At 50.1% G+C, this 53,913-nt stretch carries 43 protein-coding genes (1 of these 43 cut by a window edge); 22 read left to right on the top strand and 21 right to left on the bottom strand.

The annotated features are described in order from the left end of the window. Positions 1-78: 78 nt before the first annotated feature. From HRH59_RS12420 to HRH59_RS12400, 5 genes are all read right to left on the bottom strand, one after another. Positions 79-1,227 (bottom strand): hypothetical protein, encoded by a 1,149-nt coding sequence (locus HRH59_RS12420; protein WP_173501586.1) that lies wholly within the window; start codon positions 1,225-1,227, stop codon positions 79-81. Positions 1,228-1,248: 21 nt separating this feature from the next. After that, positions 1,249-3,123, bottom strand: a complete 1,875-nt coding sequence (locus HRH59_RS12415) for a hypothetical protein (RefSeq protein WP_173501585.1) — start codon at positions 3,121-3,123, stop codon at positions 1,249-1,251. A 231-nt stretch (positions 3,124-3,354) separates the two neighbouring features. Continuing rightward, positions 3,355-3,780 (bottom strand): DNA-binding protein, encoded by a 426-nt coding sequence (locus tag HRH59_RS12410; RefSeq protein ID WP_173501584.1) that lies wholly within the window; start codon positions 3,778-3,780, stop codon positions 3,355-3,357. Further along, a complete protein-coding gene (locus HRH59_RS12405) occupies positions 3,737-4,348 on the bottom strand; it encodes a nucleotidyltransferase domain-containing protein (RefSeq protein ID WP_173501583.1) in 612 nt (203 codons plus the stop codon). Before HRH59_RS12405 ends, HRH59_RS12410 begins: the two co-directional genes overlap by 44 nt. A 140-nt stretch (positions 4,349-4,488) precedes the next feature. Beyond that, complete coding sequence (locus HRH59_RS12400; protein ID WP_173501582.1) at positions 4,489-4,941, bottom strand: SRPBCC family protein; 453 nt, start codon at positions 4,939-4,941, stop codon at positions 4,489-4,491. 176 nt (positions 4,942-5,117) lie between these two features. Between HRH59_RS12400 and HRH59_RS12395 the strand changes: the two genes are divergently transcribed. From HRH59_RS12395 to HRH59_RS12385, 3 genes are all read left to right on the top strand, one after another. After that, on the top strand, positions 5,118-5,348 hold the full coding sequence (locus tag HRH59_RS12395) for a ribbon-helix-helix domain-containing protein (RefSeq protein WP_173501581.1): 231 nt from the start codon (positions 5,118-5,120) through the stop codon (positions 5,346-5,348). Continuing rightward, positions 5,345-5,740: a PIN domain-containing protein gene (locus HRH59_RS12390; RefSeq protein ID WP_173501580.1), complete on the top strand. Its 396-nt coding sequence runs from the start codon at positions 5,345-5,347 to the stop codon at positions 5,738-5,740. The genes HRH59_RS12395 and HRH59_RS12390 overlap by 4 nt, the downstream gene beginning before the upstream one ends. Positions 5,741-5,840: 100 nt before the next feature. Next, positions 5,841-6,464, top strand: coding sequence for a LysE family translocator (locus HRH59_RS12385; RefSeq protein WP_173501579.1), 624 nt, complete (start codon positions 5,841-5,843; stop codon positions 6,462-6,464). Positions 6,465-6,471: 7 nt separating this feature from the next. Here HRH59_RS12385 and HRH59_RS12380 read toward each other — a convergent pair whose 3' ends face one another. Next, positions 6,472-7,107 (bottom strand): NAD(P)H-dependent oxidoreductase, encoded by a 636-nt coding sequence (locus tag HRH59_RS12380; protein ID WP_173501578.1) that lies wholly within the window; start codon positions 7,105-7,107, stop codon positions 6,472-6,474. 74 nt (positions 7,108-7,181) lie between these two features. Beyond that, the gene (locus HRH59_RS12375; RefSeq protein ID WP_173501577.1) at positions 7,182-8,273 is read right to left on the bottom strand and encodes a DUF2891 domain-containing protein; all 1,092 of its coding nucleotides are present in this window, start codon (positions 8,271-8,273) and stop codon (positions 7,182-7,184) included. Positions 8,274-8,458: 185 nt separating this feature from the next. Between HRH59_RS12375 and HRH59_RS12370 the strand changes: the two genes are divergently transcribed. After that, a complete protein-coding gene (locus HRH59_RS12370; RefSeq protein ID WP_173501576.1) occupies positions 8,459-10,690 on the top strand; it encodes a S46 family peptidase in 2,232 nt (743 codons plus the stop codon). 61 nt (positions 10,691-10,751) lie between these two features. Here HRH59_RS12370 and HRH59_RS12365 read toward each other — a convergent pair whose 3' ends face one another. Beyond that, on the bottom strand, positions 10,752-11,378 hold the full coding sequence (locus tag HRH59_RS12365) for a methylamine utilization protein (protein ID WP_218573513.1): 627 nt from the start codon (positions 11,376-11,378) through the stop codon (positions 10,752-10,754). Then, a complete protein-coding gene (locus tag HRH59_RS12360) occupies positions 11,341-12,201 on the bottom strand; it encodes a DUF4394 domain-containing protein (RefSeq protein ID WP_173501575.1) in 861 nt (286 codons plus the stop codon). Before HRH59_RS12360 ends, HRH59_RS12365 begins: the two co-directional genes overlap by 38 nt. 235 nt (positions 12,202-12,436) lie before the next feature. On the opposite strand from HRH59_RS12360, the gene HRH59_RS12355 reads away from it, so the two are divergent. Genes HRH59_RS12355 through HRH59_RS12345 form a run of 3 tightly spaced genes read left to right on the top strand, consistent with a single transcriptional unit; the run spans position 12,437 to position 14,564 of the window. Further along, positions 12,437-13,987, top strand: coding sequence for a PepSY-associated TM helix domain-containing protein (locus tag HRH59_RS12355; RefSeq protein ID WP_218573512.1), 1,551 nt, complete (start codon positions 12,437-12,439; stop codon positions 13,985-13,987). Beyond that, positions 13,978-14,301, top strand: coding sequence for a hypothetical protein (locus HRH59_RS12350; protein ID WP_173501574.1), 324 nt, complete (start codon positions 13,978-13,980; stop codon positions 14,299-14,301). The genes HRH59_RS12355 and HRH59_RS12350 overlap by 10 nt, the downstream gene beginning before the upstream one ends. Then, positions 14,298-14,564, top strand: a complete 267-nt coding sequence (locus HRH59_RS12345) for a DUF3325 family protein (RefSeq protein ID WP_173501573.1) — start codon at positions 14,298-14,300, stop codon at positions 14,562-14,564. The genes HRH59_RS12350 and HRH59_RS12345 overlap by 4 nt, the downstream gene beginning before the upstream one ends. A gap of 6 nt (positions 14,565-14,570) precedes the next feature. Here HRH59_RS12345 and HRH59_RS12340 read toward each other — a convergent pair whose 3' ends face one another. After that, on the bottom strand, positions 14,571-15,170 hold the full coding sequence (locus HRH59_RS12340; protein WP_218573511.1) for a TetR/AcrR family transcriptional regulator: 600 nt from the start codon (positions 15,168-15,170) through the stop codon (positions 14,571-14,573). Between the two features lie 129 nt (positions 15,171-15,299). On the opposite strand from HRH59_RS12340, the gene HRH59_RS12335 reads away from it, so the two are divergent. Continuing rightward, on the top strand, positions 15,300-16,454 hold the full coding sequence (locus HRH59_RS12335) for an MBL fold metallo-hydrolase (RefSeq protein ID WP_173501572.1): 1,155 nt from the start codon (positions 15,300-15,302) through the stop codon (positions 16,452-16,454). Positions 16,455-16,479: 25 nt separating this feature from the next. Here the strand turns inward: HRH59_RS12335 and HRH59_RS12330 are convergent, their stop codons facing one another. The 4 genes from HRH59_RS12330 to HRH59_RS12315 all read right to left on the bottom strand — a co-directional run bounded on the left by HRH59_RS12330 (position 16,480) and on the right by HRH59_RS12315 (position 22,221). Continuing rightward, complete coding sequence (locus tag HRH59_RS12330) at positions 16,480-17,478, bottom strand: PAS domain-containing protein (RefSeq protein WP_173501571.1); 999 nt, start codon at positions 17,476-17,478, stop codon at positions 16,480-16,482. Between the two features lie 182 nt (positions 17,479-17,660). Then, positions 17,661-19,541 (bottom strand): hypothetical protein, encoded by a 1,881-nt coding sequence (locus HRH59_RS12325; protein WP_173501570.1) that lies wholly within the window; start codon positions 19,539-19,541, stop codon positions 17,661-17,663. A gap of 206 nt (positions 19,542-19,747) precedes the next feature. Beyond that, complete coding sequence (locus HRH59_RS12320; RefSeq protein WP_173501569.1) at positions 19,748-20,905, bottom strand: E22 family MetX-like putative esterase; 1,158 nt, start codon at positions 20,903-20,905, stop codon at positions 19,748-19,750. A 14-nt stretch (positions 20,906-20,919) separates the two neighbouring features. After that, the gene (locus HRH59_RS12315; protein ID WP_173501568.1) at positions 20,920-22,221 is read right to left on the bottom strand and encodes a GntP family permease; all 1,302 of its coding nucleotides are present in this window, start codon (positions 22,219-22,221) and stop codon (positions 20,920-20,922) included. A 157-nt stretch (positions 22,222-22,378) separates the two neighbouring features. Here HRH59_RS12315 and HRH59_RS12310 point away from each other — a divergent pair, with 157 nt between their 5' ends. Both HRH59_RS12310 and HRH59_RS12305 read left to right on the top strand, forming a co-directional pair. Continuing rightward, the gene (locus tag HRH59_RS12310) at positions 22,379-24,697 is read left to right on the top strand and encodes a TonB-dependent receptor (RefSeq protein ID WP_173501567.1); all 2,319 of its coding nucleotides are present in this window, start codon (positions 22,379-22,381) and stop codon (positions 24,695-24,697) included. A gap of 67 nt (positions 24,698-24,764) precedes the next feature. Then, complete coding sequence (locus tag HRH59_RS12305; RefSeq protein WP_173501566.1) at positions 24,765-25,412, top strand: response regulator; 648 nt, start codon at positions 24,765-24,767, stop codon at positions 25,410-25,412. On the opposite strand, the gene HRH59_RS12300 is transcribed toward HRH59_RS12305, so the two are convergent. Together HRH59_RS12300 and HRH59_RS12295 are read right to left on the bottom strand one after the other, a co-directional pair. After that, entirely contained in the window at positions 25,409-28,864 is a 3,456-nt protein-coding gene (locus tag HRH59_RS12300) for a hybrid sensor histidine kinase/response regulator (protein ID WP_231702488.1), read from the bottom strand. The genes HRH59_RS12305 and HRH59_RS12300 overlap by 4 nt on opposite strands. 45 nt (positions 28,865-28,909) lie before the next feature. Then, positions 28,910-29,659, bottom strand: coding sequence for a 3-hydroxybutyrate dehydrogenase (locus tag HRH59_RS12295; protein WP_173501565.1), 750 nt, complete (start codon positions 29,657-29,659; stop codon positions 28,910-28,912). Between the two features lie 351 nt (positions 29,660-30,010). Here HRH59_RS12295 and HRH59_RS12290 point away from each other — a divergent pair, with 351 nt between their 5' ends. Next, positions 30,011-31,609 carry an AbgT family transporter gene (locus tag HRH59_RS12290; RefSeq protein ID WP_173501564.1) on the top strand — a complete coding sequence of 533 codons (1,599 nt, stop codon included), beginning with the start codon at positions 30,011-30,013 and terminating at the stop codon, positions 31,607-31,609. A 43-nt stretch (positions 31,610-31,652) separates the two neighbouring features. Here HRH59_RS12290 and HRH59_RS12285 read toward each other — a convergent pair whose 3' ends face one another. Next, positions 31,653-32,681, bottom strand: coding sequence for a LacI family DNA-binding transcriptional regulator (locus HRH59_RS12285; protein ID WP_173501563.1), 1,029 nt, complete (start codon positions 32,679-32,681; stop codon positions 31,653-31,655). Positions 32,682-33,137: 456 nt separating this feature from the next. On the opposite strand from HRH59_RS12285, the gene HRH59_RS12280 reads away from it, so the two are divergent. Continuing rightward, positions 33,138-35,840 (top strand): TonB-dependent receptor, encoded by a 2,703-nt coding sequence (locus HRH59_RS12280; RefSeq protein WP_173501562.1) that lies wholly within the window; start codon positions 33,138-33,140, stop codon positions 35,838-35,840. A 94-nt stretch (positions 35,841-35,934) separates the two neighbouring features. On the opposite strand, the gene HRH59_RS12275 is transcribed toward HRH59_RS12280, so the two are convergent. Further along, the gene (locus HRH59_RS12275; protein ID WP_173501561.1) at positions 35,935-37,005 is read right to left on the bottom strand and encodes a sulfite exporter TauE/SafE family protein; all 1,071 of its coding nucleotides are present in this window, start codon (positions 37,003-37,005) and stop codon (positions 35,935-35,937) included. Positions 37,006-37,322: 317 nt separating this feature from the next. On the opposite strand from HRH59_RS12275, the gene HRH59_RS12270 reads away from it, so the two are divergent. Further along, the gene (locus HRH59_RS12270) at positions 37,323-38,036 is read left to right on the top strand and encodes a SapC family protein (RefSeq protein ID WP_173501560.1); all 714 of its coding nucleotides are present in this window, start codon (positions 37,323-37,325) and stop codon (positions 38,034-38,036) included. A gap of 43 nt (positions 38,037-38,079) precedes the next feature. Here HRH59_RS12270 and HRH59_RS12265 read toward each other — a convergent pair whose 3' ends face one another. Beyond that, positions 38,080-40,671 (bottom strand): family 20 glycosylhydrolase, encoded by a 2,592-nt coding sequence (locus HRH59_RS12265; protein ID WP_231702487.1) that lies wholly within the window; start codon positions 40,669-40,671, stop codon positions 38,080-38,082. Between the two features lie 351 nt (positions 40,672-41,022). Between HRH59_RS12265 and nagK the strand changes: the two genes are divergently transcribed. The 4 genes from nagK to nagP are packed head-to-tail and all read left to right on the top strand — an operon-like array spanning position 41,023 to position 45,403. Next, positions 41,023-41,928: an N-acetylglucosamine kinase gene (nagK, locus tag HRH59_RS12260; RefSeq protein ID WP_231702486.1), complete on the top strand. Its 906-nt coding sequence runs from the start codon at positions 41,023-41,025 to the stop codon at positions 41,926-41,928. A gap of 10 nt (positions 41,929-41,938) precedes the next feature. Further along, complete coding sequence (gene nagB-II / locus HRH59_RS12255; RefSeq protein ID WP_173501558.1) at positions 41,939-42,937, top strand: glucosamine-6-phosphate deaminase NagB-II; 999 nt, start codon at positions 41,939-41,941, stop codon at positions 42,935-42,937. A 22-nt stretch (positions 42,938-42,959) separates the two neighbouring features. Next, positions 42,960-44,075, top strand: coding sequence for an N-acetylglucosamine-6-phosphate deacetylase (gene nagA, locus HRH59_RS12250; protein ID WP_173501557.1), 1,116 nt, complete (start codon positions 42,960-42,962; stop codon positions 44,073-44,075). Between the two features lie 35 nt (positions 44,076-44,110). Then, positions 44,111-45,403 carry an N-acetylglucosamine MFS transporter NagP gene (nagP, locus tag HRH59_RS12245; protein WP_173501556.1) on the top strand — a complete coding sequence of 431 codons (1,293 nt, stop codon included), beginning with the start codon at positions 44,111-44,113 and terminating at the stop codon, positions 45,401-45,403. A gap of 23 nt (positions 45,404-45,426) precedes the next feature. On the opposite strand, the gene HRH59_RS12240 is transcribed toward nagP, so the two are convergent. Together HRH59_RS12240 and coaD are read right to left on the bottom strand one after the other, a co-directional pair. After that, positions 45,427-46,830: a capsule assembly Wzi family protein gene (locus tag HRH59_RS12240; RefSeq protein WP_173501555.1), complete on the bottom strand. Its 1,404-nt coding sequence runs from the start codon at positions 46,828-46,830 to the stop codon at positions 45,427-45,429. Then, on the bottom strand, positions 46,827-47,309 hold the full coding sequence (coaD, locus tag HRH59_RS12235) for a pantetheine-phosphate adenylyltransferase (protein ID WP_173501554.1): 483 nt from the start codon (positions 47,307-47,309) through the stop codon (positions 46,827-46,829). The genes HRH59_RS12240 and coaD overlap by 4 nt, the downstream gene beginning before the upstream one ends. A 118-nt stretch (positions 47,310-47,427) precedes the next feature. Between coaD and HRH59_RS12230 the strand changes: the two genes are divergently transcribed. The 5 genes from HRH59_RS12230 to HRH59_RS19475 all read left to right on the top strand — a co-directional run. Further along, positions 47,428-48,075, top strand: a complete 648-nt coding sequence (locus HRH59_RS12230) for a TetR/AcrR family transcriptional regulator (protein ID WP_173501553.1) — start codon at positions 47,428-47,430, stop codon at positions 48,073-48,075. A gap of 140 nt (positions 48,076-48,215) precedes the next feature. Continuing rightward, entirely contained in the window at positions 48,216-49,412 is a 1,197-nt protein-coding gene (locus HRH59_RS12225; RefSeq protein WP_173501552.1) for a glycine C-acetyltransferase, read from the top strand. A 15-nt stretch (positions 49,413-49,427) separates the two neighbouring features. Next, positions 49,428-50,453: an L-threonine 3-dehydrogenase gene (tdh, locus tag HRH59_RS12220; protein ID WP_173501551.1), complete on the top strand. Its 1,026-nt coding sequence runs from the start codon at positions 49,428-49,430 to the stop codon at positions 50,451-50,453. Between the two features lie 226 nt (positions 50,454-50,679). Continuing rightward, positions 50,680-51,219: a PEP-CTERM sorting domain-containing protein gene (locus HRH59_RS12215; protein ID WP_173501550.1), complete on the top strand. Its 540-nt coding sequence runs from the start codon at positions 50,680-50,682 to the stop codon at positions 51,217-51,219. A gap of 205 nt (positions 51,220-51,424) precedes the next feature. Further along, on the top strand, positions 51,425-53,913 hold the 5' portion of the coding sequence (locus HRH59_RS19475; protein WP_173501549.1) for a S8 family serine peptidase. Its footprint extends 613 nt past the window's final position; the window shows 2,489 of its 3,102 coding nt (coding positions 1-2,489); it begins with the start codon at positions 51,425-51,427; the stop codon falls past the right edge of the window.

Here is a 53,913-nt window from a genome sequence, read left to right as displayed (position 1 = left end):
CAACCGATCTGAAAAATTCTTATCTGATCGGCATTAGGGCATGCCCGGCTTTTTACTCAACAGAGTATTAAATAGTCTTCAAGATTTTTTTTGATCAAATCTATTTATTAAATCAAGTATTTTGCTGGTTAAATCTAAGGTGTCTGAGTTGTTGTTTTCATTGTGACTTTTTAAATTAATTGGCTTTTCTGGTTGTTCGTTTCTCACCAGCATTTGACGCGCTAGGTCGGTTTGCAGTTTTAATCTTTCTTCTTTATTCATAGATTGTATAAAGCCAGATACGGCGCTATAACTTAAATCAAAATCTTCATATTTTCTTTGTGCTTCTCGGTGCTTGTTTGATTCTTTAGCGAGATATGCAAATGGAATGGTAAAGAAAAATATTGCGCCGTATTTTAAAGTTACATCTTTCCAATCAAAAGTGTCGAGTACTCCGATAAGAGATAATAATACTATACCGGCTGATACACCAAGGCACCCTAAAGCAACGGCTCTCAAAAATGTCGCGTGTTCTTTCTCTTCATTTGCTCGTAGTGAATGTTTCTGAGTTACCTGATCTACTGCGACAGAAATCGACAATTTGTTTAAGTATTCGACGTTTGATTCTATTTCAATGAGTTTTTCTTCACTGTAAGAACTGACCTTTTCCAATTCAGCTTCAATTTTTTCATTCAACTCGGAGACTGTTTTGTTAAGCTCGAAAACCCTTCTTGACTCCTCCTCAATTTTTTCTCTTAATTTGAAGTTTTGCTCTGACATCGCGCCAATTATCTTGCGCTCTAATATATGAATTCCTGGGTTATTGCTGTTGCTAAATGAGGCCAGAGATCGCTCAATGTCACTGAGATCAAGACTATTTGTTATTTCTTCTGTCAATGCGGTCAAAGATCCATATATTTCTTCGGGGTCTCCAATGATGTTTTTTGTATTCTGGTCGCTCAGATCTATTTCTGATTGATTTAGAATGTTTTTGTACTTTATAGCAGCTGACTTCAATTGATATATTGAGTCCATTGTGGTTATTAAATTAAAGTCATGTTTTTTGTTTTTAAATGAATTCTTTATTTGTTCTATAGATGAACAAAATGCCTTATATATTGATATGCATTGGTTTATGGAGAGTTGGTCTGAATCAATTAGGCCTGCTTCAAGTCTTTTGACCAAATCAGGAATATCTAAAAAATTAGAAGAGGCATTGTTATTACTTAAATTTTCTGTGCTTTCCATGGTGATCTCTAATATTAATTTCTAGATACTTTTCGCAATTAATTCAGCCTTAAGCAGTCCGCCTTTCGTTAGTAACCTTGCTGAAAAATTGGGGCGACGTTTGGCTTTGTAGGCGTCGTAAATCTGCTTTAATCCTTCCGCTGTTAACAGCGAAATATTTACCTCGGTATCCATCTCTGCGGACTCGATAAAGTCCTGCGAGAAACTGGGTGCGATGATCAGCACTTGTGCTACCCGTTTGCCCTGATTTTCACAGCGGTTTACGTAAGCTTTGATCTGGCGGGATGTTGCTGAGTATTTGGCAAAATCACCTTCTTTGCAGGTTTTCGCTTCGCCAATAATGATATCGTCGTCACTGATAGAAATAATAATGTCGGCTTTATCTTTAGCGGTATTTATCGTCTTACGCAGTTCTTCGTCAACGTCCAGTTCCAGCTGTTCAAGAATGGTTTTTGTCGCTTCTTCAAACTTCACGCCAATATCTGCTTCGTTAATTTCGATACCAACAGCTTTGAGCGCTGACAAATCGCGCTTAGCCAGCGCCGCGTAGTTTTCAATTAGTTTGTCATTGGCATTGGCGAATGCTTCCAGAATGTTTGTTCTTGGGTTGCCTTTTCTGGGTAATTTAAGGTTATCGCGTAGCTCTTTTACTTCATCATTATTTAGCAGGTATAAAACGTCATGCGGCGTAATACTTAACGCCCGTAGGCGCTCAACGTTGATTTCTTCCGTCTCTTCAAGCTCATACTCGTACCGGATGCGCTGTACTAATGTTTCCGGAGCACCAGTTGCATCTGTACCTTGAAAGTTCTGCACCAGAGCATCAAACATTTCTTTATAGCCGGTGGCGCTAATGGCATCAAACTCGCGGTCGGCGGCCGTATTCAGGCTTTGCAAAATGACATCAATGCGTTCATCAAGCGTGAAGCCTATTTTGTCAGCGTCGATATCCAAATCAGCGATAAGTTGTTTTAAGCGCTCTTTACGTTTGTTTTGGTTGTCAGCTTCATCGAATAAATCGCGTGACAACATATCACGCACGGCGATACCGGAATGCAGAATGGTACTGATTTTTTCGCCCCGGCTAACACCGCGAATGCGCTTACCATAGCTTTTTAAAATATTCGATAATTCTGCGTCAGACAGCACCCGTAAGATCCTTAGCAGATGCTTATTGGCCAGTTCTTTACCTTGGATTTGATTTAATACCGTGACCACTTCATCTGGAATTAGCACTTCGGATGTTTTGCGATTAACGAATATCACACCCATATCGCGCAGCTCTTGCAGACAGTTTTCTACTGTTTGCTTTCCGGCTTTGATTGGTTCGGATAAATGTTCTATCGCTACCACTTCATCATGAGAAATTTTCAGATGATGAGCCAGCGTATTTAGAATGCTGCGTTCGTCGTCGGTAATGTTTGCCTGGCGATTAATTCTCTCATCGTTTGTATAGGCCACGTTTAGACAATCACGGAAAATTTTTAGCCGATGTGCATGACCATAGTCTTCCGTAAGGTTGCTATCGAGATCTTGTTGGATCTGCTGTGCCAGGGCGTCTAATGCTTCCCACTCACGGTTATAAAGTTGTTCAACCCACGATATACGGGCAATACCGTTACCATCACGGGTAAGAATGTTTATCAGCAGTGCCATAGACGCATCGCTTAGTGCCAGTTTCTCCCGAATTGAATCCTGATACTGAATTGCAACAGCATTGAAAAGGTGCGTAATTTCACTACCAGATGCGTCTTTAATCTGGCGATTAACTTTACTCAGCGCTTGTGAAATCACTTCATCACCGGGAGCTGCTGATGAGCATAATTTGTCCAGACACGTAATGAACTTAGATTTTTCTATCTGGTTTAATGTGGACAGTACGTGGCTCAACTTCATCAGACATCCCTTTCTCGTTATTTTGGCCAACAAAGAACTACTTTCAAAAGTAATTGAAGTTCTTAATTTTTATCAGGTTGTACCGAATACCCAATCTAGAACATAACCAATGGATGCGCAACTTCAAAAAAAATGACGTTACGGCTGAGTGGCAGTCAAAATACAGCTGACTCTTAATGCTTTGTCACGGTTAAAAGACAATCCCTAAACTTGTTATCTGCCCGCAGAGTTTCAGTTTTTCGAATGCAGCCAAACTGTTACTGTTTCCAGTAAGTACCTGGCTTGCAATAGGCATTCAGTTACAGCCGCATCTTCGACTAAATCGCCTGAGTAATCGGTAATATTGCGCTGTTTTCTAAGTGCATCAAGAACAATCATTCTGTCAGTTTCAATGCCCACAGTTTTAACCAGTGATTGAATTAACGTTTGATGATGTCCGGGTTTGCTGGTTAGCGTCCGAAAGCCCGACGCCTGTAAAGACGAATTAGCCAGTTGCATAATGGCTTTGTAGGCTGCGTCAAAGCGGGTTTCGTTGCTTAAACCTGTCAGCTCAGCATCTTTGAGATTGCGTTGCGCAGCTTCCAATAGTCGCTGTATGGCAGTGCTATCGGGTTCAATGCGCTCCAACGACTTCCCTATCAGGTTGTCTAATGTCATCCGTGTCTCCTAGTATCGGCAGCATCGGGCTGGCGAGTATATGCTTGATAAAACCAGATTGTGCATTTAGTGCGTCCTGCCACTCATTTACGGAATACAACTTTGGGTTTATCTCGCGCCCCAGCTCTTGCTGAGCCGGGTACAGTGCGGCCACCACTTCAGCATAGCCGGCATTGCCGACTAACAAAACATCAATATCGCTGGCCGATGTTGCTTTACCGCTGGCAACAGAGCCATAAACGGCTGCAAACTGCAGCTTGTCAGTTAGCGGTTGTAGTGCGTGGCGCAGTACATCAGCCAGGCCGCTGGTTTTGCGCATAATGCTGCTGAGCTCGTCAAACAGAATGCAATTGGCGTCCGCCTGATAATAGGTTTGGTTACCTTGCAAGGTCTTTTTTAAAATACCGGCGTCGGCCAGTTTCGCCAGCTCTTTATGCAAAGTACCGGGTTGGGTATGTGTTAAGCGGGCAATTTCACGCATGTGAAACGCTTGGTCCGGCTGCAACAGCAGTAAGCCAAGCACCTGACGGCGGTATTCCTTAAACAACAGTGAAGCTAGTGCAGACATAATAAACTCAGGTGAAGCCAAATAAGCTACAAGTGTAGTCTTTTTTGCTTCACTTGGTCAATTTTAGACTCCTACACAAAAATGTGAATTGAGCCTTTGGTTGGCATTTACCGCAGCTTTGGTGGCGGTGTTCAGCTGATTTAAGCCTGATCCGGTATTTCCGGCTCAGTCAGCAGGGCCAGCAACTGCAGCGATTCCTGCCAGCCGGCATAGCAAAACTCCAACGGTATCGCATCGGGTATACCGCTTTGCTCAATAGTCAGCTCAGTGCCGCACAATACCGGCTTTAACCGGATAGTTACCAGCATTTGGCCCGGCAGGTTAGGGTCGTCAAACTGGTCGTTGTAGCGGATCAGTTCGTTTGGTTTCAGTTCTAAATAAGTGCCGCCAAAGCTGTGGCTTTGGCCGGTATTAAAATTGGTAAAGCTCATCTTGTAGCCACCACCGACCCGCGCATCCATACTGTGTACCTTGCCGGTAAAACCATGTGGCGGGCACCACTTGGCTAAGGCGTCAGCATCTAAAAAGGCGCGGTATAACCGCTCTGGCGTGGCTTTTATAACGCGGTGCAGTGTTACGGTATTGCCTGACATAACAAATCTCCTGTGAGAAAGGCGGAAGCAAAGCACCGCAGTAAATGGCTGTATCACAGCTTAGTCGAAACAGCAGGGATCGTTTCGACAGGTGGGGAGAAATTTGTTTGTGGCAATATTTTGCATCGGGCATAACTGCAATTATACTTGCACTTATATGTTGAGTGGGGGTGCTTATGGCGCAAATTACTATTTATCTGGATGACGAGCTAATCCAGCAGGTAAAACAATCTGCGGCTGAAGCGAAGGTATCGCAAAGCCAGTGGATTGCCGATCTTATTCGGCAACATTGTCATACTGACTGGCCTTTAGCTGTAAGAGAAATGGCCGGTAGCTGGCAAGTATTTCCTGAGCAAGAGGAAATACGCGCTGAACAAGGTAAAGATACTCCGCGAGAGCCGCTATGAAGTATGCGTTGGATACCAATACGCTGATCTATTTTTTTAAGGGGATGGGCAACGTTGGACAAAAGCTAATGATGCAAGCTCCCGGCGATATCATGCTGCCGGCAGTAGTGTTGTATGAACTGGAAACCGGTATTGCCAAATCGCAGTCTCCGGCTAAACGCCGTGACCAGTTAAGTGAACTACTAAAGGTGATTCAGATTATACCATTTGAAGCCAAAGCGGCCCGTATAGCGGCAGATATTCGTGCTGATCTGGAGCAGCAAGGCCGTATGATAGGGCCATTGGATAATCTTATTGGCGCAAGTGCGATAGCGGCAGGAGCAATACTGGTTACGCGCAATACCAACGAGTTTTCCCGCATTGCAGGCTTGGTTGTGGAAAACTGGTTTTAATGAACCGCACTGCGCCAAGTGGCTGAAAAACCCTGCCCAAGCCTCTTGCTGGCGCTAATACAACCAGCCAGAATAGCGCTACTTTGCTGCAGAGGTGGTTATGGTTAATCTGGCCTTGCTGGGCGCGTTTATTCCGACGTTTTTATTTGTCTCGGTGACACCGGGTATGTGCATGACACTGGCGATGACATTGGGCATGAGCCAGGGTGTGCGCCGTACTTTGTGGATGATGTGGGGCGAAATGCTGGGTGTGGCGCTGGTAGCAATACTGGCGGTATGCGGCGTGGCGGCGATAATGCTGCAGTTTCCGGCGGTGTTTCAGTGGTTTAAAATAGCCGGCGCCTGCTATCTGGCGTATATCGGCCTGCAAATGTGGCGCGCTAAAGGCAAACTGGCCTTGCCGCAACCGGGTGAACTGCCGGCGTTAATGGCGCGGCGTACTTTGTTTAGTCAGGGTTTTATTACCGCGGTGTCTAACCCCAAAGGCTGGGCGTTTCATATGGCGCTGTTGCCGCCGTTTATGGATAGCCAACTGGCGTTTTGGCCGCAGTTGCTGGTGCTGGTGGTGATTATTATCTTACTGGAATTTGGCTCTATGCTGCTATACGCCAGCGGCGGCAAAGCGCTGGCGCTGTTTTTCGGCAAAGCCAACCGCGTACAGTATTTAAACCGCATCGGCGCCAGCCTGATGTTTGGCGTGGCGCTTTGGATGCTGCTGGGGTAAAACCTGTTTAACGCTGGATGACGAAATCAGCTTTGCTGCGGCGGACCTTTTTCAGGTTAACCAGCCAGTCGCCTTCCACTTCACGATAGCCCAGTGGTAACAGCAATACAGATTTCAGCCCCAGTTCTGCCAGGCCCAAAATGGCGTCGACTTTTTCCGGTTCGAAGCCTTCCATCGGTGTTGCATCTACTTGCTGCTCTGCTGCCGCCAGTAAAGCGGAGCCCAAACCGATATACGCCTGACGGGCGGCATGTTCAAAGTTTTGCTCTGCCGGGCGCTGTGGATAGTGGTTTAACAGTTGCTGGCGGTATGCTTCCCAGCCTTCGTTTTTAAAACCGCGCTGCTCGTTAACTAAATCGAACATGCTGTTAATGCGCTCGGCGGTGTAATTATCCCAGGCTGCGAATACCAGCAAATGCGAGCAATCTGTCACTTGTGACTGATTCCAGGCCACCGGACGAATTTGTGCTTTCAGTTCCGGGTCAGTCACCACCAATACCTGATACGGTTGCAAGCCACTTGAGCTGGCACTTAAGCGAATGGCTTCTAAAATAGGCTCCAGTTTGTCATCCGGCACCGCGTTGTTGGCTTGCAGTTTTTTAGCGGCATAGCGCCAGTTTAGTAAATGCGTAATTTGTGACATCGTTACTTCCACTTTGTTTTTGTACTTAGCGGTATGTAAGTGCTGTCAGGCGGTGTTTCAAGGCCGCCGGATAATTATTTTTTGCCGCCTGCTGCAGCACTGTTTAGCGCATGAATGGCAAAACTGCCCAGCCAGTGGCCGCCTTCGTAGCTGTCGCCAATCAGGTTGGGGTAAGAATGCGCCAGATGCTGGTCGGCCACCTTACGTAAATGCGCATACTGCGGGTACTGTCCGGCCAGGGCATACAGGTTCCATGCGCGGCTGAAGTTTAAGCCATCTAAGTGCACCAGCTTGCCGTCGGTGCGGTCGCTGACTTTACCCACCGCCAGGCTGTACTGCGGGTTGGCCAGTTGTGGCATAAAACCGTTAAGCCAGGGTAAGAATTGCTCAGCCGGCAAAATGCGCTGCATCAGGCCGATTTCTTCCAGGCAGGGTGAGATAAAATCGTAACCGCTGGGTTCCCAGTTAATCGGGCAGTTTTTGTCTTGCAGAAAATAGTCTTTTGCCCGTTGGGTAATTAACTGCTGTAGCGCCGTGTGTTTGCGGTTTACGGCATAATCGTAGGCGAAATTTAAACCAAAGGCGGTATTGGTGTGCTCACCCACCCGCACCGGATATAACAACCGGGGTAAAAAGCCGGTATAGCGCTCAACAATCAGATCGGCCAGCGGCTGCAAGTTAGCGGCCAGTTGCGCTGCCATCGGATCTTGCCAGCTATGCAGTTCATCAGACAATTTTAACAGCCAGGCCCAGCCGTAAGTGCGTTCGAACGAGGCATTAATGTCTTTGCTGAAAAACGCCACTTCCTGTGCCACTTTATCTGCCGTTAAATTGCGCTGCAGAATAGCTTTTACAGCGGCGGCTTGTTCAAGTTCAGGGAATTGGCGCAGCAAGGTAACCAGTGACCAGTAGCCGTGTGCCGCACTGTGCCAGTCGAAGCAGCCGTAAAAGATCGGGTGTACTACCGATGGTGGTTGTAAATCGGCGGCGCTGGCCAGCACTACTCCGGTTTTATACGGGTAGGGTGTCTCGACACAGTGCAGCGGCAAGCTTACCAGTTTATTGGCTTCGGCCAGGTTAAGTGTATGGCTGTTTTGTGCCACGGCTTTGCCGGCCAGGCAAGCGGATAATAACAGTATGCCGGTTAATATTGTGCTTAATTTCATTACGTTACCTTGATACCAGGCTGAGGGTGTTTGTCAGGTTAACGTAATTTGGCCACGCTGTCTGTGCCTGCCGGGCGCAACTTAACGTAAATACAACGCACTGAACCGATCAAGGTTGCACCAGTGCAGCGAACGTGGATAATTCAACCTGTCTTATCATAACAACCTGCAAGCATGAGAACATAATGAAAACACCTTACCTGTTAATTGCAGCAGCACTAAGCGTGAGCTTTGCTGCAACTGCTGACGAAGGCCAGTGGCAGCCGCACCAGCTGGCGCAGTTACAAACTGAACTTACCGCGAAGGGCATTGATATTCCGGGTAAGCAGCTGGCCGATTTAAGTCAGTACCCGATGAACGCTATTGTCAGTCTGGGGTATTGCTCGGCGTCTTTTGTCTCGCCTGATGGCCTGGTGGTCACGAATCATCACTGCGCTTATAACGCCATTCAAAATAACTCGACCAAAGACAATAACCTGATTGAAAAAGGTTTTTTGGCGAAAACCAAAGCTGAAGAGTTACCAGCCGGTGCGCAGGAGCGCTTATATATTACCGAGTCTGTTACCGATGTAACCGCACAGGTATCGGCTGGTTTAGCGCCGGAGCTAACCGGTGCGGCGCGTTACGAAGCTATTGAAACTAACCGTAAAGCGCTGATTAAAAGCTGCGAGAGTGATGCCAACTACCGTTGCTCGGTGGTGAGCTTTCATCATGGTTTAGAGTATTTTCAGATTAAACAGCTGATGCTGCAGGATGTGCGGCTGGTGTATGCGCCGTCAGAAGCCGTGGGCAACTTCGGTGGCGATATTGATAACTTTGAATATCCGCGCCATACCGGCGATTACAGTTTTTTGCGCGGCTATGTCGGCAAAGACGGTAAACCGGCCGCGTATTCGCCGGATAACGTGCCATACCAAAGTAAAACGTTTTTAAAAGTGAACGCCGCTGGCGTACGGGCGGGCGATGGCATTTTACTGGCAGGTTATCCCGGTCGTACCAGCCGTTACCGCTTAGCCGGTGAAATTGCCTTTGCCGCCAACTGGCAGTATCCGGCACAGGTAAAAACCTATCAGCAAATTATAAATACTATTGACCGCTTAAGCGCAGCAGATGCGGATCTGAAAGTAAAATATGCCTCAACGGTAAAAAGCCTGAACAACCGGATGAAAAAGCTGCAGGGCTTACTAGATGGCTTTAAGGTGACGGATATTCACGCCATAAAACAGCAGCAAGAGCAGGCGCTGCTGGCTTGGATCGGCAGCGACAGCAGCCGTAAGCCTTATCAGCAAAGCATTGCTGAGTTGGCGCAAGTGATTGACGCTGAGCAGGCTTTTACCCGGCAAACCTATTATTTTGACAATGCTAAGCGTAGCGATGTGCTCAAAGCGGCGATGACCTTATACCGGTTGGCGAAAGAAAGCCAAAAGCCGGACGCTGAGCGTGAGATGGGCTATCAGCAGCGCGATTTAAGCATGATTGAAAGCCGCTTAGCCCGGATGGAAAAAAGCTTTGATCCTGTAATGGATTTGGCTATTTGGTCGGAGCAATTGGCAGAATATCTGGCCCAACCGGATGCGGTGCGGGTAGCAGAGTTAGATAGCGCCCTGGGGCTTAGCGCCGGTATGAGCCAGGCTGATATCAGTGCAAAACTGGCGGCTTTATATCCGCAAAGCGGGTTAACCAACACTGCCGGCCGTAAAGCCTGGTTGGGTAAAACACCGGCTGAGTTTGTGCAAAGTGACGACCCTTTTATTCGCATCGCCGTGGCTATATACGCAAAAAACAACGCGCTTGAGCTGGAAGAAAAAACCATCAGCGGCCAGTTGTCGCAAGTGCGCCCCGCGTATATGCAGGCGGTTATTGCCTACAACAATACGTTAGGTAAGCCGGTATACCCGGATGCTAACAGCACCTTGCGTATTACCTATGGCAGTGTTGACGGTTACCCGGCGGTGGATGGTGTGTACAAAACGCCGTTTACCTCGGTGAAGGGCTTAATTGCCAAGCGCCGCGATGAGTATCCGTTTAATGCACCGCAGAAACTGGTAGACGCTTATAATAACGGCCAAACCAGCGGTTATTTTTATCAGGATTTAGCCGCTAAAGCGCAGTTGCCCTGGCATTGCAAGTTGTTCAGCTGTCCACAGCCAGAAGTAACAGCCTTTAACTCGGTGCCGGTAAACTTCTTATCCAGCGCAGACACCACCGGCGGTAACTCCGGTTCGGCGGTAATGAACGGCAAGGGTGAGCTGGTGGGATTAAACTTCGACTCTACCTATGAGTCGATCACCAAAGATTGGTATTTTAACCCGGAAATTACCCGCGCCATTCACGTGGATATCCGCTACGTATTGTGGTTGATGCAATATGTGGATGGAGCACAAAACCTGTTGGATGAAATGGAAATCGTCAGATAGTCACAGCCTGCCGGTATAGCAGACAAAGCAGCCGCGGCGCTTAATGCGCGCGGTTGCAATGTTATTTCAGCTGAACCTGTTGCAGCGAAGGGCCGGTTGAAATGCTGATTGGCCGTGCCGGTACATCGGCTTCTGACAGCAGGCTTTTATGCCACACCCGCAAGGTGTAATCACCCGGCGGAACATTGTGCAATACTGCCAAACCCTCGCTGTCACTGCGGCTATAGTAGGGCGTGTCCAACACCACGACCCAGGCAATCATATGGTCGTGAATGTTACAGCCCAGTGCCGCCACGCCGGCTTGCTCAAACACCACCGGCTCGGTTGGCGTGCCAACATAAAGTTTTATTTCAAACTGTTTTATCGGTGAAAACGAGTACACATGGTGGCGCACGGTATCTTCATTCGGAAAGGTCACCGCGGTACCGCGCGGAATAACCAGTACTTCCGGCACAAAGGTAGTATTGCGTTGAATAATATTGGCTGTGGCTTCAGCTTTTACCGCCGCTGAGGCTGCTGCCGATTGCAAAAACACCACAGCGCCGGCCACTGGCTGAGCGCTGTTGTTTTGTACCTGCACCTGCAATGATGCGGCTGACGCCGGCGGTTGCAGCAAAAACAAGCCTGCTGCTACCAGGCTGTAATACCGGTTAAGGTTCAATGGCAATACCCGCCAGCGCGCTGCCATCGGCCAGGACACCCAGTTTTGTGGTTTTGCCGCTGGTTAAATCTATCCGGTACAGGGTGCTTGCCGGCATGTCAGCGCTGCTTACAGCGATAAAGCCGATATTGTTCAGATCTGAAATATCAAACGATACTTGTTGCAGCGCCGTAAGGCCTAAGCTACCCACAGTAAATAATTGGCCGGTATTGGGTGATACCGCCGGCGTAACGCCTTCAACAGTACCTTGTGTCAGCAGATTACCGCTGGCTTTGTCGATAGCATAATTCGTGGTGAGTTTGCTGTCTTGCTGGTTGTAGGTATAAGCCGCTGCTGTAACAGCCGGTGTTTTACCATAGTGCGGGTCGCCCTCAGCATATTGTAATGTTGGATCAGTTGAGGCTAAAGCACCGGTGACGGGGTGCAGACGCAGATTCTGGCCTTTGTCATTCACCACCCGGATACGGTCGGCCGCCGGGTTAAAATCGAAACCAAACTGGCCCGGCTGTAAGGTGCCGGCAGGTAAAGCTGTACCCACTGCGGTTAGTGCGCCGCTGGCGGTGTTAACGCTGTAAAGCTGGCCTTTATCCGACAACGCAAATAACACACCATAGGCGACACGATAATCTATACCCAGCAGCGTTTCACCGTCAGCCAGGCCCGTCAGGGCTTTTTGCTCAATGACGTTTTGTGGTGCTGCAGGATTTACTTTAATTAACCGGTTACTGTGGTTTAGCAACCACAGTACTTCGTTGCCCTTTAATGCGGGTATGTCTGCGGCAACGCCGGTTGACAACAGGCTGCTAAGCGTCAGCAGCGAAGCCACTAAAGTGGGTGTCGTTATAGTCATATTATTGATCCTTGTTTGCTGTAGCCGGCCGCCGGCACGATGACCGTGTCAGCAGTATACACAATAACCGTTTGCTAAGGCTCGGTGTTTACTGCCATTTGTTTACGCTATACAAATGATAATTGTTATTATTTGTGTTTTGTGCTAATAATGCCTGCCTTGGTTATAGGGACGAAATCGCACAGTAGTTACCACAATAGTGACGTAACATGGCCGTGCATGATAGGTAAGGCGAATGAAAGCAAGATTCCGCGACAGCATGACCTGGCTCCACACCTGGTCGGGGCTGGTTGTTGGCTGGGTGTTGTTTGCGGTGTTTTTTACCGGCACGCTGGCGTTTTTTCAACACGAAGTTACAGACTGGATGCAGCCTGAATTGCAGCATAAAGCGCAGGCTGAACAAAGCCTGACGCAGGCACAGGCGTTTCTGAGCAAAAAAGCACCGGATTCTGCGCGTTGGTCTGTGTCATTGCCTGATCAGCGCTCAGCTACCACCACGGTGTTTTGGCGTGATGCCAACGCCGGCGGTCGCGGTTTTAAGCGTGCTACGCTTGATGGCAATGGTGAGGAAGTTGAGTTAAGAGAGAGCCGTGGCGGCAGCTTTTTTTACCGCTTCCACTTTGACTTACACTATATGCCGGTGCTGTGGGCCCGTTGGCTGGTCGGCATTTGCAGCATGTTTATGCTGATAGCTATTATCAGCGGCGTAATTATCCACAAAAAGATATTCAAAGATTTCTTCAGCTTTCAGCCGGGCAAGGGGCCGCGCAGCTGGTTAGACGGGCATACCATTACTGCTGTACTGGCGCTGCCGTTTCATTTAATGATCACCTACACCGGGCTGGTTACGCTGATGTTTATGTACTTGTCGTGGGCGATTTCGCTTGGCTTTGGCGATCGTAACAGCCTGTTTGAAAGCTTAACCCGCCAGCCGGCTGCGGTGGTGGCCAGCGGAGAGGCTGCCGCTATGTTGCCGCTGCAGCAGTTGTATCAGCAAGCTGCGGCAACACTTAATGGCGCAGCAATCTCTTTTGTGGCAGTAAATAACCCGGGCGATGTTGCCGCCACAGTGCAGTTTACTGAAGGCAGTACGCAGTCACTTATTGTACCCGGCCGCACATTAGTGTACTCCGCCGTAACCGGCGAATTGCTGAACCAGCTGCAGCCGCAACTGGTGGCTGAGCACACCCGGCGCACTATGGTAAATTTGCATGCCGGCCGTTTTGCCGGGTTGCAGCTGCGCTGGTTGTACTTTATCTCCGGCGTTATGGGCGCGCTGATGATCGCCACCGGGCTGGTGCTGTGGTCAGAGAAACGGCTGAAAAAGCTGCATGCTGATAACAAGATCCCGTTTGGGCAGCAACTGGTGCGCTGGTTAAATGCCGGCGTTATTTTAGGCTTGCCACTGGCTGTCGCGGCCTATTTTTATGCCAACCGCTTATTGCCGCTTACGCTGGAAAACCGTGCAGAGATGGAGATCCACTGCTTTTTTGCCGGCTGGGCGTTTATGCTGTTGTATCCGCTGCTGCGCGGTATCAGCAACAGCTGGCGCGAGGGCGCCATGCTAACAGCACTGGCGTATTTATTGTTACCGCTGCTGAGTGTGTTAACAGTGCCGCGCAATATACTTAGTTACCGTTTTCCTGCTGATACTACCTTGCTGGCCGTCGATTTGATGTTGTTATTAAGCGCCGGTGGCTTTTTTCTGCTCTGGCGTTTTACTGTACGTCGTAAGGCGGCCGCTAAGCAACACCGCGACACCGCACAGGAGCTGGTATGTCGTTAATATCACACCCCCGTATACAACTTAGCTATCGCCTGCTACTGGCCATTGGCGGCGGCTTTTGCCTGAGTATTTTGGCCACAGCAACCTTGCCGGTTTTGCTGGTGCTGTTTGGAGCAGATAAAGCCGGCGCTTTTGTCTGGCTGATGCTGTTGAGTTTTGTCTGGTACAGTCTGATTATTCTGTGGGTAATAAGCACCAGGCGGTTAGCCAGAACCAGCGTAATCTTGCTGTTGTTAAGTGCCGGCTTATATTTGAGCCTGGTTTACACCGCGCCGCCGGCAGATTTACGCACCAAAGCGGAGCAAACAAGATGATGTTGCTGTGGTTACTATGTTTGGCTGGCTTTACGCTGCTGAGCCTGGCGATGCCTCGCTACCGCCGGCTGTTTGGCTTACGCCATTTAAGCGCCCGTGCAGAGCGTATCTGGCGGCTGAGCGGCTTTGCACTATTACTGCTGTCTTTATTGCTGGTGCTGCAGCGCCAGCAGTTGGCGGAAGACTTAGTAACCTGGTTTGGTATTCTGACCATGGCAGCACTGCTGGTGGCATTGGTATTGGCATACCGGCAGCGGTTTTAACTGCTGTTATTTAACCTGATACCGCGCCAGAAACAACGCTATCGCTTCATTGATAATATGCGCCTGTTGCGCCGGAGTGTGTTGCTCCAGGCCAAATAAACTGGGGTAAAACACAAAGGACTTCAGCTGATAAATAAACTGCTTACCGGCAAAGGGGATATTGGTAATCTGCAGCACGCCGGCAGAGCAGGCGTCGGTTAAAAAGCTGTCTATGTAGCGCTTGCAACCCAGGCTGCTGTCGCTCATCAGCTGTGCCAGTTCCGGGCGCTGCATTACCTGCATAATGGCAATTTTGGCCACGCGTAAAAAAGCTGCGGAGCTAAGTAAGGCGACCTCATCTTCGGCTATTTTACGCAGTTGCTGCTCAATAGGCTCTGTCGCGTTAAAACGCACTTCACCGCTCTGCGCCAGCTTGTCGAACATACGCTGCAAAATCGCCTGAAACAGTGCGTCCTTAGTGGCGAAATGGTTGTATACCGTGCGCTTTGATACTTTAGCCTGCAGTGCCAGCTGATCCATACTGGTATGTTCCACACCGCTGCTGTGGAAAAGCTCTTCTGCCGCATCAAGTATTTGCATGCGTTTTTTGTCAGTTAGTTTCATCATTTTAAGCCTTGCTCTGGTGCGGCCATTGTAGCCCGGTGTAGAAAAAACTGCACTAACCAGTTTACTTATTCGTTTTTATATGTAAACTGAACGGTGTAGTTTACGTTTGGTGAGCTTATGGGCAAATTAATGAAACCACTACGCTGGCTGGCGGGCAGCCTGGCGTTGACAGGGGCGGGAATAGTGATGCTGAATGCAAAAATTGTGGCGAGTGTAGATGCAACAACCTTAACGGATGCCAGTCGGTATCAGCAGGGTAAGTTTCACAATGAACAGGCCTTTGAACAACCGGGTTTGCTGAAAACACTGGCAATTGCCAAGCGCTATTTTACTGAACCGGCGGTAGATAAAGTGCCGGCCAAAACCATACCGCTACAGCCGCTGAGCCGGCAGCAGCTTGATGCCTTGCCGGACAATGACGTGCACTTTGTTAAACTGGGGCATTCATCCGTGTTGTTAAAGGTATACGGCGAATACTGGCTGCTGGACCCGGTGTTTTCGCAGCGTGCTTCGCCATTTTCTTTTTTAGGTCCAAAACGCTTTCATCAAACGCCAATCAGTATTGCTGAGTTGCCGGCTATTGCTAAGGTGCTGATCTCACATAACCATTATGACCATTTAGATAAAGCCAGCATTAAACAATTGGCGGCGAAAACCACGCAGTTTCTGGTGCCGCTGGGCGTAGAAACCGACTTACAGCAATGGGGTGTGGCAGCAGAGAAAATCCAGCGTTTTGACTGGTGGCAAGAGCAGATAACTGACAAGACGCTTATCGCCTTTACGCCAACGCAGCATTTTTCCGGTCGCGGCATCGGCGATGGCAACACTACTTTATGGGGCTCCTGGGTAATTAAAACCACAGCCGGTGCAGTATATTTCAGTGGTGATTCCGGTTACTTCGATGGCTTTAAGCAAATAGGCAATAAATACGGCCCGTTTGATATCAGCTTTATTGAAACCGGAGCTTACGACAATGACTGGGCACATATCCATATGACACCTGAGCAAAGCGTGCAGGCTCATTTGGATGTAAAAGGCCGGGTGATGGTGCCGGTGCATAACGGCACCTTTGATTTAGCCTTTCATGCCTGGTACGAACCGCTGGAGCGGGTAAATGTTGCTGCAAGACAAGCTGACGCAGTGCTGTTAACACCACAGTTTGGTCAGGTGGTGTCAATGTCACAACTATATAGCAGTGTGGCACAGAACAGCTTTTGGTGGTTGGCGCTGATGCCGCAAACTGACGTTATAACGTCCGCGGCTGCCGTTGCAACCGCGGAGTAACAGGTTGCCCGGCCGGAGAACGGTGTCAGCGTTTGTCGCTGCTACTGATATCCAACCCGGCATTGCGGCATACCCGCTGCAGCAAACTGTAGGCTTCGGTAATGGCCGCTTCGTTGGCTTTACGTTCGCTGATGTCCTGGTGCGTACCTGTCATTAGTCTGGGCTGGCCCTGGTCGGTGCGGCTAATCACTTTGCCTTGGGTCAGCACCCATACCCAATGGCCGTTTTTGTGTTGCATACGGCACTCTAATTCATAAAACGGCAGCTCGCCGGCGAAGTGGCGTTGCAGTAAGCGCTCAGAATGCGCCTTATCGGTGGGGTGTACCAGTTTCAGCCAGGTGTCGACACTCAACGGCAGTAAGTCGTATAAATCATAGCCGAGCATTTCTGCCCAGCGTTCATTAAAAATGGCATCGCCGGTTTGTACGTTCCACTCCCAGGTGGCCAGCCGCGAACTGTCGATAAAGGCGGCTAAACGTTGCCGGTGTTGTTCCAACAGCGCCTTATCACGCTCCAGCTGTGTTGCCTGGCTGGCTAAAGTGTTGCGGGCAATTTCTGCTTCGGCCAGCGCAGCTAAATCCTGCAACAGTGTCAGTTGCAATGTGTTTAGTTCGCGGGGAATGTCATCAATAATGCATAAGGTACCCAGCGGCAGGCCATCGACAGAATGCAACGGCACGCCGGCATACAGCCGGATAGCCGGCTCGCCGGTAACCAACGGGTTATCAGCAAAACGCTGATCGGCGGTGGCATCCGGAATGTACAATAACTTATCGTTAAATACCGCATGGGCGCAAAACGATACATCGCGCGGCGTTTCTGTGGCTGCTAAGCCCTGGCGTGATTTAAACCATTGCCGCTTTTCATCGACCAGTGACAACAGTGATATTTTGCAGCCAAATAACGCCTGCGCCAGCCGGGTAAAGCGGTCAAAACCGGCGTCGGGCTGTTCATTTAACAGGCCGGATGCGATAAGTGACTGTAAGCGTTCTATTTCGTTATCAGGGGTAGCAGGGGCTTGCATAGAAAGTGCTCATTAAAACAGTAACGAAAGGAGTTAAAGTGTACGCCAAAGCGCTGCTGTCTGCTAACCGTGTTTGGCTAAATCGGCCACAATAATCAGCGCGGCCTGACACAATACTGTGCCACAGTAAGTGCAATGCCCGGGCCGCGCTGGCGGCGCCCGGGCAACTATAATACCGCGCTTTAGTCTTTAGCGGGTTCAGGCGGCAGGCTGGTGCTGGCTTCGGCATCTTGTTGCGGGCTGGCCAGTGTTGCTTGCTCAGCATTAACCGGCATAGCGCGTGACTGCTGGTTAATCTGGTAAATTTGCTCGGTATTGGACAAATCCTGTGAGTTTTTAATGTTGGCAATGGTTTCGCGTTCAGACAGAAAGCTTTGAATATCGTCTAAAATGGCCTGCATTTCCTGCGGGTTTTCCTGCATTTCCAGAATATGCCGCGGATGCTCAACATTTTTTGCGCCGCTGTCGGCAAAAGTACTGCTCATAATGCGTGAACTGATGATCCACGGCGTTAATGACGAGCGCATCACATAGTTTTCTGATGAAGTGGAATCGTAAATGCCTTTGCCGGTGGTTAATTTGCTTTGGGTGTAAGTACCTTCGCATTTTAAGTACACCAGTAAGGAATTAAAATTCAGCTCGGCCCAAAAAGTATGGCTGTAGTTTTCCAACAGGCGGCCAAAGCTGTGGCAAATCAGCCAGCTGAAAATCAGGCTTAATATAAATTGGCTTTCATTAAACAGGTTAACGACAAAATCCTGTGTAGCAGCATCGGCCGGGCGTGCCAGAGCCGTGTATTCGCGTACCAGCGTCAGCACAGTTTGTGCTTCAAACAGCAGGTAAAACAGAATAAACGGGCCGATAAGCAGCAAAATCTGGCCGCTGACGGTGGCCCACAAGCGTAACTGTTTAAACAGCGCCGTGTGTTCCAGCGGCGCATAAGCCGGTTGGGTTTCAATCATCACTTCGCCGCTGAAATCGCCTTTGCTTTCCGATTGCTCGTTCAGGTTCGGGCTTAGCTCACGGTATACGCGGTTAGGGATTTCCTTGTAGCGGCGGTTGGCCATGACAATATTGTCGATATTAACAAACAGCTCACGCGGGTGAATGTTTTCCTGCCAGTTAGCGCGGTACTCCGATACCTTGGTTTGTGCCTGCACCTTGGCCGTGCGCTGCTTGAGCAGCATAAAAATAAAAGCGCCACTGAGCGCGGTAAACAGCAGCACCAGCAGTAACTGCGGTGTTACCGCGAAACTGTGTAATTCTGCAGTTTGCAGCTCGCTGACAAAGCGTTGTACGTCGGGTTGTTGCAGTAAGTAGTTAATGGCTAAACCCAGCAGCACCGGCGCCAGAATGGCAAAGGCCATAATTTTTGCCAGCTGCAGATTGCCCTGAGTTTCAATGCTTTTTTCGGCCTGACGAAATACCGTGCTGGCGCTGCGCCAGCTTAAAATTAAATACACCACCAGCACAAAAGAGAAAAACGGCAGCAAAATATCACCGGTGTCACCGGCCAGCCCGGTTAAGCAAACAAAGGCCGTTAGCGCATAAGCCACCAGCGCGACCACGGTGGCAATTAAGGCGCCGGCAAAACGTTGCGCTAAATTACGTAGCGGGTAGGGTAGAAAAATCAGCTTGGGAACTAAGGTATGCACTAAGCGGGAAATAAAACCGACCGGCTCAACAAAGGTTTTATTTTTGCGGCCCATCAGCATTTCTTCCAAATCAATGCTTTTATAGTGTGGTTGTTCCAGCTTGGCTGTTTCACGTTCAGACTTGCTGTAGTTTGCCGCCAATGAGGTAGGCACACTGCGGCCGACAAAAAAGCGCAGCATTTGGAAAATACCGCTGCCCAGTGCCCGTAAACCGCCAGCCAACAATACAAAGCCCACCGCGGCGTAAATCCAGGCGAGCGTTTTATCCTGCTGTACCAGGCCAACCACCTGCAGCAGCGGGTAAATGCCCAGCAGGCTTACCACCAGGCCACGTAGCGCCCGCAGCAAACCTTCGGCTTTAAACGGGTTACGGATCCCTAACGACTCACTACCATAATCATACGCCATGGTGACTTCCTTTTATAAATCACGTTATTGAAAACGCAGCTATCTTGCCTGACTGCAGCCGTTTTGCAATGCTCAGCCGGATAGTTTTAGCGGAAAATGTGGCGGTTGGCGAATAAATTATCCGGCGTGGAAAAAGGGTGCCCAATACCTGCAGCACCCGCCAGGAAAGTGTAGCGACAAAAGTTGCGAAGAAAGGTAGTGGACAATCAGTTTAAAAAGGCGTGGATCTGCTGTGCTACAGCACTGATCCCCACCACACCATCCAGATGACCGAAGCTACCGGGAATTTCAGCATAGTGTGGCTTATTGCCGGCGGCTGTCATCGCTTCCGCACTATGCTTACTCAGTTGCGGTGGCAGCAGCAAATCGCCGGTTGCAGGTAAAAACAGCGTTTTGGCCTTAACCCGGCTAAGCGCGTGTTGCCAGTTGTCGCCCATTCCTGCGCGCCAGAGCTGCGAGGCGCGCACCAAATACAGAATATGGTTGGCATCTTGTTTTTCGGCGCGCAGCCGCGCTTGTGCCAGCAATTGCTGCCAGGCCTGTGGCAGGGCAGTGATATCCTGATGTATGCCGGCATCCGCGCTTATTGCGCTGTAGCGCGGGTTAAAACTGTCCGGGTGCAGCGCATCCTGGGTAATATAGGCCAGTGCGGTACTCAGACCCTGCAGCGGCTGGCCGCTATCATAGTAGTTACCGTTATGCCAGGCCGGGTCTTGCAAAATAGGGTAGGCCCAGCGCTGTAATTTAATGGCGCTGTAGGTATCCATATAGGCGCTGCCGATCACCGGGATTAAGCGCTGCACCTGCTCCGGGTAGCGCACAGCCCATTCTATTGCCTGAAACGAGCCCATTGACGGACCAATTACAGCGTGCAATTTAGCAATACCCAGGCTGTCGAGCAGGGCTTTTTGTACTTCGACAAAATCACCAATGGTAACCACCGGAAAGCTTAAGCCATAGCGTTTGCCGGTGGCCGGGTTTATTGTCGCCGGACCGGTGGTAATAACGTTGCTGTCAAACGCATTGGCATTGACCGGGGTATCGCTGCTGATCACATAAAACTTATCTGTGTCTATCGCCTTACCCTGGCCAATGATGGCATCCCAGTAGCCGGGCGCGGCATCATCCGCATGGTATTTACCGGCGGCATGGCTGCTGCCGGAAAAATAATGCGTAATTAAAATGACGTTGGATTTATCGGCATTCAATTTGCCGTAGGCTTCCCAGCCAACGTTTAGCGGAGCAATAGTCTGGCCGTTTTCGGTAGTAAAACTGTCCAGCGTAAAACGCTGTTTTTGCACCAACATAGCCTGGACGGTGCCGGATGCGATAACGCATAAAAATAAAATTATTTTACTAAACATGGTGTTGTCTCCGGTTAAAACCACTGAAACAGCGCTATTGCCAATATAGTGCCGAGCACAGGCATTAACACGCTGACTACTGCTACCGGCCAGTAAGCATTTTGGTGCGTTTCACCACAAATAGCACGAATAGTGGTAACCACATAGCCGTTGTGCGGCAAAGAGTCTAACGCACCGGAGGAAATCGCTACTACGCGGTGCAATTGTTCCGGGTCGACACCGCGGTCGAGATAATGCGGTGCAATTTCCGGCAGGGCAATAACCTGGCCACCTGAAGCCGAACCGGTTAAACCTGCAATGGCGCTGACTGCTACGGCAGCGCCTACCAGCTCAGGCCCGGGCAGATGGGTCATATAATCGACCACACTGTTAAAGGCCGGAGTTAGTTTAGCTACCGCACCAAAGCCCACTACAGCGGCGGTATTACCAATGGCTAACAGTGCGCCCAGCACGCCTTCGTTAGTGGCAGCTGCCGGGTTATGTAAAAAGCGGAAGTTGAGTAAATACAGGCTGATAACACCACCGGCCAGCGCAAGAATCAGCGCCGCTTGTTGCAGGCTGTCATGCAACAAAAACGAGGTAATCAATACCACTAACAACGGCAGCAGGCCGGTCAGCCAGTGTGGTAGCGGTTTATCCGTTAATACCGGATCGCTGCTGCGGGCAGCAAACTGCTCGCCTTTTTTCGTGGCCGATTTAATCATCCACATAAGGGCAAAATAGCCGCCCACGGCCATAAACAATGCCACTATGATACTGACCTGCCAGCCGGCGTAAGGCGTAGTGCCTAAATACGGAATAGGGATCCAGTTTTGTATTTCCGGTGAGCCTGCCGAGGTCATGGTAAAAGTGACTGAGCCCAGTGCCAGCGTAGCCGGAATAAAGCGCCGCGGCAGGTTGGCGCCTTTAAATAAGCTGACGGCCATTGGATAAGCGGAAAATGCCACTACGAATAAACTGACACCGCCATAGGTAAGAACAGCACAGGCCAGCACAATAGCCAGCACGGCACGGGTATGGCCTAAGCGCTTTACAATGGCCAGCGCCACTGCATCGGCAGCACCGGTATGTTCCATCAGTTTGCCGAAAATAGAGCCGAGCAAAAACATTAAAAACCAGGCGGCAACAAAACCGGAGAAACCGGACATATAGCCATGCACAAAATCAGCTTTATCTGCCAGCTGCCAAAACGGAATATCGTTGGTTATTGCTACCAGCAGTGCACACAGCGGTGCGGTAATAAACAGGTTAAAACCACGCATAGTCAGCACTATTAACAGGCCAAGCCCGGCCAGCAACCCGAGAAGACTCAACATCTTGTTATCCTTATTCTCATTTTCATTTAGTCTGATACAGGACAGCGGGCATCACCATAGTACTAAGGTACAGGTTAAAAATTCTGCGTTTGCGCCTACAGTAAGGCCATACCAATAAAGACAAGATGATGTGAAATCAAACAGCAGGAGAGCCAAGATGGCCTATAACTATAATAGTGATACACAGCACAAGTTTAGCCGTACCTTACTTAAACCCAGCCTTATAGCTTTAGCCATCAGCAGCTGCTTTGCCGGTGCTGCATTAGCACAGGAACAAGCCAAAGACGCCGAAGCTGACGTAAAACTGGAGCGGATTGAAGTAACCGCGCGCCGTACCATTGAAAACCTGCAGGAAGTACCGGTAGCGGTAACCTCAATTGGTGCCGCCGATCTTGCTGAGCGTGGTATTTCAACCGTGGTGGAAATTCAGCAATTCTCGCCCAATACTACCTTGCAGCAAAGCCGCGGCACTAACTCAACCTTAACGGCGTTTATTCGCGGCGTGGGCCAGGAAGATCCATTGTGGGGTTATGAGCCCGGCGTGGGTATTTATATTGATGATGTATACGTAGCGCGGCCACAAGGCGCGGTGCTGGACATCCTGAATGTTGAGCGTATTGAAGTATTGCGCGGTCCGCAAGGCACGCTGTACGGTAAAAACACTATAGGCGGCGCGGTTAAATACGTTACCAAAGAAATGAGTGGTGATACGGAGTTTGCGGTAAACCTGACGGCCGGATCCTATAAACAGGGTGATATTAAAGCCACCGGCCAAATCCCGTTAATTGATAACAAACTTTATCTCGGTTTTGGTTATGCCAACTTACAGCGTGACGGCTACGGTAAATTTTTAACGTCGGCATTGGATGGTCAGGACGGTGAAAACTACAACAAAGATATGCAGGCCTTTCGTCTGACGCTGGAATACCGGCCTTCAGACGATCTGTTTTTCCGCGTAAATTACGATAAAACAGATGATAAATCTAACGCCAAAGGCGGCTATCGTTTATTGCCCAGCTTGTTAACGGATGCGCCGGTGCCGGACAGTGTGTTTGATTCTTACACCAGTTTACCGACGACAAACAAAGTCGAAACGGAAGGCTTAAGCCTTACAGCTAACTGGGATATTAACGACAACTGGACATTTAAATCTATTACCTCGCAGCGTGAGAGTTACTCACCGACCAATATCGATTTTGATAACACCTCGATCCGTATTTTTGACGTGCCGGCTATCTATGATGACGAGCAGTTTACCCAGGAGTTTCAGTTAAATTACCAAACTGACGGCTTTAAGATGGTATCGGGTGCCTACTACTACACCGCAGACTCTTGTGGTGTGTTTGATGCCATCCTGGAAGAGTTGGGTAAAACTGCTTTTGGTACGCCCGGTTTAACCCGCGAAGTAAGCGGCTGCAGCAACGGCGACAGCACTGCGCTGTATGCCCAGGGTAGCTATGATATTGACGATAAATGGTCGGTTACCGCAGGCTTGCGCTACACCAAAGATGAGAAAGATGCGGTGGTGCGTAACGGCTTAATTTTCGCTACGGTATATCCTGAATCCGGCTGGGTGCCGGGCTATGTGCGGCCGGATGGGTTAACCACCCCGGTAGTGCTGGATGACAGTGAAAGCTGGAGCAAACTGACGCCGAAAGTGGGTGTTGAATACCAACACAGCAACGATTTAATGCTGTTTGCCAGCTATGGCCAGGGTTTTAAATCCGGTACCTTTAACCCGCGGGCAACAGTTGCAGAACCGGCCGCAGACCCGGAAACTGTTGATTCATTTGAAATTGGTATGAAAAGCGACTGGAATGACCGCGTGCGGGTGAATGCCACGCTGTTTATGCTGGACCACAAAGACCGGCAGTATATCGCGGTGATCCCGGATGAAAACGATGCCTCTGCACTGAACCAGCGCCTGGGTAACGTAGGTCGCTCTGAGGCTACCGGTTTAGAGTTGGAAGTAACATGGAAAGCCAGCCGCGAACTGGAAATCTATGCCAACCTGGGGTTAATTGATGCCAAGTTTGAAGAGGCGGTAACCTTTGATCCTGTCGCCGGGGCGGTTGATATTTCAGATCGTTTCTCGGTAACTAATACGCCGGAAACGACCGGCACTGTTGGCTTCAGCTACAACACGCTAACCTCGTTCGGCGATGTAATAGTGAACGGTAATTACAGTTATCGCAGCAGCTATTCGCTGGTCGAATTGGACAACTTATTGACACAGGACAGCTATGGCTTGCTTAATCTGGGTGTAACCTGGTTTAGTAATGATGGCCACTGGAGCGTAGCGTTACATTGTAAAAACCTGACCGATGAAGAATATCTGGTAGGTAACTATGCCTTTATCGCACCGGATCCGGCTAACCCCGGCCAGTTTATTCCGGGTTTAGGCGGCGACAATACCTTGATAGGCTACTATGGCGCGCCACGCACGGTTAGCCTGAGTGTCGGTTATCGTTTCTGATTAACAAAACACTTGCCGGGGCGAAAGCCCCGGTTCATTATGGGCTAAAAGGCTCAGAACCGGATTTATGATTGCTCTAATTGCTGACGACCACCCGCTGTTTCGCGTAGCGTTATCCCAGGCTTGTGCCAACATTCTTGGCAGCGATGCCCTACTATTACAAGCACAAAGTATGCAACAACTGTGGCCTTTGCTGCGACAACACCCTGATACCAACTTTATCTTCCTTGATTTAAGGATGCCCGGCAGCGATGGCTTTACCGGCCTCAGTGCGCTGCGCACCGAATACCCTGATGTGCCGGTTATTATGGTGTCTGCCGAAGAAGATCCGGTGATTATTAAACAAGCCCTGACATTAGGTGCTTCAGCTTATATTCCGAAATCGGCGCCGCTGGAACTGTTGTCAGAAGCGATAGCGGCGGTATTAAACGGCGATAGCTGGCTGCCGCCGGCATTGGAAACCGATGTACGCAATGCTAAAGCCTTAATTGACGATGACTTTGCCGGCCGGTTGGAACAGCTGACACCGCAGCAGTTCCGCGTGTTAAAAATGATTGCTGATGGCCTGTTAAATAAACAAATTGCCTATGAGATGAATGTGCAGGAAACCACCGTGAAGCAACATGTCTCAGCCATCTTGCGCAAACTGAACGTCAACAACCGCACCTTAGCCGGTATTTTATTTGAAAAATTGAAACTGCCGCAGAGCCATTAACGTAGCAGGCGCTGAAATATTTGTTTCAGCGCGACCGGCTTTAACGGTTTAAGCAAGAAATAGTAACCGGCATTTAGTGCGCTTTCGCGGATGTCCTCACTATGATCTGCCGAATGGATAACCACCGGCACATTTACCGCGAAATGCGCCGCCAATTGGTTGGCGACTTCTATACCGGTTGCACCGTTATCCAGATGATAATCAAACAGCAGCAAATCGGGTTGCAGGCCCGCTTGTATGGCTTGCAAGACTTCAGCCGGCTGGCCGACAGCCGTGACGTCAACTTGCCAACTACGCAGCAATTCAGCCACGGCTGCACGCAGTTGCGGTTCATTATCCAGTAACAGTACTTTTTTCGCGGCAAAGCTGGCGTTAATGATGCCCGGCGCAGGCTGCAGTAATGCGGCTGCAGGTTGCTGTGCCAATGGCAAGGTAACACTAAAACAGCTGCCTTTGCCGGCAACGGAATGCACCGCCAGATGGTGTTGCAAAATACCGCTGATGCGCCGCGCTATCGCCAAACCCAGACCAAGGCCCTTTTGGTCTTGCTGCTCACCTTGCTGGAATTCTTCAAAAATACGTTGTTGATCTTGCCTGGCAATACCGACACCGGTATCCATTACGCAAATTTGTACATCGCTGCCGCGCCGTTTTACTGCCAGTACCACTTTGCCGCTATGGGTATAGCGAATGGCATTTGCCAGCAGGTTTTGGATTACGCGTTTGAGCAGTTTACGGTCAGTCATTACCGCCAGCTTCACCGGCAGATAGTGAAAAACAAGGCCTTTTTCCGTGGCCAGTGCGGCGGCATCCCCGGCAATGTCGTCCAATACCAGCCTTAAGCTGACGGCTTGCGGTTGCGCACTTATTACGCCGGAGTCCAGCTTAGTCAGCTCCAATATTGCCGCCAGCAATTCTTCAGCAGAGTTAAGTGAGTTGATCACATTTTGGCTTAGCTGTTTTAACGCCGGCTCGCTTTGTTGGTCGCGCAATAACCCGGCGAATAAGGCGGCGGCATTAAACGGCTGCATTAAATCGTGGCTGGCCGCAGCAAAAAACCGGGTTTTGGCGCGGGTGCTGGCTTCTATCTCCTGCTGCGCCAGTTGCAGGCGGCCGTTTAATTGCTGCAGTGCCTGAGTGCGCTCGGTCACCCGTTGCTCCAGCTGTTGCTGCGTGTCGATAAAAGCGCTGATGTCACTGTAAGTAGTAACAAAACCGCCACCGGGCAGCGGATTACCCTGCATTTCCAGCACGCTGCCGTCTTGCTGGCGGCGCTGGAATTTATAAGCACTGCCTTGCTTTAAATAACTGAGCCGTTTTTGAATTTCGGCTTCAATGTCTTCGCTGTCTATCAGGCCGCGCTGCAGGTTAAAGCGGATCACGTCCGCCACCGGTTTACCCACTTCGACCAGGCCGGGCGGATAGCTGAACATATCAATATAACGCTGGTTCCACGCAATTAACCGCAGATCGGCGTCTACAACGCTGATGCCCTGGCTGATATTATCAATAGTAGAGCGCAGCAACGCCTGATTAAACTGGAACACCTGGCTGGCTTCATCGACAAAGCGGGCGACAGATTCCAGCGGCAGTGCGGCATGTTTACCACTGGCGTCCATAATCAGCCGCATTGAGGCACCACCTACCACTGCCGCCAGGCTGCGTTCAGCGGCCTGCAACAGATTGGCCGGTGCCAGTTGCTGCAGTTCATGCGGCTCTTTTAAATTGCGTTGTAACAGGCGGCGGGCTTCTTTTTCACCGGCAAAACGCTTAACCAGCAGGTAACAGTCCTGCACCGACAAATTCAGTGGCTGGCTGTGACGGCTGTTAACCTGCAACCGCAAAAAGCGGCCGCTCTCCAGCCATTCGCCAACACGGGTGGCACTGAAGCGGCTGACCAGCACCACCAACAGGCAATTCAGACTCAGGCTAATCAACACGCCAATACTGATCACATCGGCATTTAGCCCGAACAATTGCTGTGGCGCCAGCAGTTGCCAACCAAAAGGACCCTGGGTAAGCCAGCTGTTACTCATTATGCCGGCACGGCTTAGCTCCGGTAGCAAAATAATATAGGCCCAGGCAAAGGCACCACCACATAAGCCGGCAATAGCACCCTGACGGTTAATATTACGGCTGAGCAAACCAAGAATTAACGCCGGAGCTAACTGTGCCACCAGAGCAAACGCCATCAGGCCTAACTGTGCCAGACCGGTTTCGGTGCCAATCCAGCGGTAATAAATATAGCCGAGCGCCATCACCGTTAACATGGAAATGCGGCGCAGCGTAGAGACTTTAACCGGTTGTGGCGTGTCGGCATTACGCGCCGGTGTGCGGTATACCAGCGGCGCTAATAATTCGTTGGTGATCATAATACCCAGCACTACGGTGGCGACCACTACCATGCTGGTAGCAGCGGAAAATCCGCCCAAATAGGCCAGCAATGCAATATCGGTGCGCTGCGCTGCCAGCGGGATTTGCAGCACCACCAAATCAATATTGGCATCAGCGCCCAGCAGCATCACGCCGGCAAGCGCAAGCGGCAGGGTAGACATGCCCATCAACAATAAATACAGCGGGAAGATCCAGCGTGCGCTGCGTAAATGCCCCAGATGCTGGTTTTCCACAAAGGTAACGTGAAACTGCCGTGGCAAACACAAGGTAGCGGCAAAACCCAGCAACACATGCAGCCAGTAGGTGTGCGCCGGCAGCGCGGCTTGTTGCAGTTGTTGTACCGCCGGGTGCGTGGCAGCCTGGGTAAAAATCTGGCCGATGCCGTCATACATCCCCCAGAATACAAAGGCACTGATAGCCAGCAATGCCAGCAATTTTACCAGTGATTCAAAAGCGATGGCTGTCATCAGCCCGGGGTTGGGTTGGTGTGCTTTGGCGCTTTTACTGACAAACAACAGCGCAAACACCGCCATCCACAACGTTACGTAGAGCCCGGTGTCGGTATACCAATACTTGTCGGGGGCGCTGCTGACCAGGGTATTAATACTGGTAGACACGGCATGCAGTTGCAAGGCGATATAGGGGATCACCGACATCAACAGGATAAGGGTGGTAATAACCGCCAGTGCGCGCGAATGGCCAAACCGGGTAGCAATAAAGTCGGCGATAGAGGTAATGCGGTAGCGGCGACAGGCGATAGCGATGCGGGCGATCAGTTTAAAGCCAAACCAAAACAGCAGAAAAGAGCCGATATAGGTAGGTGGCATCCACCAGCCGTTTACCGCCGCCTGGGCGGTAACACCGTAAAAGGCCCATGAGGTGCAATAAATAGACAAAGCAAAGCTGAACACCCAGGGCGCCAGCGGATGTTTGCTGTTAATACGTTTGCCAAAATGGCCTACGCTAAACAGCACTAACAAATAAATAAGCGAAAGCGCAGCAATGGTGCCAAGCCCAATACTGCTGCCGTTTAACATCATAAGCTCAGGCGCTGTCATCTTAAGTCTGCGTAAGCTGATTGTGCCTGAGTTTCGGGCATGTCGCTAGCGGGCCGTCCAGCCGCCATCCAGCACCAGGGTTTGTGCGGTAATATGCCGCGCAGCATCACTGCAGAGAAAACCGGTAGTAGCGGCAATCTCGTCAACACCGATAAAGGCCTTTTGCGGCATCGGTGCCAGCATAATTTGTTCAATAACCTGTTGTTCTGTCAGGTTGTGCTCTTTTGCCTGTGCGGCAATTTGCTGCTCCACCAACGGCGTTTTAACGTACGCGGGGCACACCGTATTAATGGTAAAATTGATATCAGCGTTTTCCAGCGCCACCACTTTACTAAAGCCTAACAAGCCATGTTTTGCCGCGACATAAGCCGATTTAAACGGCGATGCCACCAGCGCATGAATAGAGCCGATATTGACAATACGGCCGAAATTGCGTGCACGCATGCCAGGCAGCATAGCGCGGCTTAGCATAGCCGGGCCGGTTAGCATAACATTGATAAGCTGCTGCCACTTCTCTGGCGGGAAATCTTCCAACCTGGCCACATGCTGGATACCGGCGTTATTTACCAGTACATCGGCCGGATACAGCGCGGCGCAGTTGGCCACCGATGCTGCGTCAGTAACATCCAGCACAATACCGGCGGCGTCAAAGCCCTGTTGCTGTAACTGCGCTACTTTGTCGTCAATGGCGCCCTGGTGTAAATCGGCAATAACCACCTTATGACCAAGTGCAGCAAAATGGCCGGCAATAGCAAAACCGATGCCACCGGTACCTCCGGTAATAACAACCTGCATAATCCTAATCCTGTTATTCACTGTATTGCTTATCATGCTAGAAGCAGCCACTGTACAGAGCAACGCTACTTTAGTGCTATAGCTGCGGTTTTCCGATTATTGCTGTATTTGGTTGCTGCACTATGGCCAAGTATTGAAAAAACCGGCTTATAGTTTTCTACTCCCAGTGCTTGTGGTACATTTTCGCCTTAACAATAAAAATAATTCGTACGCGGCAGCCATTTTTTCTATAAAAAGAATACGCTTTCAGGGGTTTAGTAAGATATTCAGTCAATATTGAGTATAAATACTAATTATCCTGCGTATGGCTAAGGTTGTTGCTTATAACAAGGTCTACACAGAGGATTTAGTATGTCAGTTCCTGACAATGCCAATGTTGCCGGTGACGGTAAACGCGGCTGGTTTACCCGTTTTCTTGATACGGTCGAGTTTCTTGGTAATTTACTGCCGCATCCGGTAACGCTGTTTGCCATGTTTGCCGTAGCAGTGGTGCTGGGCAGCGGTATTGCCGCTTACTTTGACGTCAGTGCGATAGACCCCAGACCGGAAGGCACTGCAGGGCGGGCCGCAGATGGTGTGATCCGTGTAGTCAATTTAGTCAGTGTTGATGGCTTGCAGCGCATAGTGTCAAACCTGGTCACTAACTTCACCAGCTTTCCGCCACTGGGCGTGGTGCTGGTGGCGCTGCTTGGTGTAAGCATCGCCGAGCATTCCGGACTGATTTCAGCCGCTATGCGTGGCCTGGTTATGGGCGCCTCAAAGCGCATGGTTACCGTGACCATTGTATTTGCCGGTATTATTTCTAACACGGCGTCAGAGCTGGGTTATGTGGTATTAATTCCGATGGCAGCGGTTATTTTTCACTCACTCGGCCGCCACCCGCTGGCTGGCTTAGCAGCTGCTTTTGCCGGTGTGTCCGGAGGTTACAGTGCGAACTTGTTTATCGGTACCGTTGACCCCTTGCTGGCCGGTTTTACCCAATCTGCTGCGAACCTGATTGATCCAAATTATACCGTTGGGCCGGAAGCAAACTGGTTCTTTATGATTATCAGTACGTTTTTTATTGCCGGTTTAGGAGCTTTTGTTACCGAGAAAATAGTAGAGCCTAAATTGGGCAAATACGATGTCAGTGAGGCGGCAATTGATTTAGGCAAGCCTGAGCTGGAAAAACTGAGCACAGAAGAAAAACGCGGTTTAAAAGCCGCAGGGCTGGCCTTTCTGGCGCTGGGTATTCTGTTGGCGCTCAGCGTGGTGCCACAGTGGGGGCCGCTACGCCATCCGGAAACGGGCTTAGTGGCGGGCTCGCCGTTTTTAAAAGGCATAGTGGTGTTTATTTTTATCACCTTTGCTATTCCGGGTTATATCTACGGCCGTGTTGTCGGCACGATGAAAACCGACCGTGATGTTATTAATGCCATGGCAAAAAGCATCAGCTCTATGGGCTTGTACATTGTATTAGTGTTCTTTGCCGCCCAGTTTGTTGCCTTTTTCGGTTGGTCTAATTTAGGCTCAATTTTGGCGGTAAACGGCGCTACCTTATTGCAGGACATTGGTTTAACCGGGCCGGGTTTATTCTTCTTCTTTATCGGCATGTGTGCTTTGGTTAATTTGTCTCTGGGTTCAGCTTCGGCACAGTGGGCCATTTTTGCACCTATTTTTGTGCCTATGCTGATGATTGTCGGCTATTCGCCCGAGGTAATACAGGCGGCTTACCGGATAGGTGATTCTGTCACTAACCTGATAACGCCGATGATGAGTTACTTTGGTTTAATCCTGGCGGTAGCCGCGCGTTATAAGAAAGACTTAGGCATTGGTACCCTTATTGCCACCATGTTGCCATATACCCTGGTGTTCTTTGTTGGCTGGACCCTGCTGTTTTACGTTTGGGTGTTTGTGTTGGGCTTGCCGGTGGGACCGGGTTCACCAACTTACTATCAGTTTGGTGGTTAAAGGCGTTCAGAACATAAAAAAAACCGCACACCAGTGCGGTTTTTTATGACTCGCTGACAGCGGTAGACTCACGCACTACCAGCTCAGGGATAAATACCGGCTGTTTGTCTGATAACGTCTTACTGGCATTGGGCTTGGTATGGCGAAACAGCAACTCTGCCGCTTGTTGCGCAATGGTAACGTTAGGCTGATGCGCCGTGGTAAGTGGCGGCCAGGTTTGGCGCGAAAACGGACTATTTTCAAAGCCGGCAATAGCCAGCTGCTGCGGAATAGCAATATTCATTAAGCGGGCGCTGAACAGGGCGCCGGCGGCAATTTCATCGTTACAGGCGAAAATAGCGCTGGGCTTTTTAGCCAATGCCATCAGCTGCTTGGCGCCTTGTACACCGGACTCAAACGAATAGCTGCCGGGTACAATAAATTTCGGGTTCGGCGCAATATTGCGCTTGGCAAGGGCGGCCTGATAACCGGCTAAACGCTCACCACTGGAGCTGTGCTCTTCATCACCGCATAAAAAAGCGATGTCGGTGTGGCCCAATTCCAGCAAGTGAGTGGTTATTTTAAACGCTGCGGTAAAGTCGTCTACCAACACGCAGTTGCTCAGTTTCGGCGATGGAGTTGAACCGGAAATGATCCGCACAAAATGTACCCCAATACTTTCTAATGCTGCGGCAATATGCGGCATTTCTGAAAATGGCGGTGTTAATACCAGCCCCGCCAGCCTTGATTGTTGCACTAAGTCTATTACTTCCTGCACTATGTCGGGCGATTTGGCGTTGGTGGGGTGGATCAGTAATTCATACCCATGCTTACGGCAGGCATCCAGTAAACCACGCTGCATATCAATGACATAATAAGCATTCGGGTTGTCGTATATATAACCGATACTGAATGAACGACTACTGGCCAAATTACGCGCCGCCGCATTCGGCTGATATTGCAGCTCGTTAATGGCCGCCATAACTTTGTCACAGGTATCTTTACGCACCGACGGTTCGTTATTCATAACCCTGGACACCGTTTTAATGGAAACGCCGGCGTGGCGGGCTACATCATTAATGGTAACTTTCATGGCGTTTCCCGGACTCCCGAAAATGGTTTTCATGACGATAATAGCGCTTTCATTATTAGATCTTTAGCATGGAAATGACAGCGCTGGTCATTAATTAGATCAAATCGAACTAATGGATACCCTTTTTTTGACCAAACGGCAAATACTAATTGCAGAAATAAGCAGCTATTTATACAACCTGTATAAAGCTGGCTATAAGCTTATGAATTTTGTTGTTGATATATAATAATATTTTTCAGTTTTGACTGTCATAAACAACCTGCAGTGTAGCTGTTGCAATGGTTACGGTCTGCAGTACATACACAGTAGCGTTTTACAATATTCGTCTAAAATTTCGTCGTATTTGGTTTGCAAAGGTAATTTTTTTTGTGTATGTTAAATTTCAATGACAGCGTTGTCATTAAGGTGTCCGGGAAATAAGACAACAATATTACAGAACAGGAACGGGAGAAGCATATGCAGCACAATAAAATAAATAAATGTGCCTTAGCAGTGAAACTGAGTTTGTTAGTGGGAAGTGCCGCATTAACGATGCCAGCCTTTGCTGCTGACGAAGCAGCAAAAGAAGAGCAAGTGGAAGTGATTCAGGTGCGTGGTATCCGCGCATCACAAGAGGCTAATTTAAATGCCAAGCGTTTTTCCGGTGCAGTGGTGGATGTGGTAACCGCTGAAGATATCGGTAAGTTCCCGGATAAAAACGTGGCTGAATCTTTGTCGCGTATTACCGGGGTATCGGTTACCCGTGGTTTTGGCGAGGGCGAAAAAATTGCGGTGCGCGGCACTGACCCTGCACAAAACCGCACACTGCTTAATGGCGCTTCAGTTGCATCGGCCGATTGGTTTGTGCTGGATAACCCGTCACGGGCGTTTAACTTTACCTTGTTGCCGTCAAACGTGGTATCCGATTTAGAAGTCTATAAAACGCCGCAGGCAGATATTCAGGAAGGCTCTTTAGGTGGTACGGTTTATTTGAAAACCCGCAAACCACTCGATCTGGATGCAAACACGGTGTCATTGCAGGTGCAAGGGCAGTACAGTGATGTGTCTGAGGAGTGGGATCCACAATTGTCCGGACTTTATTCATGGAAAAATGATGCTGATACATTCGGTGTTTTGGTATCACTGACCCAGCAAGAGCGTTCGTTAGCACGTAAAGGCAAAGAAGTACTGGGGTTTGGCCGGCAAGAAGTGGATGGTGAAGAATATTGGGCGCCGCGCATTATTGGTGATGCTTTTTTCCAGCAACAGCGTAAACGCACAACGGCGTTAGTTACTGCACAGTGGCAGCCTTCGGATCAAACCGATGTAGTGCTGAACGTGCTTGATACTAAGCTAGATGCCGATAATATTAACCACAACCTTTATACTTTTTTTAACAGCGGCTTTGTAGAAAGTTCTGCGGTGCTTTCCGGCAGTGGAATTGTTGCCGGTCAGGCAAATAATACCAGCTCAGAGTTTGCTGTGATTGACCGTGTATCCTACAGCGATGCTAAATCTTACGATTTGGAAATTAATCATACACTGAACAATGGTGTCACTGTTACCGGCAAGTTGGGTACCACTGAAGCTGAAGGCGGTACTTCACGTGATCGCTATCATCAGTTTAACGGTGCTTACGTTAACTCAAGCTATGATTCAGGGTTGAATTTAAGTAACTATGTTACTGCGGGTAATTTAGAAACTTTCTCTGATATTCAGAACCGTGATCTCTCTTATATTCAAGAGGGGGCACGCTTAATGAATGACGAGGAGACTTATGCCGGACTGGATTTTGCGTTTGAGTTGGATAAAGGCATTTTTAACCGCTTAAAAACCGGTGTACTGTTTCAGGATCATGATAAAGGACAGCGCCAGACAGGTACGCGTTTCCATTGGCTGGCAGACTCTCAGCATATTGATCCGGCAAATGGTCCTTATGGTGAAGTGAGAGCCGGCGACGGTAACTGGTTGGGCTCTTTGGCAGGCTTGAAGTTTTCAGATGTTCATGACGGCAGCAACTATGCTTATTATCCGTTAATGAGCAGCGCAAACTCAGCATCTACTGTATTCCCCGCGGCAGCGTATAACAGCCCGACTACAGAGTTTTTGTTTCTACCCAATACCTGGGAAGTAAATGAAAAAATTTCCGCCGCTTATGTTAAAGCTGATTTTTCCGGCGAATCAGTACGCGGTGATATCGGCGTGCGGGTGGTAAAAACCGATGTATCATCTGCAGGTTACAGCTGGACCGGAGATTGGGTTGCAGCTTCTATTGATATGGTGGGAGGTTATGATTTACTGGCAGATGCTGTAGAGCCCGGCCGTGATGGTGATTGGGGGGTGGCTTACAATTCCCTGAAGCACAGTTATACCGATGTACTGCCGAACATTAACCTGGTATTCGATGTATCCGAAGACAGCCTGGTGCGATTCTCTGCTGCCAGAGTGATGTCCAGGCCAGATTATGTCAACATTGCTAACCAGCAGTCGGTGAACATTCCTACCCGCACAGGTAGTCGTGGTAATCCATTTTTGGAGCCCGTGCGCGCCAACCAATTTGATATTGGTTACGAGTGGTATTTTAATGCCAGCTCTTTAATTGCTTTTACATTCTTCCATAAAGATATTCAGGGTTCTGTACTTAACTCTGTTACCCGGGAAATGGCGTTTGACGAGATTAATAATGAACAGGTTGAAGTTACCATTACTGAACCGAAAAATGGTTTAGGCGGTCGGGTCCAAGGTTTGGAGGTGTCTTATCAGCAAGCTTTTGGTGATTTTGGTTTGATCACTAACTATACCTACACTGACGCTGAGAGCGAGCAAGAACGTGACGCGGTAAATAACCCCGGCTCTGGCTTGATTGCCGGTAATTCGCGTCATATGGCTAACCTGACCGGTTACTTTGAGAATGATAGCTTCAGTGCACGTTTAAGCTATAACTACCGTACTGAGTTTTTCAATGGCGTAGGTGAGTTTGGTAATGAAGTGTATACAGATGACTTTGGTCAACTGGATGCCAGCGTAACGTATAATTTCAGTGAAACCGTGTCTTTTGTGGTAGAGGCGGTGAACCTGATGGATGAAGACTTGTATCAGTATCATATTGATAAAGCGCGCCCTGCATCACTTTATGAAAACGGTCGCCGCTTTACCGCTGGGGTAAATATCCGTTTTTAAAACATAGGATTAAATTACTCAATTAAGAAAGGAAAGCCATTGGCTTTCCTTTTTTGCTATATATTCCGACTGTATTCCCACAGTAAGCAGGTTTTTACTTAAGGCTACCGACTGACGGAGTAGTATGGTTTGAGGTTTTGCTGTTAGTGGCAATATGTGAAGCGTCAATATCTGCGCGCTCGCCCACCAGTTTTGCGCCCCAGCGTCGCAGTTGCTCAAAACCCAATAAACAAATGCCTACTGCCAGGGTGGATAACAGCATACCGCTGAGGCCCAGACTGGCGCGCTCGGAGTGCATGGTCCAGAAAAACTGTAGTACACATAAAAACGCCACGACTAACAGCGTGGGTTTGCGGCCAATTAACGCTACAATAAATACGCCGAGCGGCGCGCCAAGTGCTACTACCGGCGCGGCGGCCAGCCAGTTTTCAAATACGCCCGGTTGCATACCGGTGGTAAGGTTTTTTACGATCACGCCAAGCACAGAGGTGAACGCCATTATGATCACTGAGGTAGGAATGGCGATTTTTAAGTCTGTACGGCACAGCAACACCAGGGCGGTATACAGCACCATATCAATACCCACGCCGGTAACCGATGCCACTGCAGCGCCTGCCAGCAAACCAATCCAGCAGCCGACTTTAAAATCCCACTTCTCGTTAAATTCGGTCATACCGTTGTGGCCGGCAATTTCATTTACACGATACAGATGCAGAATGCCGAAACTGGCCCACACTATGGCAAACACCAGCTTGATCCATAAACCCGGAATATAAGGGGCTATTAACCAGATGCCCAGCGGCGTGCCGATTAAGCTGCCCAGCATGGCACCTTTAAGCATGGCCCACGCAATGGGCTGGCGCCGTGCCAGAATAAAAATGCTGGCGCTGGTCATGCCGATGGCCTGCACGGCAAAGCTGAAATCACGCCCCAGAGTGGCGGGCAACTCAAACAGTAATACCAGCACCGGAAAGCCTACGGTACCACCGCCCATTGGCGTAGAGCCGGCGGCATAGCTGCCAATTGCCATTGCCACGGCAATTGGCCAGTGTGCTTTAGCTTGCGGCCAGTAGCCCAAGCCAATAACCAGATACAGCCAGACGGCATAAAAGCCGGCCAGCCAGAGTAACCACACCCACAAATGTTGCTTCAGTTTTTGCTGCATTTATACGGTCTGCGCCGGTTTAACTCGATGCTTTGTTATATCGGTTTTTGTACGGTTTTACCAGTGATGAAGCGATGCGCAGTGCGAATAGCGTAAAATAGCAAGGTTGAATAATGGCGGCGTTAAAGTGGATTTTCTATAAAAAACTGAAGGCAGATAATCTATTAGCGAATATGCTCTGGTTTGCCTTAGTGCTGCTGTTGATCCTGCCGCCGACTTAGCGCATGATAAGGCCGCACTGCTGATGGCATTCAGGGGATCCAACATTAATACCGTCAGCACTTCTCACATTAATGACTAAAATAAAGAGCAGTTTTATGACTTCAACGCCAAAGATTGTGCCGTTAAACAAGGAACAGCACGCAGATACAAAAATTAATAACAACAACGCCTTTTCTCATATCAGCAGCGAGCACATGTTGCCGGTTGTGGTACATGAATTTGTGGTAGCAGGTGCTGAGTTTCCTATCGTGTTCGTTAAAAACGGCGAAAACAACACTTATCAGCCGGTGGTAATGTTGGGGCTGTCAGCCAAACAAAACCTGTTTATGCAGGATGACAAATGGCAGGCGTTATATGTACCGCGTGCAGTGCGTAACTACCCACTGGTATTGGTGCAGGATAAAGCTGAAAGCGAGCGTTTATTGGTAGCGCTGGATGAATCTTCAGAGCGTGTTGGCCAGACAGAAGGCAATGCGTTGTTTAATGCCGACGGTGCTGAGAGCGAGTTTTTAACCCATCGTAAGCAACAGATGGCTGAGTATCTTGAGTTGGGACAAATTACGCGTAATTTTGTTGCTAAGCTGCAAGAGCTTGAACTGATAAAAGAGCAGGTATTAACGTTAAATGTAAACGGTGAAGAGCGCCGTATTAACGGTATTCATCTGTTGGATGAGAAGAAGCTGAACGAGCTTAGCGATGAGGTATTTGTTGAGCTGCGTAAAAATGGCTTCCTGACAGCCATTTATGCGCATCTGATGTCATTGCAACATACACAAAAGTTAGTGAAAAAGATCGCTGACGCCAGTTAAGTGTTGCAGCAGGTAACAGCACCGGCTGTTACCTGCTATCTTGTTAGTGCCCGCTGTTTGTTACTTCCACTATTCTGCTTTGTACAGCCTGATACCGGCTGCGTAACCATACTACTTTTTCCTCTGTCGCCAGCGGGGCTTTATACGGCTGCCAGCTAACGCCGTTATCTGTACTGAATTCGGTATATAAACCAGGTATGGCATTGTTCACGCTAATGCCGGCGGCGGTGTGTATGGAGCCGGGTGGTGGCAGATAAAAACTGCTGCCGTTGGCTGTCAGCCTGGCAAACTCTGTCTTATTGAGTCTGCTGGCAAAGCTATACCAATCTTGTTGTCGCTGTCGCAGAGCTTGTTGCGGATTGTTGTTTTGCTCCCACGCGGCTTTGTGCCAGGCACGTTCGGCCAGCGCCAGCATTCTGGGGTAGAGCATCTGTTCCAGCTGCTCTGCGGTGCGGATGGTTTCGCTCCACAGCTGGCCCTGAATGCCGAGAATATTTTGTGGTTGTTGCAGAGACGGCATTTCGCGGCCTACCAGGGCTTCAAGGTCATTGATTGCAGCGCCATTTCGGGTCGTGTCAGCATTGGCATACAGGTTATCCGGCATAAAACCGAATACTTTATCGATGCTGCTGAAACGGGTTGCCCAGTAATAGCCGCGCTCGAGTGGGTGGGCTTCGTGCGGATGATCAAAGTACAGGTGCGTGCCCGGCGACAGCACTACCTGATAACCATTATTGGCCAGCCGGTAAGCACGGTCGGCGACACCCCATTCCCAGATATTGTCCCAGGCATGGGCAATCACCTTGTTATTGGCAAACTGTGTGCGGTTAAAGGTGTGTTGTTGGTCGTACATCAGGCCGTCTTCCCAGCCTGCCAGATCCAGACCGCGGCGGTGGGTAATCTCTGCTACGCGGCTGACAAACCAGGGTTTTAAATCGGCAACACCGGCGATGCCGTTGTCCGGGGCGGCAAACAATTGCTGGCAGGCCGGTGAACCCAACCAGGAGCCCTGCGCTACCTCATCGCCACCCATATGAAAAATTTGCAGCTTTACTCCGGCACTGCGGTACATTTGTTGTAACTCATACACCACTTTTTCGACAAAGGCATAAGTAGACTCCAGGCAGACATTGGCCGAGCTGTCGTTATAATTTTGCACGCTAAGGTAGCGCGATGTGTCTGCCGGATCAGAAAGTAAATATTGCGCCGCGGCTTGTGGCTGCCCCAGGGCCTGCAACCGGTTGTAGCGTGCTTTCATCGCGACTATGGCGGCACGGGCGTGGCCAGGCAGGTCAATTTCAGGAATAACTTCAATATGCCGCGCAGCAGCGTATTGTAATATCTCAATAAAATCAGCAGTACTGTAGTAGCCGTTGCCTGAGCCGCTGCTGTGTGGCCCGGTACCCAGTTGGGTAAGCAAACATTGTTGTTCGGTTAAATCAAAGCAGCGGTTGGCGCCGATAGCTGTCAGCTCGGGTAAGCCCGGAATTTCCAGCCGCCAGCCTTCATCTTCGGTTAAATGCAGGTGCAGCTTATTCAGCTTATAGCGCGCCATATTGTCTATCAGGCGTAAGGTGACATCTTTGCCGTGAAAATTGCGCGCCATATCATAATGCATACCACGCCAGGAGGCGCGCGGCTGATCTGTTATCTTACCCTGCGGCAGCTGAATGCCGAGGTCTGTTTGCTGCGCCAGTGCCAGCAACGATTGCACAGCGTAAAAAGCGCCGGCATTGTCTTTACCAATCAGCTTGATCTGTTTGTCGGCTATGTCCAACTGATAGCCTTCTGCCGTTAGCGGCATAGTGGCATCGACACTTAAGCGGATTTGCGGGGCGCTGACGTTGCTGCTGACAGCGCTCTGCAGAGACAGGCCTGACAGTTGTAGTTGCTGCTGCAAATATGCCGCTTCGCTGGTTAAACGCCCGCTATAACTAATCTGCCAGTTGCTGCTGAGTGTTAGCCGGCGCTTACTGAATTTCGCCTGCAGTGGCGTAGGAATAATCCGCTGTGCGATCTCAGTATCGTTGCTGTGGGCGTTAAGTTCAGCATTATTGACAAACCGGCTTGCAGCGTTTGTTATCGGCACCAGATCGGCGGTACCACTGTTGCGCAATTGCTGTTGTGCGGTGTTGATAGGGGCAACAAAGCGGTTTAGCTGTTCGGTATCGGTATTGGCAAATACCGCCGGTGTCAGCCCGGTGGCGGTGATAAAGGCGCGTGGCATAAAGTCACTGTAGCTAACCACCCAGGGCGCGGAGCTGTAAGTTAATTGCAACTGCTGGCCGGGTGCTAAGCCGGCAAAATCGTGTTCGGGGCTCAGGCGGTGCAGATCGCCCTGTACATGCTGCAGCACCAAGCCTTGCTGCTGTGTAGTGTCGATACGGCGGATAGAGTGAAAGTAAATTTGCCAGTCTGACTTACCGCCCGGCAGGGTGTAAGCAGAGCCGTTGTGCAGGGTAATGGCAGCATTAAAACGTGACGGCTCTGTCAGTTGATTAGACAAGACACTGAATATCAGGCTGCTGTCGTTGGCAAAACCGGCCAATTGTTGTTGGGTAAATGACGTTTTAGCCATGGCCGGTTGACAACAGAGTGCCAACATCAGACAACACAGTACCCGTAGTAATGGCATAATATAGTTCCCCTTTATTTTGGCCGGTGCTGTGGTTGTAGCGCCGTGCCGGCACAGTAACCTGCTGCCTTGTGGTTTTATTCTTCAGCTTAACAGCTCAGATATCTTTGCTAAACTACTGATTAAAATCTTATTTATTTATGTGTCTGTCGCAAAGTAGCAAAATGTCCGTTTGTTTTTTAAACAAGACACTTGTTATTTGTCAGAATTATTATATGCTGATTTTAAAAAATGACAACGCTGTCAATTTAGCTGGTTGTTGATTTAATCTACAGCGCAGCATTGACCACTTCGCAGTTGGCCAGAGTAGCCGGCTGCATTACTTGTGACGAGGTTATAGGGATGAATGCAATGCTGAAGGCCGATACGCCTTTGTATTTGGGGATAGACGGCGGTGGCAGCAAATGCCGCGCAGTTATTGTATCGTCAGATCAGCAAATTTTAGGCGAAGGCTTGTCCGGCCCTGCTAATCCACTGCGTGGTATGAAAGTCGCGACCGACTCTATTTTAAGCGCAACACAGCAAGCATTAACCTGCGCGGGGCTGGCATTTAACGATATGTCGCGGTTGGTGGCCGGTGCTGGCCTGGCCGGGGTTAATGTGCCACAGTATTTTCAGCTGTTTTCTGATTGGCAGCACCCGTTTAAAACATTGCACCTGACCAGTGATTTACATATCGCTTGTATGGGGGCGCATCAGGGCGGCGATGGCGCTGTTATTATTGTCGGGACCGGCTCTTGTGGTTTGGCTGATGTGAATGGCCAACTGATAGAGTTAGGTGGCCATGGTTTCCCTTACGGGGATAACGGCAGCGGCGCCTGGTTTGGTATGCAGTTGTTGCACAAGGTGTTGTTAAGTTTAGATAAGTTAGCGCCACAAACCATGCTGGCTGATTTACTGTTGCAAGAGCTTGCAGCTGCCAACGCTATGGAGCTGGTCGCGCATTTTATGCATGCTACGCCGACGACCTATGCTAAATTTGCGCCTTTGGTATTTGTTGCGGCTGAGGCCGGCGATGAAACCGCACTGCAACTGGTGCAGCAGGGCGCCGGTTTTATTGCCGACATTGCCAACCGCTTACTGAGTATTCAACCGCCGCGGTTATCTTTTATTGGCGGCCTGGCGCACAAATTGTTACCGTATTTACCCGCACAAATTCAACAACAGGTTACTCCGGCACTGCAAACGCCGGAGCTCGGAGCTGTTTGGTACGCCCGTTCGCGCAATCAAACGCAATCTATCGCTATGTCGTTATAGGTAAGAAGTAATGAGCAACAGTATTATGGCGCTTGAAGCCACAGAAGCCCCGCAACGTATTGCCGAACAACTGGCTGCTAACGCGGCAATGGTTGAGCAGGTGGTGGCGCAGATCCGCCAGCGCGCACCGAAATTTGTTTATATGGTAGGGCGCGGCTCGTCTGATCACGCCGGGGTATTTGCCAAGTATTTAATTGAAATTGAGGTGGGTTTGCCGGTTGCGGCAGCGGCACCTTCTATTGCCAGTGTGTATAACAAGTCACTGCAACTGGCCGATGCGCTGGTGCTGGTGATTTCGCAGTCCGGCCGCAGTCCGGATATCCTGGCTCAGGTAGAAATGGCCAAACGCAGTGGCGCCATGGTAGTGGCGTTGGTAAACGATACCACCTCGCCTTTAGCGGAGCTGGCGCACTATACGTTACCGTTGCACGTTGGGGCAGAAAAAGCCGTGGCGGCGACAAAAAGTTATCTGGCGACCTTAAGTGCCATCTTGCAACTGGTATCGGTGTGGTCCGGTAATCAGGCATTGCAGCAGGCGGTGCAACAATTACCGCAAAGCTTAACCGCTGCTATAGCGTTGCCGCAGCAGCTTACAGCGCAAGCACTGGAGCGGGTAGCACATCTGGTCGTGTTGGGCCGCGGCTTGGGTTACGCCATTTCGCGTGAAATTGCACTGAAGCTAAAAGAAGTGTGCGGTATTCATGCCGAGGCGTTTTCCAGTGCGGAGTTTTTGCACGGTCCGGTAACCCTGGTAAAAAATCAGTTTGCTATTGTTGATGTCAGCATCAGCGATGAAAGTATCAATGCGCATCGCGGCCAGGTTGAAGATGTACGCAGTCGTGGCGCTGCCATCGTGCAGTTGCATCACAACGACATCGTTGCACATCCACGGGTGTTGCCGTTGTTGGTATTGCAACGGTTTTATCTGGATGTTGAAGTGGTGGCCCGCAGCCGTGGCATTGACCCGGATGCGCCTCCTGGCCTGAACAAAGTGACTAAAACGCTATAACACAACTAACGGTAAACAGCGAATGCAGCAGTTAAGTGTCAGCCGGCTATTTGACGGCGAAAATTGGTTCGAAAATGTCAGCCTTGCTATTAAAGACGGCGTTGTGCAGTCGATAACGCCCGCGGCCGGGCCGGTGCAACCCGGCATGCTGGTGCCCGGATTTATTGATGTGCAGGTAAATGGCGGCGGCGGTGCCTTATTTAACACCGCGCCCACGCGCCAGACTCTGCGCACTATGCTGCAGGCCCATGCCAGGTTTGGCACCACCGCTATGCTGCCTACGGTGATCACCGACAGTGTTACGGTAATGCAGCAAGCCGCCGATGTTATTGCCGGCGCAGTGGCAGAAGGTGAACCGGGTATTATTGGTGTGCACTTTGAAGGGCCGCATTTGTCAGTGCCGAAAAAAGGCGTGCACCCGCAGCAGCATATCCGCCAACTGAGCGCGGCAGAGCTGGCAATTTATGGCCGGTCTGATCTTGGTATTAAGCTGGTAACCGTGGCGCCGGAAACTATCAGCCCGGTGCAAATCCGCCAGTTAGTGGCACTGAATGTAATTGTTTGCCTTGGCCATTCCAACGCCGATGCCGCCACAGTGCAGGCTGCGCTTAACGCCGGCGCTACCGGTTTTACTCACCTGTATAACGCCATGTCGCCGCTTACTTCGCGCGAGCCCGGCATGGTCGGCGTGGCGCTGGCCGATCCGCACAGCTGGTGCGGTGTGATATTTGACGGTCATCATATGCACCCGCTGGCCGCGAGAGTGGCACTGGCGGCCAAGCCGAAAGGTAAACTGATGATTGTTACCGATGCCATGTCGCCGGTGGGCACAGACGCGACGGAATTTGATTTATTTGACGGCAAAGTGTTGCGTGACGGCGATAAATTAACCGATGCCGAAGGTCGTTTGGCCGGCTCGGTACTGGATATGGCAGCTGCAGTGCGCTATGCCATCGATTCCCTGGGTGTTGTGCCGGAAGAAGCGCTTAGGATGGCGTCGTTGTATCCGGCACAATTTTTAGCCCGCCACAGCGCCGGGCGCATAGTGGCAGGTGCGCAGGCAGATCTGGTGTTACTGAATAACCACTGGCAGGTACAGGCAAGTTGGATTAACGGCCGGCCACTTTATAACGCTTAATATAATGATAATTACAACGGGGAAGGAATATGGAAATGACAGCTGAACAGTCGCAGCGGCGCAGCAGCCTGCTGCCGATGATAATAGTAGCGATACTGTTTTTTGTGCTGGGTTTTGCTACCTGGCTGAACGGCTCTTTAATGCCTTATCTGAAACAGATGCTGCAGTTGACTCCGCTGCAGGCGTCATTGGTGGTGTTCTCCTTTTATATTGCAGTAACCTTTACTGCGCTGCCATCGGCCTGGCTGATCCGTAAAGTCGGCTATAAAAACGGTATGGCGCTGGGTATGGCCACCATGATGCTGGCCGGCTTGTTGTATATTCCTGCAGCCCAGACACAAACCTTTGCTTTGTTTTTGTTGGCGCAGCTGGTTATCGGTGCCGGCCAAACACTGTTGCAAACCGCAGTAAATCCTTATGTGGTAAAAATTGGTCCGGAAGAGACGGCGGCAGTGCGCATCAGTATTATGGGCATTTTAAACAAAACCGCCGGCGTGGTAGCGCCGATAGTATTTACCGCACTGATGGCCGGCAGCTTTATTGCTACTGCCGATGTGGCATTAACGCCGGCACAAGTTGATGAGATGGCGGCGCGTTTGGTTCTGCCTTATTTAGGCCTGGCAGCATTTTTGGGCTTATTGGCGCTGGCAGTGAAGTTTTCACCACTGCCGGAACTGGCCAGGGAAAGCGGTGACGAGAATAAAGCCGGACAAATCAAAGCCGTGCTGGCTAAGCCCGGCCTGGTGTTGGGTGTGCTGGCGCTGTTTGTTTATGTCGCGGTTGAAGTTATCGCCGGCGATACCATAGGTTTGTTTGCCTTATCGCTGGGCGTAGAGCGTTACACCGTGATGACATCCTACACTATGGGCTGCATGGTTTTGGGTTATGTATTGGGTATTTTGTTGATCCCGCGACTGCTGTCGCAACAAGCGGCATTGGCTGTTTCTGCGGTACTGGGTGTGTTGCTGACACTGGCAATAGTGCTGGGCGACAGCTCATCTTATGCCATTGCTAACGCGGTATTGGTACCTTTTGGTGGTACGGCTTTGCCGGACACCTTGTTATTTATTGCCGTGCTGGGGCTGGCTAATGCCATTGTTTGGCCTGCCGTATGGCCATTAGCGCTGTCGGGGCTGGGGGCTTTAACCAGTGTCGGTTCGGCGCTACTGATTATGGGTATCGCCGGTGGGGCTTTTGGGCCGTTATTTTGGGGGCTGGCCAGCGGCAGTTCACTGGGCCAGCAGGGCGCCTATATTGTTATGTTGCCGTGCTACCTGTTTATTCTGTTCTATGCGCTTAAAGGCCATAAACTAACCAGCTGGCGCTAGAGCCTGCTCGATAGCGTGGTAGCTTAAAAGCGGTATTCCCAGGTTACGGCCAGGCTGCCGCGTTTAATGCGCAGTTCCGGTTGCGGCGATTTATCAAACACGCGGCCTTCCACGCTCAGTAAACCTTTCAGCAGCGGTTGGCGGTATTCCAGCCGCAACTGCCAGTTCTTTATGTCAGACGCTGCAGCCAGAAATTCACCACGCAGTACACTCAGTGCCCAGCTGTAACCGTCAAAGGTTTGGTAGCGGTAACCGGCAGACAACACACGGGCATCTGCGCCGTAGCCGCTGCCGATAATGCGGCCGTAGCGGCGGTAACCTTGCGGATAACTTTCGCCTTCATAGGCACAATTGCCGGCTGCAAGTTGTTCTTCACAGCGAATATAGCTGTCTGACCATTCCAGATTCAATGTGTGCACAGCAGCGGCATTACCAAAAAAGGTGCGCACGCCATACAGTTGCAGCGGCTTGCTGAGTTTACTGCCGCTATTGTCGTCGGCCAGTTCAGTGTAAAAGCTGTAGGGCCGGTTAAACAACGTGGTATGCCAGATTAGATCCAACGCCGCCAGGTTATCGGCATTGCTGTTATCATCGTCGTTTAACAGCAGCATATCGCCAAAGGCACCCAAGCCGCTATCCAGGCCGTCGCCGCCCCATTGGCTGACACGGGATAAGCCCAGCTCCAATTGCGGTAGTGGTCTGGCGCTGAAGCGGGCACCAAAGTGTTTAATTTGTCGCGGCGTACTGCTGTGTTCGCCCTGACCAATAAAAGCGGTAAAGCTCCACGGGCCCAGCCAGCTAAACAGCAGGTTATCGCTGGCCTGCCAGCTATGACGGCTTAAACGTAAAGACGGTATTGGCCGTGCATTGTTACTGACAAGCAGGGCGGTTTGTTGGCCCGGGCCCCACCACAGTGGTTGCTGATCTAACGCCAAAACCCAGTTGCCGGCGATAAACGCCAGGTAGCTGCCGTCATAAGTTAATTCCTGCTCGTTACTGCCATCCTCAAGTTTGCGGTAATTAAGCTGCGTTTTCGCCGCCCAGTTATCGCCCAGATATTCTTTAAAGACGGTGGCGCCGGCTTTATCAAAATAGCTTTCGCCAAAGCTTTGATACAGCGACGGGTTGGTGCTGGCTTTTAGTTTAATGCCGGCGGTATAGCCAGCCTGATTGGTATTAAGCGCAGCCCGCACATGCGCCAGCGCAAAGCGTAATTCTTCTGTTGGTTGCTCTTCTGCTGAGGCTAAATCAACGGCGACATTTTTCCACATTAACGGCCAGCTGTTTACCGGCCCTGTTAACACACCGGCGTGAGCCAGGGTTTGCAGTGACTGGCGCAGGTAGTTATCTGTGGTGTCTACCCAGGGCGCCGCAGCGGCGGGCAGTGCAAACAACAATGCACTTAACAGTGAAGGTTTAAAGGTCATAGGTTTAATTTGGTTTTTAAGGCTAGTTCAACGTGTGCCGGCACAAAGCTGGAAACATTGCCACCATGGCGGCACACTTCTTTCACTAAGGTGGATGAGATAAAGGTGTTTTTTTCTGACGGCGTCATAAAAATACTGTCCAGTGCCGGATTCAATTGCCGGTTCATACTGGCCAGTTGAAATTCGTATTCAAAATCGGCTACGGCGCGCACGCCACGGATCAAAACCTGCGCCGATTGATCTTCGGCAAATTTCGCCAGTAAACCGGAAAAGCCTATGACGCTGACATTGCTGATGCCGGCGAAGGCCTGCTGTGCCAGAGTAACCCGCTCTGTCAGGCTAAACAGTGGTTGTTTGCTGGGGTTAGCGGCAACACCCACTATTACAGTGTCAAACATCCGTGCGGCGCGCTGCACCAGGTCAGCGTGGCCATTGGTTAACGGGTCAAAGGTTCCTGGGTAAATTGCCTTTATTTTCATGATATTGCGGGCTTTCCTTGGCGAGAACAGAACCATGTCCGGCCTGCTACTGGAGTTTTTAATCAATTTGGCGTTACTATAGCAAATTAATTTCGCGAAGAATAAGCCTGTTTAGCAGATGGAAAAAAAGTTAAGAACCAAAGATAAAATTCTGCAAGCCAGTATTGAATTGTTTAATCAGGTGGGCGAGCGTCAGGTTACTACTAACCATATTGCTGCTCATCTGGGGATAAGCCCGGGTAATCTGTACTACCACTTTCGCAATAAAGAAGACATTGTACGGCAGATTTTTAAAGAATATGCCAAATTGCTGGAAACCCGCATAAAGCCGCCGTCGGATAAAGCGGAAGCGTTGGACGCGCTGGCGTGCTATCTGGATGCGGTGTTTGAGCTGATGTGGCGCTTTCATTTCTTTTACGCCAATTTACCGGATATTCTGGCGCGTGACCCTGCATTGCAACAAGATTATTTGCAGGTACAACACGGTGTATTAAGCCGCGTTATTGCCGTGCTTAAAGCGCTGAAGCAATCGGACGTGATCCGTATAGACGATGAAGACATTACTGATCTGGCCCACAGCATTAAGTTGTTGGTTACCTTTTGGATCAGCTACCTGAAAACCCAGGCACCGCACAAAGAAATTGACCAGGCCAGTGTCTATCAGGGCGTGTTAAAAGTGCTGCTGTTGTTTAAGCCCTATGCCACTGAACAAGCTAAGCCGCGTATTACCCGGCTGCAGCAGCATTATGAGGCGTTGGCGCTTTAATACCGGCCTTTGTAGGCTAAACTTTACAACAGCAGGTCTGAACAGCGCTTTAGTTAATGTAAAAGCGCTGCAGCTTCAGGCTATAAGCTTTACAATGGCGCCGTTTTTCTGAACCCCTCACCCCCGCAACAGGAGGCTTTATGCGCAATGGCGCTTTTCTGCAACATCTACAACAACAACTAGACGATGTCAAAGCAGAAGGTTTATACAAAGCAGAACGTATTATTACGTCGCAACAAAGTGCTGATGTTACGGTCAATGGCCATCAGGTACTGAATTTTTGTGCCAACAACTACTTAGGCCTGGCCAACCACCCCGACCTAATCGCAGCGGCGCAGCAGGGTTTAGCCAGCCATGGCTTTGGCGTGGCGTCGGTACGCTTTATTTGCGGCACCCAGGATATTCATAAAACGTTAGAGCAGAATATCAGTGCGTTTTTAGGCACTGAAGACACCATTTTGTACTCGTCTTGTTTTGATGCCAACGGTGGCTTGTTTGAAACCATTTTGGGTGCCGAAGATGCTGTAATTTCTGATGCGTTAAACCATGCCTCTATCATTGATGGTGTGCGCTTGTGTAAGGCCAAACGTTACCGCTACGCCAACAACGATATGGCTGAGCTTGAGGCGCAGCTAAAACAAGCTGATGCTGATGGCGCACGCTTTAAGCTGATTGCAACCGATGGCGTGTTCTCGATGGATGGCGTAATAGCCGATCTGAAATCAGTTTGCGATCTGGCAGATAAATACGGCGCTATGGTGATGGTTGACGACAGCCACGCCGTGGGCTTTGTCGGCAAAAACGGCCGTGGCACGCACGAATATTGCGATGTGATGAACCGCGTTGATATTATTACCGGCACCTTGGGCAAAGCTTTGGGCGGTGCATCCGGCGGTTATACCTCGGGCAAAAAAGAAGTGATCGAATGGCTGCGCCAGCGCTCACGGCCGTATTTGTTCTCTAACTCGTTGGCGCCGTCTATTGTTACAGCTTCGATTAAAGTGTTGGACATGCTGGCGCAAGGCGATGCACTGCGGGCTAAGCTGTGGGATAACGCCAATTACTTTCGTGAAAAAATGTCGGCGGCAGGCTTTACCCTTGCCGGTAAAGATCATGCCATTATTCCGGTCATGTTAGGCGACGCCAAAGTGGCCGCAGAAATGGCCAAACGTATGCTGGTCGAAGGTATCTACGTGGTGGGCTTCTCGTTCCCGGTAGTGCCAAAAGGCCAGGCACGCATCCGCACTCAAATTTCAGCAGCACATACAACAGAGCAACTGGATAAAGCGATTGCTGCTTTTATCCGTATTGGTAAAGACATGGGCGTGATCGCATAAGGGCGGGGCGTGAAAATGAAAGCATTAGCAAAGTTAAAAGCAGAACCGGGTATTTGGCAAACTGAAGTAGAAAAGCCAGAAGTGGGCCCGAATGATGTGTTAATTCGCATCAAAAAAACCGCCATCTGCGGCACCGACGTGCATATTTACAAATGGGATGAGTGGGCGCAAAACACCATTCCGCATGGCATGGTGGTAGGCCACGAATATGTCGGTGTTATCGAGGGTATGGGTTCGGAAGTGCGCGGCTTTAGTGTTGGCGATCGGGTATCGGGCGAAGGCCATATCACCTGTGGTCATTGTCGTAACTGCCGCGCCGGCCGTGTACATTTATGCCGCAACACCACAGGCGTTGGCGTAAACCGCGCCGGCTCTTTTGCTGAATATCTGGTTATTCCTGCCTATAACGCTTTTAAACTGGCGGATAATATTCCGGATAATATCGCGGCTATTTTCGACCCGTTCGGTAATGCGGTGCATACCGCGCTATCGTTTGATTTAGTCGGTGAGGATGTACTGATTACCGGTGCCGGCCCTATCGGCATTATGGCTGCAGCCGTGGCACGACATGTTGGTGCCCGTCATGTGGTAATAACCGACGTGAACCCTTACCGGCTGGAACTGGCGCTGAAAATGGGTGCCACCCGCGCGGTGGATGTCAGCAAACAAAATTTAAAAGACGTGATGAAAGAGTTGGGCATGACAGAGGGCTTTGACGTGGGCCTGGAAATGTCCGGTGTGCCGGCAGCGTTTCGCAGCATGCTGGATACCATGAACCACGGCGGTAAAATTGCCATGCTGGGTATTCCACCGTCGGATATGGCGGTAGATTGGAACAAAGTGATCTTTAAAGGCCTGGTGATCAAAGGCATTTACGGCCGCGAAATGTTTGAAACCTGGTACAAAATGGCCAGTTTAATTCAGTCCGGGCTGGATTTAACACCCATGGTAACGCACGAGTTGCCGATGGAGCGGTTTCAGGAAGGTTTCGACATTATGTGTTCAGGCCAGTCCGGTAAAGTGGTATTGAACTGGTCATAATCACTGAGCTGTAATAACAAGGCAAATTCAGGAAAGGCGAACTCAGGTTCGCCTTTTTTATTGTCTGCTTTTTATACAGCCAACTGTAAAAGCTAATCTTCAGATTCAAAAATATTTTATAAGATTTTGATTTATATTGGTTTTAACAATTGGATTGCTTTATGCATTGCCTGATGTGCAAGCAATTGCAGATCACATAATTAATAACAAAATTAAGAGGTAATCCATGTTGAAGTCCATCCTTATCGCTTTGTCTTTAATGTTCCTCAGTGTTGTCACTTTATCGCAGCCGGTGCAGGCCGGCCCGATACTGACGCAAGAATTTTTTGCTGAAGATGCCGGTGGCGACATCATTAGTATTGGTGCTATCAGTTTTGATACTGACAACGTTGATGAATGGTTCCCGGGTACCGGCGACTTGCTGGCTTGGGAAAGTTTCACCCTGTTCGGTCTTGAAATAGACACCAGCTTTTTCTTTGTCAGTGTCGGCTTTAACCCGGAAGACCTGTATGCCGGCCTCGAGTACCTCAGCTTTGATGTTACCGATGTTGGCATGACCATGGCGTTTCAGGGCTTCTTCGATCTGAATAACCAGAGCCTTCCGCCGCAGTTTACCATGTTTGATTTTGCCAGCGGTGAGTTAACTGTGTCAGACGTCTTTAGCCCGGGCCAGGCTTCAGTTGTATCCGCTCCGGCCACTCTATGGCTACTGTTTGCCTCAGCAGGAGGCTTATTGTTACGTCAGCGCCGTCAAAATATGGTTTAGCTGGCATTGTCAGTTTTTTTTGCAACCTGCCGGCTCGCCTGTACGCCAACCTTCAGCACAGCATTAAGCTAATGCTGTGATATGGGGCGATAACCGTGCTTTTGCTGAATAACTGGCTGTCTGAATTTTATACAGTTGTTGGCGCTATGTTTGCCGCAGCAACAAGAATATTGCGGCGAGACAAAACAATAAACGGAGATACAAAATGCCACGTAACAATTTTATGTCTGCAACGGCCTGTGCCGTTACGCTCGCTATCACCGGGTTTCACACCGGTGCGATGGCCAATAATTACCAGGTAGAAATTGACCGCACCGCGCTGCAGCAAGCCGGTGAAGATACTGCAGCAGTACCTTATATCGTGCAGGTTAAGGGTAAAAGCGGTGTAGAAAAAGCCGAAGAGTTTGGTGAGTTGTTGCCAGCGGCACAATCTGTTGCTGTCGGCCTTAACCGGTACAATGCTGCCTCCGCCCGCATGCAGAGCTATACCAATGGCTTAAAACACTTTCATCAACAGTTGGCAGCACAAAGCGGCAGCGGCAAGGTAATGTATTCTTACACACATACCTTTAATGGCTTTTCCGCGAAAATGACTGCAGCCCAGGCCGAAGCATTACGTAATCATCCTAATGTGGCCGGCGTATGGCGTGACGAAGCGCAGCAACTGACTACATCAAATACACCGGCTTTTCTCGGGCTGACCACCGGACCTGATGGCCTGCATGTGCAGGGTATCAAAGGAGAGGGCGTGGTAATCGGTGTGGTAGACAGCGGTATTTGGCCGGAACACCCCAGTTTTGCTGATGACGGTTCTTACGGGCCTTTGCCCGGTTGGGCCGGTACCTGTGACAGCGGTGAAGACGCCGCTTTCAGTTGTAATAATAAATTGATTGGTGCCCGTTACTATAAAGAGTCTTTCGAAAGCGTGTATCAGCTGCAGCCCGGTGAGTTTGTTTCACCACGGGATGCTGATAACCATGGTACTCACGTTGCCTCTACTGCCGGCGGTAATGAAGGTGTTACCGCAGTGTTGAACGGCACTGAAGTGGCAACTGTGTCCGGTATAGCACCACGGGCACGTATTGCTATGTATAAAGCCTGCTGGAACAGTAGCTACACCAACCCGCAGGGTCAGCCGGAGCGCGGCTGTTTTGGTGGTGATACCATGGCGGCAATTGATCAGGCTGTAGCCGATGGCGTTGATGTTATTAACTATTCTATCAGCGGTAGCTTAACCAATATCACTACGCCACAAGCGGCAGCGAAATTGCGGGCGGCGCAGGCCGGTGTTTTTGTCGCGGTGTCTGCCGGCAATAACGGACCAACAGCCAGTACCATAGGCACGCCGGCTCCCTGGGTAACAACAGTCGCAGCTTCAACCTATAGCGGAACCAGTGTGTCTAACGGTATTGAAGTATTAGCCGGGCCACTACAGGGCGTCTATCAGGCGATAGAGGCAGTTACCACTATACCGCTGAGCGAAACCGGCGATGTTACCGCAGACGTGGTGGTAGCCTCTCCGCTTGAAGCTTGTACTGCACTGGATAACGCGGCAGAACTGGCTGGTAAGTTTGCCCTGATGCAGCGTGGTAATTGCGGGTTTGATATTAAACTGGCCAATGCGCAAGCCGCCGGTGTTGCCGGGGTTATTATGTATAATAACTCCGCCGCAGCGCCTATTGCTATGGGCGGTACCGGTAGTTTTAACTTTCCTGCGGTAATGACCACTTTGGCCGCCGGCAGTGCGCTTAATGCTGAAGTAAGTGGCGGTGGCATGGTTGCGGTAAAAATGAGCCCATCGGTGTTTGTTGACGATGTGGTTGAAGTCGGTAACCTGATGGCCGGGTTTTCTTCCCGCGGTCCTAACCTGAATACCTTAGATATTATTAAACCGGATATTACGGCACCCGGGGTGAAAATCCTCGCCGCTGCGTCTGCGCAAACGTTGTTTGGTGCGCCGGGTACCAGCTTTACCTACCTGCAGGGTACGTCTATGTCGAGCCCGCATATTGCCGGTATTGCTGCGTTGGTAAAAGAAGTGAACCCAGGCTGGTCTGCGGCAATGATTAAATCCGCCATTATGACTACCGCCAGACAAAACCTGACCAAAGAGAATGGATTAACTGCTGCAGATCCGTTTGATTTTGGTGCCGGCCATGCTGTGCCTAACAGTGCGGTTAATCCTGGTTTAACTTACCCTATTTCTAACTTAGAGTATTTTGCCTTCCTGTGTGGTATCGGTGAAACAGGCTTTGTGCAAACAGCCAGCGGTTTTTCCTGTGATGCTTTTGTCGCCGCCAATTATAATATCGATGCCAGCCAGTTAAACCTGCCGTCTATGGCAATTGCTGAGCTGTCGGGAGAGGAAACACTGCAACGTCGGGTGATGGACGTAAGTGGTTCTGCTTCTGTATATACCGCCAGCATTGAAGCACCTGCCGGTGTGAATGTGTCAGTGGTTACCAATGGCGGTGGCAATACCTTGTCGGTACCTGCAAATGCTACTGTGCCTTATAGCCTGATCTTTACCCCAACCCAGGGAGCGGTGATGGATCAGTGGGTGTTTGGTGCTATAACCTGGTCTGACGGTGTGCATACTGTGCGTAGTCCTATTGCCGTTAAAGTAGTGCCGCCAAAACAGATCGTCGCGCCGGCTGAAGTAAATGGTTCGGTAGCTGCGAGAGGCGGACGCGT

It is taken from the genome of Rheinheimera lutimaris (assembly GCF_013283795.1).
Lineage (GTDB): Bacteria > Pseudomonadota > Gammaproteobacteria > Enterobacterales > Alteromonadaceae > Alishewanella > Alishewanella lutimaris.
The sequence above is the reverse complement of the archived record's forward strand: the minus strand, read 5'-3'. Positions and strand labels throughout refer to the sequence as shown.

Excerpts from the sequence above, each read along its gene's own strand:
- HRH59_RS12360 (WP_173501575.1), bottom strand. The coding sequence starts at position 12,201 with ATGACTATAACGACACCCACTTTAGTGGCTTCGCTGCTGACGCTTAGC.
- HRH59_RS12405 (WP_173501583.1), bottom strand. The coding sequence starts at position 4,348 with ATGTCTGCACTAGCTTCACTGTTGTTTAAGGAATACCGCCGTCAGGTG.
- coaD (WP_173501554.1), bottom strand. The coding sequence starts at position 47,309 with ATGAAAATAAAGGCAATTTACCCAGGAACCTTTGACCCGTTAACCAAT.
- nagK (WP_231702486.1), top strand. The coding sequence starts at position 41,023 with ATGCTGAAGGCCGATACGCCTTTGTATTTGGGGATAGACGGCGGTGGC.
- HRH59_RS12380 (WP_173501578.1), bottom strand. The coding sequence starts at position 7,107 with ATGTCACAAATTACGCATTTACTAAACTGGCGCTATGCCGCTAAAAAA.
- HRH59_RS12355 (WP_218573512.1), top strand. The coding sequence starts at position 12,437 with ATGAAAGCAAGATTCCGCGACAGCATGACCTGGCTCCACACCTGGTCG.
- HRH59_RS12240 (WP_173501555.1), bottom strand. The coding sequence starts at position 46,830 with ATGACCTTTAAACCTTCACTGTTAAGTGCATTGTTGTTTGCACTGCCC.
- HRH59_RS12330 (WP_173501571.1), bottom strand. The coding sequence starts at position 17,478 with ATGCAAGCCCCTGCTACCCCTGATAACGAAATAGAACGCTTACAGTCA.
- tdh (WP_173501551.1), top strand. The coding sequence starts at position 49,428 with ATGAAAGCATTAGCAAAGTTAAAAGCAGAACCGGGTATTTGGCAAACT.
- HRH59_RS12335 (WP_173501572.1), top strand. The coding sequence starts at position 15,300 with ATGAAACCACTACGCTGGCTGGCGGGCAGCCTGGCGTTGACAGGGGCG.
- HRH59_RS12375 (WP_173501577.1), bottom strand. The coding sequence starts at position 8,273 with ATGAAATTAAGCACAATATTAACCGGCATACTGTTATTATCCGCTTGC.
- HRH59_RS12395 (WP_173501581.1), top strand. The coding sequence starts at position 5,118 with ATGGCGCAAATTACTATTTATCTGGATGACGAGCTAATCCAGCAGGTA.
- HRH59_RS12320 (WP_173501569.1), bottom strand. The coding sequence starts at position 20,905 with ATGTTTAGTAAAATAATTTTATTTTTATGCGTTATCGCATCCGGCACC.
- HRH59_RS12400 (WP_173501582.1), bottom strand. The coding sequence starts at position 4,941 with ATGTCAGGCAATACCGTAACACTGCACCGCGTTATAAAAGCCACGCCA.
- HRH59_RS12345 (WP_173501573.1), top strand. The coding sequence starts at position 14,298 with ATGATGTTGCTGTGGTTACTATGTTTGGCTGGCTTTACGCTGCTGAGC.
- HRH59_RS12265 (WP_231702487.1), bottom strand. The coding sequence starts at position 40,671 with ATGCCATTACTACGGGTACTGTGTTGTCTGATGTTGGCACTCTGTTGT.
- HRH59_RS12280 (WP_173501562.1), top strand. The coding sequence starts at position 33,138 with ATGCAGCACAATAAAATAAATAAATGTGCCTTAGCAGTGAAACTGAGT.
- nagB-II (WP_173501558.1), top strand. The coding sequence starts at position 41,939 with ATGAGCAACAGTATTATGGCGCTTGAAGCCACAGAAGCCCCGCAACGT.
- HRH59_RS12390 (WP_173501580.1), top strand. The coding sequence starts at position 5,345 with ATGAAGTATGCGTTGGATACCAATACGCTGATCTATTTTTTTAAGGGG.
- HRH59_RS12230 (WP_173501553.1), top strand. The coding sequence starts at position 47,428 with ATGGAAAAAAAGTTAAGAACCAAAGATAAAATTCTGCAAGCCAGTATT.
- HRH59_RS12295 (WP_173501565.1), bottom strand. The coding sequence starts at position 29,659 with ATGCAGGTTGTTATTACCGGAGGTACCGGTGGCATCGGTTTTGCTATT.
- HRH59_RS12410 (WP_173501584.1), bottom strand. The coding sequence starts at position 3,780 with ATGACATTAGACAACCTGATAGGGAAGTCGTTGGAGCGCATTGAACCC.
- HRH59_RS12315 (WP_173501568.1), bottom strand. The coding sequence starts at position 22,221 with ATGTTGAGTCTTCTCGGGTTGCTGGCCGGGCTTGGCCTGTTAATAGTG.
- HRH59_RS12420 (WP_173501586.1), bottom strand. The coding sequence starts at position 1,227 with ATGGAAAGCACAGAAAATTTAAGTAATAACAATGCCTCTTCTAATTTT.
- HRH59_RS12385 (WP_173501579.1), top strand. The coding sequence starts at position 5,841 with ATGGTTAATCTGGCCTTGCTGGGCGCGTTTATTCCGACGTTTTTATTT.
- HRH59_RS12340 (WP_218573511.1), bottom strand. The coding sequence starts at position 15,170 with ATGATGAAACTAACTGACAAAAAACGCATGCAAATACTTGATGCGGCA.
- HRH59_RS12365 (WP_218573513.1), bottom strand. The coding sequence starts at position 11,378 with ATGGCAGCGCGCTGGCGGGTATTGCCATTGAACCTTAACCGGTATTAC.
- HRH59_RS12350 (WP_173501574.1), top strand. The coding sequence starts at position 13,978 with ATGTCGTTAATATCACACCCCCGTATACAACTTAGCTATCGCCTGCTA.
- HRH59_RS12275 (WP_173501561.1), bottom strand. The coding sequence starts at position 37,005 with ATGCAGCAAAAACTGAAGCAACATTTGTGGGTGTGGTTACTCTGGCTG.
- nagP (WP_173501556.1), top strand. The coding sequence starts at position 44,111 with ATGACAGCTGAACAGTCGCAGCGGCGCAGCAGCCTGCTGCCGATGATA.
- HRH59_RS12215 (WP_173501550.1), top strand. The coding sequence starts at position 50,680 with ATGTTGAAGTCCATCCTTATCGCTTTGTCTTTAATGTTCCTCAGTGTT.
- nagA (WP_173501557.1), top strand. The coding sequence starts at position 42,960 with ATGCAGCAGTTAAGTGTCAGCCGGCTATTTGACGGCGAAAATTGGTTC.
- HRH59_RS12310 (WP_173501567.1), top strand. The coding sequence starts at position 22,379 with ATGGCCTATAACTATAATAGTGATACACAGCACAAGTTTAGCCGTACC.
- HRH59_RS12325 (WP_173501570.1), bottom strand. The coding sequence starts at position 19,541 with ATGGCGTATGATTATGGTAGTGAGTCGTTAGGGATCCGTAACCCGTTT.
- HRH59_RS12270 (WP_173501560.1), top strand. The coding sequence starts at position 37,323 with ATGACTTCAACGCCAAAGATTGTGCCGTTAAACAAGGAACAGCACGCA.
- HRH59_RS12290 (WP_173501564.1), top strand. The coding sequence starts at position 30,011 with ATGTCAGTTCCTGACAATGCCAATGTTGCCGGTGACGGTAAACGCGGC.
- HRH59_RS12300 (WP_231702488.1), bottom strand. The coding sequence starts at position 28,864 with ATGACAGCGCCTGAGCTTATGATGTTAAACGGCAGCAGTATTGGGCTT.
- HRH59_RS12305 (WP_173501566.1), top strand. The coding sequence starts at position 24,765 with ATGATTGCTCTAATTGCTGACGACCACCCGCTGTTTCGCGTAGCGTTA.
- HRH59_RS12415 (WP_173501585.1), bottom strand. The coding sequence starts at position 3,123 with ATGAAGTTGAGCCACGTACTGTCCACATTAAACCAGATAGAAAAATCT.
- HRH59_RS12285 (WP_173501563.1), bottom strand. The coding sequence starts at position 32,681 with ATGAAAGTTACCATTAATGATGTAGCCCGCCACGCCGGCGTTTCCATT.
- HRH59_RS12225 (WP_173501552.1), top strand. The coding sequence starts at position 48,216 with ATGCGCAATGGCGCTTTTCTGCAACATCTACAACAACAACTAGACGAT.
- HRH59_RS12370 (WP_173501576.1), top strand. The coding sequence starts at position 8,459 with ATGAAAACACCTTACCTGTTAATTGCAGCAGCACTAAGCGTGAGCTTT.